The sequence below is a fragment of the Pantoea sp. Fr-CA_6 genome, assembly GCF_024520895.1.
Classification (GTDB): Bacteria; Pseudomonadota; Gammaproteobacteria; order Enterobacterales; family Enterobacteriaceae; genus Pantoea; species Pantoea agglomerans.
On the sequence record NZ_JALNPO010000011.1, the window covers coordinates 57,672 to 115,342 of the forward strand.

Here is a 57,671-nt window from a genome sequence, read left to right on the forward strand (position 1 = left end):
ACGCACCATACGCTGCCAGACTTCATCATGAACCGCGGTGGTGTGTCACTGCGTCCGGGTGACGGCATTATCCACAGCTGGCTGAACCGTATGCTGCTGCCGGATACCGTCGGTACCGGTGGTGACTCGCACACCCGTTTCCCTATCGGCATCTCTTTCCCGGCAGGTTCAGGCCTGGTGGCGTTTGCCGCCGCGACTGGCGTAATGCCGCTCGACATGCCGGAATCGGTTCTGGTGCGCTTCAAAGGTAAGATGGAGCCGGGCATTACCCTGCGCGATCTGGTTCACGCCATTCCGCTGTATGCCATCAAACAGGGTCTGCTGACCGTTGAGAAGAAAGGTAAGAAAAACATCTTCTCTGGTCGCATCCTGGAGATTGAAGGTCTGCCGGATCTGAAAGTCGAGCAGGCGTTTGAGCTGTCCGATGCGTCAGCAGAACGTTCCGCTGCGGGCTGTACCATCAAGCTGGATAAAGCGCCGATTATCGAATACCTCAGCTCTAACATCGTGCTGCTGAAGTGGATGATCGCAGAAGGCTACGGCGATCGTCGTACGCTGGAGCGTCGCATTGACGGTATGGAGAAATGGCTGGCCGATCCTCAGTTGCTTGAGCCGGATGCCGATGCTGAATATGCCGCCGTGATCGAAATCGATCTGGCTGAAATCAAAGAGCCAATCCTCTGTGCGCCAAACGATCCGGACGATGCACGTCTGCTCTCTGACGTTCAGGGTGAGAAGATCGACGAAGTGTTTATCGGCTCATGCATGACCAACATTGGTCACTTCCGTGCTGCGGGTAAACTGCTGGATAGCCACAAAGGCCAGCTGCCAACCCGTCTGTGGGTGGCACCGCCAACCAAGATGGATGCGGCACAGCTGACCGAAGAAGGCTACTACAGCGTATTCGGCAAAAGCGGTGCGCGTATCGAGATCCCGGGCTGTTCACTCTGCATGGGTAACCAGGCACGTGTTGCAGATGGTTCGACAGTGGTCTCTACCTCGACCCGTAACTTCCCGAACCGTCTGGGTAACGGCGCTAACGTCTACCTGGCGTCAGCGGAGCTGGCTGCGGTCGCGTCTCTGCTTGGCAAACTGCCAACGCCGGATGAGTATCAGCAATTCATGGCGCAGGTCGATAAAACGGCCAGCGACACGTATCGCTATCTCAACTTCGACCAGCTGACGCAGTACACCGACAAAGCTGATGGTGTGATTTTCCAGACCGCGGTCTGATTCTTCACCTTGCAGGCATGAATAAGGGGCGATGATTCGCCCCTTTTTTTCGTCTCAGCATGGGGTAGAGAGACGATCAAAAGCTGGCTTTCGGCAGACAGCCTGTAATAATGCGCGACGTGTCACACTTTGCCGCGAGAGCAGCACGGACACTTACCAGGTGAGACGACGACGTTGAGAGGAACGGGCGATGGAATATGAATTTTTACGCGATGTGACCGGACAGATTAAGGTTCGCATGTCGATGGATCATGAAGCGGTCGGCCACTGGTTCAACGAAGAGGTCAAAAACGATCCGGGATTGCTGGATGAAGTTGAAGCCGCCATTGAAGATGTCAAAGGCAGCGTACGTCAGTGGCAGCGGATCGGCAGCGAGTACACCATTCTGCTGGATGAAGAGGAGGTGATGATCCGCGCCAACCTGCTGGCTCTGGAAGATGACGGTATGGAAGAGGGGATGAACTACTATGACGAAGAGAGCCTCTCGTTCTGCGGCATTGAAGATTTTCAGCTGGTGATCGCTGCTTATCGCCAGTTTATGAACCAGTACGGCAAACCCGTACGGTAAGACAGTAAGGCAATCCTTTACGGTTATAAGGCCGGGCGAACTCAGCAGCCCGGCTGCGCATCATGCCGATCATCGCCGATGTGGTGGCTACATACTGAATGCGTCCCATAGCCGTTCGGCTGCCCAGAAGCCCAATACTGTCGCCAGCCCCACCGGGGCGTAAAATAATTTACAGCGGCCACATGCAGTTGCCATAAGCGTGTGCGGGCGTTCAGAACCAGCTTCCCCAGCAGCGCGGGATTACGCTGGCGCTGACCTCCGCCTGAACAGAACGCGCCGTGTTGCTCTGACCTGATCAGCAGGACGAGAGCAGCACCGCGCGTTTATTTTTATCTCTCGCCGTTAAAACGCGCCGTTAACGCGCGTAGGTATCATTTTCTTCACGCGTAATTGCGGGTGCGTCCACCGTAACCCGTTCAAACCTCAGATTATTTACGCCCGCTATTTTGCCAAACTCCTGCGCCTGCAGCGTGATATCGCTGAAACTCAGCTGCTCAATCGGATTTTCCGGCGTGCCTTCAATAAAGAAGGCGCGGGAAAAGGTCGTGGGCTGAGTCAGGCTGCTGCTGATATGGCTGATGCGGATATTCTCTACTCTCGTCAGCCCGGCATCGCCCGTGACGCCCGCGGCCAGCTTACGCCAGTACGATGGCTGTTCTGTGTCGGCAGGCTGCTCGCTGTAGCTGTATTGCGGGAACCAGTTCAGCTGCAGCATAAACGGATAGCCGACATCTTCCATTATCAGATGGCGAACAATGATGTTTTTAATCCAGCCGCCGCGATTGCGGGCTGACTTGATGCGGAAGCCGACGCCGGTGCCGGAGAAGCGGTTATGTTCGATGATGACATTTTCGATACCGCCAGAGGTTTCGCTGCCCAGGGTGATGCCCGAGCCTTTCAGCAATGTGCAGTCGCGAATAATAATATCGCGCGCGGTTCTGGCCAGCTGTTGCGCTTCTGCGCCGCGCCCCGATTTTACGCAGATATTGTCGTCATTACAGGAGACCGTACAGCCCTCAACGCGAACTAACTGACTGGAGTCGATATCAATACCGTCAGTGCTGGGGCCGGTGGCGTTCATCACATTGAGTCTCTGCAAATTCACCTGTTTCGAGTAACAGACGTGCAGGTTCCAGAAGCCGGAATCCTTTGAGGTAAAGTCCTGCAGCGTCACGCATTCGCTCTGATAAACCACCAGATTACGCGGGCGCCTGCAGTCGTAATCCACCACCCAGCGTAGCCCGCGGCGGGTATAGTCCGCCAGCATTCCGCTGTTTTCATCGTCGCCCCAGAACTTATGCCACCAGACCGCGCCCTGGCCATCTAGAGTGCCGCTGCCGCAGACGGTGACATTGCGACACTGATTGATGTTAAGCATTGCTGTGGGCCAGACCATATCAATCCCCGCCACGCGGGTAGCGATTTCCGGATAATCCTCCAGCTGCTGGCTGCCGAGCAATACGGCATCTTTTGCCAGCTCCAGCGTCATCTTACTTTTCAAAAACAGCGCGCCAGTCAGAAAGCGGCCTGCCGGGATTAGCACCGTGTCGCCTTCTGCTGCGCTGTCGATCGCGCGCTGTATCGCCTGAGTGGAAAGTGAGGTGGCGTCCGGGACGGCATCGAAATCAATGATGTTAATTCTTGCCATTTTTTTTGCCTGTCGTGGATTAAGAAATAAGCGTTCAGCGCTGAAAGTAGCACGCCCGGACAGGAAAATTATTGCTGGCGATCAGGGAATTCCGGCGGTTGCCGTGATGAAAAAGCAGGGGGAACAAGGAGGGCAGACGCGCAGGTTATGGGCTATAACGCTGCGCGCCTGATAATCAGAGGGTCTTCAGGCCCACTGAGGGGATATTTCTGCCGTAGTAGATCTCGCGCATCTCTTTCCAGAGCAGATCGGTAATGCGCTTGTGCTCCTGCGGAGTGAGATCTTCCGGGCGGGTGTTAAACAGGTAGTGTTTAAGGTCGAACTCTTTCAGCAACATCTTGGTATGAAAGATGTTTTCCTGATAGACATTCACATCCACCATGTCATACATCGCTTTCATATCTTCAGACATGAAGTTCTGAATCGAATTGATCTCGTGATCGATGAAGTGCTTCATCCCTTTCACGTCACGGGTAAAACCGCGCACCCGGTAATCGACGGTGACAATATCGGACTCCAGCTGATGGATCAGATAGTTCAGCGCTTTCAGGGGCGAAATGACGCCACAGGTTGAGACTTCAATGTCTGCACGGAAGGTGCACAGACCGCCTGCCGGATGGCTCTCCGGATAGGTGTGCACGCAGATATGACTTTTATCGAGATGAGCCACCACCGAGTTGGGCAGCGGACCGGGGTGCTCTGAGTTATCGATATCTTTCGGATCGATCGGCTCTTCGCTGACCAGAATCGTGACGCTGGCCCCCTGCGGCTCATAATCCTGGCGCGCAATGTTGAGCACGTTAGCCCCGATAATGGAGCAGGTCTCGGTCAGGATTTCCGTCAGACGGTTAGCGTTATATTGTTCGTCAATGTAGGCGATGTAACCATCGCGTTCAGCTTCAGTATTCGCATAGCAAATATCGTAAATACAAAAACTCAGGCTTTTCGTCAGGTTGTTGAAGCCATGTAGTTTTAGCTTTTGCAATTTCGTTCACCCCCTTAGAAATGCACTATCAGCACGCGGCAGATAACGCATTCAACAGATATTGCGGCAGGGCAAAGCTGCCGGTATGGATTGCTGGCGTGTAATAACGGCAGGTCAGGCCAGCGGCCTCGAAACGCGCCTTTAAGGTCGCGGTGTCGAGCTGGCGCAGCGCCGGATTATCACTCGCCCAGGCAAAGGTCATAATGCCGCCGTAGTAGGTCGGAATCGCCGCCTGATAGAAACTGACGTCCGCAAAGTAATGTCCCAGCTTACGATGGCTGTTAACGGCCTCATCCTGCTGCAGGAAGCAGACGCCATTCTGCGCCACAAAGATGCCATTTTCATTAAGGGCCGCTTTGCACCCGGCATAAAATTCCGAGGTAAACAGACTCTCGCCCGGACCAATCGGATCGGTGCAGTCGGAGATAATGACATCAAACTTTTCCTGCGTCTGATTAACGAAGTTCACCCCGTCATCAATCACCAGCGTAAAGCGCGGATCGTCATAGGCACCCGCGCTGTGGTTCGGCAGATACTGGCGACAAAAGGTCACCACGCCCGCATCGATCTCCACCATGGTAATCTTTTCGATCCCGGGATGACGTGACACTTCACGCAGCATTGCGCCGTCACCGCCGCCGATAATCAGAACGCTCTTCGCCGCGCCGTGCGCCAGCAGCGGAACGTGGGTCATCATTTCATGGTAGATAAATTCGTCGCGTTCGGTGGTCTGAACGACGCCGTCCAGCGCCATTACGCGGCCCATCGCGGCATTTTCGAAAATGATTAAATCCTGATGCGCAGTCTTCTCACGGTACAGCTCTTTATCGACCGTGAAATACTGGCCAAAACCGGCATGAAGGGTTTCATACCACGTTTCATTGTGGGCCATGGTGCTCTCCTCTGATGACATCGCCATGAAGATGGGCGGCATATGATAGCTAACACTGACCGTGGTTGCACGGTCAATGTCCGGCTGCAGAGGGAAGAATCGTTACCTGACGTAGGCCAGCAGGCTCAGCGAATCGCGGGCCAGTGACTTGCACTTTTTGTCGTTGGTGATGGCGATGCCGCTGAGATCGCGATAGCTATCTTCACCCAGCGCTTTCATGTTGTAGTTGCTGTAGTTGCTTAAATCCCAGCGGTTCTGCTGAGCAAAAAAGACCAGCGCTTTGCGAATCTGCGCGTCCGGTAAATCCTGATAGCCACAATCATTTTTCAGATAGACGAAAACCGCCGTCAGATCGGCCAGATCTTCCGCTTCGGATTCGCTCAGGGCAAAACTGGTGGAGGAGAAGCCAAGGAGTCCCGTCAGCAGCAGGATCCTGATACTTTGCTTCATAGTCGTTCTCTTCAATGGATATTGCTAATGACGTTAGCACAGTTGCTCTCAGGTTTTCGATTAATTTGCCGCTGTGGGCTGCTGCACCGCCTTTTTTCGTCAGATTCGCACGGGTAAGACTTGACCTTCCCATAAGGTCAGGGTTTAGGCTGTGCGCTCTGATGCCACAAGGATGATCACCATGCAACGTCGCCATTTCCTGAAACTCACTGCCGCACTGAGTGCAGCCGGAGCATTACCGCTCTGGAGCCGTTCGCTGATGGCAGCCACCCGTCCGCTGCTGCCGATTCCGTCTCTGCTGGAACCCGATGCCAGGGGCAGCTACAGCCTCACCGCGATGCAGGGTACCACCCAGTGGAACGGCAAAGCGGTGCCGACCTGGGGCTATAACGGCAGCCTGCTGGGGCCGGTGCTGAAGATGCAGAGTGGCAAACCGGTGACGGTGAACATTCATAACCGGCTCAGCGAAGCGACCACCCTGCACTGGCACGGGCTGGAAATCCCCGGTGCAGTGGATGGCGGCCCGCAGGCGGTGATTGCGCCTGGCGGCTCGCGTCAGGTCTCTTTTACGCCCGATCAACCCGCCGCAACCTGCTGGTATCACCCGCATCTGCATGGCAAAACCGGGCATCAGGTGGCTCAGGGGCTGGCGGGACTGATCCTGCTGGAAGATAAAGAGAGCGGAACGCTGCGATTGCCCTCGCAGTGGGGTGTGGATGATGTGCCGCTGATTTTTCAGGATAAGCAACTGACCAAAGATGGCAGCCGCATTGATTATCAGCTCGACGTGATGCGCGCCGCGGTGGGCTGGTTTGGCAACATGATGCTGACCAACGGCATGCACTATCCGCAGCATGCGGTGCCGCGCGGCTGGCTGCGTCTGCGCCTGCTCAACGGCTGCAATGCCCGTTCGCTGCATGTTGCCGCCAGTGATAAACGTCCTCTCTACGTGATCGCCAGCGATGGTGGCCTGCTGGCCGAGCCGGTAAAGCTCGACTCGCTGCCGATCCTGCCGGGCGAGCGTTTTGAGGTGATGATCGATACTTCTGACGGTAACAGCTTCGATCTGGTGACGCTGCCGACAGAGCAGATGGGCATGACGCTGCCGCCGTTTGACCAGCCGCTGCCGCTGGTGCAGATCCTGCCGCTGCGGGTGATGGCCAGCGCCACGCTGCCGGATCAGCTGGCGACGCTGCCAGCGCTACCCTCAACCGACGGCCTGACGACACGCTGGCTGCAGTTGATGATGGACCCGCAGCTGGACCAGCAGGGCATGCAGGCGCTGATGCAGCGCTACGGCGAGAAAGCGATGGGCAAGGGCGGTCATCACACGATGTCGCAGACGCCGGAGGAGAAAACGACGGCAGAGCCGATGCCGCCTATGGAAAGCATGGATCACAGCATGCACGGCAATACGCCGCCCGCCGGTTACGATTTCCGCAACGGCAATAAGATTAATGGCCAGGCCTTTGATATGACGAAGCCGTCGTTTGCGGTGAAGCTGGGTGATTACGAGAAGTGGACGATTTCAGGTGAAGGCGACGCGATGCTGCACCCGTTCCACATTCACGGCACCCAGTTCCGTATTCTTTCAGAAAACGGCAAACCGCCAGCCCCGCACCGGCAGGGCTGGAAAGATATGGTGAATGTCGACGGCTGGCGCAGTGAAGTGCTGGTACGCTTCAACTATGTCGCCGCCGCAGAACACGCTTACATGGCCCACTGCCATCTGCTGGAGCATGAAGACACCGGCATGATGCTGGGCTTTACCGTCAGCTGATTACGCCTGCTCCAGCGCCAGCTTCACATCTTCAATCAGGTCGCCGGCGTTTTCGATGCCAATCGACAGCCGCACCGTGGCGTCAGTGATCCCAATACGCTGACGCACCGCCTGCGGCACGCCGGAGTGGGTGGTGCTGCCAGGATGGCTGGCCAGCGACTCGGTCCCGCCCAGGCTTACCGCCTGCTTAAACAGCGACAGCGCATTAAGAAAACGGAACGCAGCGGGCTGATCGCCGACGATATCAAATGAGAAGGTTGAACCGGCACCGCTGCACTGCTCGCGATAAGTTTTCCCTTCGGCGCTCTCCGCATCCAGATAGGGCAGCCAGTGCAGCTTCGCCACTTTCGGGTGATCGCGCAGAAACGCCGCGACCGCTTCCGCATTCTGCCAGGCTTTCTCCATGCGTAGCGACAGCGTTTCCAGCGAGCGGCTGAGCATCCAGCTGGAGTGTGGATCCAGCTGCGTGCCGATTGCGCTGCGCAGGGCGCGCACTTTCGCCATCAGCGCTTTACTGCCCATCGCCGCGCCTGCAATCAGGTCAGAGTGACCGCCAACATACTTGGTCAGCGAGTAGAGCGACAGGTCAGCGCCCAGCGTTAGCGGCTGCTGGAACAGCGGGCCGAGCAGCGTGTTGTCACAGGCGATAATCGGTCGTGAACCCTGCTGCTGATCAATCTCATCAGCGATACGCGCCATCAGACGGATATTGACCAGGCTGTTGGTGGGATTCGCTGGCGTTTCAATCAGGATCACCGCTACCCGGCCCTGGGCCATCGCCTGCTGAGCGGCTTCACGCACTTTGACTTCATCATTGCCGTCGCTGAAACCCACTGCTTTGATGTCCAGATTGTGCAGCGTCTTGCTAAGCAGGGTTTCGGTGCCGCCATACAGCGGCTGGGAATGCAGGATCACCTCGCCCGGACGGGCAAACGTCAGCAGGGCAGTGGAGATGGCGGCCATACCGGAAGAGAAGAGCGAACAGCTCTCCGCCTGCTCATAGACCGCCAGCCGATCTTCTACAATTTCGCTGTTAGGGTGGTTAAAGCGGGAATAGACCAGCCCACCCGATTTGCCTTCCGGCGGCTCACGTCGGCCAGAGACGTAATCAAAGAAATCCCGTCCCTCTTCGGCGCTGTCAAAGACAAAGGTCGAGGTCAGAAATACCGGCGGCTTCACCGCACCCTCAGAGAGGCGGGGATCGTAGCCATAGTTCAGCATCTGGGTTTCAGGGTGCAGCGGCCTGTCGCCGATATGCGTTTTTTTGCTTGAAGATGAAGTCATTGTGATCTCCGGCCAGCGGCGCGAGTAGGGTAACGATCTGTTGGATAAAGGCTACCATGCAGCGAATCATGCTGGTAAATGCCAGAATGTTCTAAGGTAATGCGCATTTCAGCGAGCCGCAGGCGGCGGGTAATAATTTTCGCGACGTAATCGTTTGCTTATGGGGCCGCGCAGCCGTCGCTGCTGCGTCTGTGATAGACTCCGGGGCTTTTCTGACGTAACCGGGCTGAACGCAATGAAACACACTGTTGAAGTGATGATCCCTGAACAGGCAATCGCCACGCGCATCGCTGAACTGGGCAAAGAGATTAACGACCACTACCGCGACAGCGGCAGCGATATGGTGCTGGTGGGGCTGCTGCGCGGCTCCTTTATGTTCATGGCTGATCTCTGTCGCGCCATCGATGTGCCGCATGAAGTCGACTTTATGACGGCTTCCAGTTACGGCAGCGGGATGTCCAGCACGCGTGATGTGAAAATCCTGAAAGATCTGGATGAAGACATCCGTGGCAAGGATGTGCTGATCGTCGAAGATATCATCGACTCCGGCAACACCCTGAGCAAAGTGCGAGAGATTCTGCAACTGCGTCAGCCAAAATCCCTGGCGATCTGTACGCTGCTGGATAAGCCAGAGCGCCGTGAAGTCGAAGTGAACGTCGAATATGTCGGCTTTGCGATTCCGGATGAGTTCGTGGTGGGCTTTGGTATCGACTATGCTCAGCACTATCGCCATCTGCCTTATATTGGCAAAGTGGTGCCGCTGGAATCCTGATACCGCTCTACCGCACATTCTTCCAAGGCCTGCACCTGTTGCCTGGTGTAGGCTATGCCGCGCTTTACGCTGCGATCGGCTCAGGCCTCGCCGTTCTTCCGCAGATTAGCAATGCCGTGGCGGTAGCGCTGTTCGAGGATCTCCCGGCTGTTTGCCGTCACATCAAGGTTACGCAGACAGCCGTCCTGAATGCCGTATACCCAGCCGTGCAGGGAGACATCCTTTCCGCGTTTCCAGGCAGATTGCAGTACGGTGGAGTGTCCCAGGTTATAGACTTGTTCAATAACGTTGATTTCGCACAGTTTGTCCAGGCGCTTATCCGGCGGGAGTTCCCCCAGCAACACGCTATGCTTGTACCAGAGGTCGCGGATGTGCAGCAGCCAGTTGTCGATTAATCCCAGTTCCGGGTTATCCATCGCCGCCTGCACGCCGCCGCAGCCGTAATGGCCGCAGACGATAACGTGTTCCACTTCCAGCACTTCGATAGCGTACTGCACCACGGACAGACAGTTCAGGTCGGTGTGGATCACCAGATTGGCCACGTTGCGGTGAACAAAGAGTTCGCCGGGTTCCAGTCCGGTCAGACGTTCGGCAGGAACACGGCTGTCAGAACAGCCAATCCACAGGAAGCGCGGTTTTTGTGCCTGGGCGAGCCGCTCAAAAAAGCTGGGATCTTCTTCAACCAGTAATTTTGACCATTCGCGGTTGTTTCTGATCAGGGTGTTGATATCTGTCATGGTGTTGAGCGACCGGTTACTGCGCAGAGTGCGCGCGCGTACTATATGACAGGGCCTGATAAATTTAAACGGCATTGCAATGCCATCAAAACAGGGTATGGATGCAGAATGACTTATGCACTGGAACTTTCCCGGCTGACCAAGACCTATCCCGGCGGCGTGCAGGCGCTGAAGGGCATCGATCTTAACGTTGAAGCGGGTGACTTTTATGCGCTGCTGGGGCCAAACGGTGCCGGTAAATCGACCACCATCGGAATTATCAGTTCGCTGGTTAATAAATCCGAGGGCAGCGTGCGGGTGTTTGGCTACGATCTCGAAAAAGATGTGGTGAATGCCAAGCGCCAGCTCGGCCTGGTGCCGCAGGAGTTTAACTTCAACCCGTTTGAGACGGTGATGCAAATCGTCGTTAATCAGGCGGGTTACTACGGCGTTGAGCGTCGTGAAGCCAATGAGCGGGCAGAAAAGTATCTGAAGCAGCTCGATCTGTGGGGAAAACGCGCTGAACGTGCACGCATGCTTTCCGGCGGGATGAAGCGTCGCCTGATGATCGCCCGTGCGCTAATGCATGAGCCTAAGCTGCTGATTCTGGATGAACCCACCGCTGGCGTGGATATCGAACTGCGACGCTCGATGTGGGTGTTCCTGAAAGATCTCAATGCCAAAGGCACGACCATTATTCTCACTACCCACTATCTGGAAGAGGCGGAGATGCTGTGCCGCAACATCGGCATCATCCAGAGCGGTGAGCTGGTGGAGAACACCTCAATGAAAGGGCTGCTCTCCAAGCTCAAATCAGAAACCTTTATCCTGGATCTGGCACCCCGCAGTCCGCTGCCCACGCTGGAAGGGTTCCAGTACCGGCTGACCGATACCTCAACGCTCGAAGTGGAAGTGCTGCGTGAGCAGGGGCTCAACAGCGTCTTCAGCCAGCTTAGCGCGCAGGGTGTGCAGGTGCTGAGTATGCGTAATAAAGCCAACCGTCTTGAAGAGCTGTTTGTGGGTCTGACGACGCAGGGAAAAACAGGAGCAAAAGCATGACACATCTCTACTGGGTGGCGCTGAAGAGCATCTGGGCCAAAGAGGTTAACCGTTTCGCCCGCATCTGGATCCAGACGCTGGTGCCGCCGGTCATCACTATGACGCTCTATTTCATCATTTTTGGCAACCTGATCGGGTCGCGCATCGGTGAAATGCACGGCTTCAGCTATATGCAGTTCATCGTGCCGGGATTGATCATGATGGCGGTCATCACTAACGCCTATGCCAACGTGGCGTCGTCGTTCTTCAGCGCCAAGTTCCAGCGCAACATTGAAGAGCTGCTGGTCGCGCCGGTGCCGACCCACATCATTATTGCCGGCTATGTTGGCGGCGGCGTGGCGCGTGGTGTCTGCGTGGGTATTCTGGTGACGGCCATCTCGCTGTTCTTTGTGCCGTTCCACGTGCATTCCTGGACGATGGTGGCGGTCACGCTGCTGCTGACCGCGATTCTGTTTTCACTGGCAGGTCTGCTGAACGCTGTCTTTGCGCGCACCTTTGACGATATCAGCCTGATCCCGACCTTTGTGCTGACGCCACTGACTTATCTGGGCGGCGTATTCTATTCACTGAGTTTGCTGCCGCCGATCTGGCAGGCTGTCTCTAAACTTAATCCAATCGTTTATATGATTAGCGGATTCCGTTATGGCTTCCTCGGCATTAATGATGTGCCGCTGGTGTTTACCCTCTCGGTGCTGGTGGCCTTTATTCTGGTGTTCTACTGGCTGGTCTATGCGCTGATACAGCGCGGACGCGGATTACGCACCTGACGTTAAGCTGAATGGTAAGGGCCACGCTGCGATAAGGGCGTGGCTTTTTTTTGGGTGGAGAGCAAATCACGCTGACTACGGTTCTGCCTGGCCTTAAAAATCACCTTAAAACCCGCCTCATTCGTTATATTTTGTCTCTGAAGCCGCCCGACGCCTCGCTTACACCCTTGCTCACAAAAAATAACCCTAAGTATTATCTGATAATACTCTGACATCTTTCGCTATCTGAATGATTCTTAACTATTAAATATTTTTTAAGAATAGCCTTAAAGTCTGGCTGTTGTTTATTTAATTATGAATTATCAGAATAGCGCCGGAATAAGGTTATTCCTCTGCTCAGGGACGAATGAGTAGGCTAAGAGTCTTCTTAATAAGAAAAATGGCAACCGAATCAGGGCCAGTTTTTAATCAAAGGCAGGAAAAGATGAATCGTATAACGTGGATCGATAATCTGCGGGGATTGAGTATTCTCGCAATCATTTTTTTGCACAGCACTATTGCCGTACATAATAACGCCGGACACTTTACCGCCTTCAGCGGCCTGTTAAATGAGATGCTGGCACCGGTAAGGCTGGGGCTGATGTTCTTTGTTTCGGGTTTATTTGTCGATGCCGGGTTAAGAAAAGGCCTGGGTCCTTTTTTTAATAACAAGGTGCGCAGTATTCTCTATCCATTTGTGGTCTGGGTTGCCGTCTACGGCGGGTTGAAAATCCTGTTCAGCTCGATGGCTAATACGCCGCAATCACCGATGAATATTATTCTCTCCCACCTGACCGGTGGCGGTGATATGACCTGGTTCCTGCATTCGCTGTTTATCTTCTTTATTGTGATTATCTTTGCCCGTCACTTGCCGTTCCTGCTGGTGTTTGCCATCTGTATGACGCTGAGCTGGGCGCTGCCAGCGATTGAGGCGGATGGCGTGTTTGCCAGCTTCGACAATACCCACATCAATAAATCGCTTTATCTGTTTGTATTCTTCTATCTCGGCGATTACGTCGTGAGAAAGCAGGTGGATATCGCAGAGAAAGTGCAGCATGGTCCGACGCTGTTAATCTCGGTAATTAGTTTTGTGCTGCTCTCCTGCCTGAATATCTTTGTACTGGAACGTCATTCCCAGGCGTTATTGTCACCGCTGGCACTATTATCGGTTCCGTTCTTTGTCTGGATTGCGCTGAAACTGAAGTCTGAACTGGTCTACTACATAGGCGTCAATTCTATCGTCTTCTACCTGTCGCATTATCTGGCGATTCAGTTCTTCAGTAAGATTGTGAAGTTTGAAAGCCCGTCTGCCTGGGTAAATGACCTGAAGTTTATTTCGGCATTCCTGGTGGCGCTGGCGTTACCGTGGACATTATGTCTGATGAGAAAACGCGGCTGGTTTAATTTCCTCTTTACGATGAAAAAGTCATCGAAGCCGATGACAACCAAACCGGTTTAATTACTGCAGCAGAAATAAAAAGGGCCGCCCGTTTTACCGGCGGCCCTTTTTTAATCAGGTTGTAATCAGGCAATCTGCACCGGCAGCGCTTTCGCCAGACGCTTCATCTGGTTGTCACCTTCAAAATAGGCGACCTTAGGCTGCCACTGACGCGCTTCGGCATCGTCTACCTGCACATAGGAGCAGATAATTAAAATATCGCCTTCGCAGGCACAGCGGGCGGCCGCACCGTTGACCGAGATGATTTTCGAGCCACGCTCAGCCGCGATAGCGTAGGTGGAAAAGCGCTGACCGTTGGTGACGTTATAAATATCGATCGCTTCATATTGCAGAATGCCGGAAGCATCCAGGAAATCCTGATCGATAGCGCAGGAACCTTCATAATTGAGGTCCGCCTGCGTCACCTTCACGCGGTGCAATTTGCCTTGCAGAACTGTGCGAATCATAGCCAGAAACCTTGTCAGAGAAATAAAATAACCTGCAGCGGGATTAATTACTGCGTCAGGTCAACGGTTTGATTATCAATCAGGCGGGCCTTGCCCAGCCAGGCGGCCATCAGCACCACCGCGCGCTGGCTGTCCACCGTCAGCGGTTGCAGCGTTTCCGCATCACAGATCGCCAGGCCATCAGGACGCAATCCCTGCGCCAGCAGTGCCTCACTGGCTGCCTCAATGATCTCGTCAACATGACGCTCGCCATTCTCCAGCTGCGTCGCCATCTGATGCATCACCTGGCTCAGGGCCGGTGCCAGCTTACGCTCATCTGCCGTCAGGTAGCCGTTGCGCGAACTCAGCGCCAGGCCATCTTTAGCGCGCACCGTAGGCACACCAACAATCTCAATGTCGAAGCCCATATCGGCCACCATCTTACGAATGATAGCCAGCTGCTGAAAATCCTTTTCACCGAAACAGGCAATATCGGGCTGTACCAGATTAAACAGTTTGCTGACGATAGTGGCCACACCGCGAAAATGGCCTGGACGTGTGGCCCCTTCCAGCAGGGAAGAGAGCACAGGCACCTCAACAAAGGTCTGATTCTGCGCGCCCTGCGGATAGACTTCAGCAGATGAGGGGGCGAAGACCACGTCAACCTGGTGGCGATTCAGCTTTTCACAATCTTCCTGCAGCGTGCGCGGGTAGCGCGCTAAATCATCGGCGCGATCGAACTGCATCGGATTGACAAAGATCGAGACAATCACGATGTCGCCGCGCGCCCGTGCTTCATCCACCAGCGTCAGATGACCTTCATGCAGGTTGCCCATGGTCGGCACCAGCGCAATGCGTTTACCCTGCTGGCGCCAGCGACGGACTTCCTGGCGCAGCATCAGCAGCGTTTCAATGATCAACACGGTGACTCTCCTGGATTACTGGAAACTGTGCTCTGCCGCCGGATAGGTTCCGGCCTCGACTTCGGCGATATAGTGGCGAATCGCCGCGCGAACATCGCCGGTCTCCGCCAGGAAATTTTTGGCAAATTTGGGAATGTGGCCGCCGGTCACGCCCAGCGCGTCATGCATCACCAGAATCTGACCATCGGTGACATTGCCGGCACCGATACCGATCACCGGGATGGTGAGCGCGTCGGTAATCCGCTGCGCTACCGACACCGGCACACACTCCAGCACCATCAGCTGTGCGCCTGCGGCTTCCAGCGCCAGCGCATCGGCCAGCAGCTGCTCTGCACCGGCTTCATCCCGGCCCTGCACTTTATAGCCGCCAAAGATATTGACCGACTGCGGTGTCAGGCCCAGATGACCACATACCGGAACGGCCCGCTCGGTCAGCATCTGCACGGTCTCAGCCAGCCAGCTGCCGCCTTCCAGCTTCACCATGTTAGCACCGGCACGCATCAGCTGCGCGGCGTTGTCAAAGGTCTGCTGTGGCGTGGCATAACTCATAAACGGCAGGTCGGCGAGCAGCAGTGCCTGTGGTGCGCCACGGCGCACGGCGGCGGTGTGATAGGCGATGTCGCTGACCGTGACCGGCAGGGTGGAATCATGCCCCTGCACCGTCATCCCTAAAGAATCACCAACCAGCAGCACCTGAATGCCTTCATCGGCAAACAAGCGGGCAAAACTGAAATCGTAGGCGGTCAGGGTCGCGAATTTTTTACCGCTGGCTTTCGCCTGACGCAGATGTGAAATCGTGGTGGGTTTCATGGCGCTCTCAACTCAGGAATTCTGATGGGCGCAGTTTACTGGATAGCGTGAAAGAGCGGAATCAGAGATATGCGTTTGTCTGCTCAGCCGTGCCACAGCACGATGCTGCTACTGTCGAGGTTAGCCAGGATTGTGCTGAGTGCGCGACCGTCGGGCAGGCGGGCGTCTGGCGCAATCGCCAGCAGGGGCACCAGCATAAACGCGCGATTCAGCAGATCATAGTGCGGCACGATCAGCCGCTCCGTGTTGATGTGCGCCTCGCCAAACAGCATCAGATCGATATCCAGCGTGCGCGGACCCCAGCGTTCTGCCTTGCGCACCCGGCCATGCTCCTGCTCGATCCGCTGGGTATGGTCAAGCAGCGCTTCTGCACTGAGATCGGTCTCCAGCGCCACGGCGGCATTGAGAAAATCGGGCTGATCGGGCGGGCCATAAGGCGGCGTGCGGTAGAACGGCGAGGTAGCGATGCGTTGCGTCTGCGGCAACGCATCCAGTGCGGTCAGCGCTGCATCAACCTGATGCAGCGGATCGGCCAGGTTACTGCCTAACGCGAGGTAAACCCGTGTCATGAGACGTTCTGGTTGTCACGACGCGGTGCGGAAGGACGGCGGCGCGGACGACGCGATTTATTACGCGGCACCGGATCGTCACCCAGGTTATTGAGCATGTTTTTCTGATGCGGCGGCGCAGCCACCTGGAATTCACCCCACCACTGGCTCAGGCGCAGCAGTTCCGGGTTATTTTCCACTTCTGCACGCAGTGCCAGCAGATCGTAAGCGGCGCGGAATTTCGGATGCTCCATCAGTTTCCAGGCGCGTTTACCGTGACGGCGGGACATGCGTAACTGCAGCAGCCAGATATCGCGGATTAGCGACGTAATACGTTTCGGAATCGCCAGCGCACGGCAGGCTTCGTCCAGCGTATCGTTCATCGCCATCGCAAAAGCTTCGAAGTAGGTCAGGCCACTCTCCTGCGCAATGCGTTCTGCCGTTTCAAGCTGCGGATACCAGAACATCGCGGCAAACAGGAACGCCGGATTAACGCGCATGTCGTTGTGAATGCGGTTATCGGTGTTTTTCAGCACCTGCGCCAGCATCCGCTCCATGTGGCTGTCGCTGTTTTCGGTGAAGTTGCGCGCCAGCGTCGGGAACAGTGGCTGGAACAGCTGATATTCACACAGCTTGAGATATGTGCTGTAGCCGTAGCCAGCCTGCAACATCTTCAGCGACTCTTCAAACAGGCGAGCAGGCGGAATATCACGCAACAGCGAGGCCAGACGTGGAATCGGCTCGGCGGTTTCCGGCGCAATGCTCATATTGAGTTTGGCAGCAAAGCGTGCGACGCGCAGCATGCGGACCGGATCTTCGCGGTAGCGGGTTTCCGGATCGCCAATCAGGCGAATGATGCCCTGTTCGAGATCGCTGATGCCGCCGACATAGTCACGCACGCTGAAATCAGCCACGCTGTAGTAGAGGCTGTTGATGGTGAGATCGCGTCGCTGGGCATCATCTTCGATTGAGCCGAAGATGTTGTCGCGCAGCAGCATACCGCTCTGGGCACGCTGCGAGCTGTTGCGATCCTCTTCCGGCTCTTCCGCCTGATGATGTCCACGGAAGGTGGCGACTTCGATCACTTCCGGGCCAAACATCACGTGCGCCAGACGGAAACGACGGCCAACCAGGCGACAGTTGCGGAACAACTTACGCATCTGCTCAGGCGTGGCATTGGTGGTCACGTCGAAATCTTTGGGTTTTTGCCCCAGTAGCAAATCGCGCACGCCACCGCCTACCAGATAGGCTTCATAACCGGCTTTGTTCAGGCGATAGAGCACTTTGAGGGCATTTTCGCTGATGTCTTTACGTGAGATGGTATGGCTTTCACGAGGAATGATGGTCATCAGACGCTCTGGTTCAACCTCTGCTGGGGCTTCCTCTTCATCACGCTTCAGGACTTTCCGGCAAAAATTAGCTACTCGGGTAAAAATGGGACACCTCGACAGTGGCAATTAGGGTGTAGGTAAAATCAGCGGCTAATCATAGCCTGTTGAGAACCGTTTGAGAATGCTGTTGTCTATGCATCCGGTTTCAGGGCGTTCTCTTGCGGCATCAAAGCGATATTCCACTGCGCCACCGCATCAGACAGCAGTTTGTCCTGCGTTAAGTCCTGCCAGCCGCCTGAAACCGGCTGTCCGAGGAAGCGTAACGCCGCCACCAACAGGGGTCTGGCATCGCCATCCGGCAGCGCAGGTGCATGATTCTGCTTCGACAACTTATGACCATCGTGGTTAAGCGCCAGCGGCAGATGCAGCCAGTCAGGCACCGGCCAGCCAAATTGCTGGCAGAGCGCAATCTGTCGCACCGTCGGCTCAATCAAATCTGCGCCGCGAACCACTTCGGTAATGCCCTGAAAATGATCATCGACAACGACCGCCAGGTTATAGGCAAACAGGCCATCACGGCGGTGAATAATAAAATCTTCCTGTGCCAGACGCCTGTCCGCCTCCACACGGCCACGCAGACGATCGTCAAACGCAAAGACCGGCGCATGCTGGCGTAAACGCAGCGCGGCATTCTCCGGTCCGCGTTGCCGTTCACGGCAGTAACCATCATAGAAACCGCCAATCTGCTGAATGCGACGCCGGGGGCAGGTGCAGTAATAGCTCTGACGATGCTGCTGCAGCCAGGCCAGCGCGTCACGGTAGGCCTCATGACGTTGTGACTGCCACAGAACCTCGCCATCCCACTCTAAACCGTAGTGCTCCAGCTGATGCAGGATACGGCTGGCGGCACCCGGCACTTCCCGTGGCGGATCGATATCTTCAATCCTCACCCGCCAGACGCCGTTTTGCGCACGCGCGCTCAGGTAACTGCCCAGGGCAGCAATCAGCGATCCGAAGTGGAGTTCACCAGAGGGAGAAGGGGCGAAGCGACCGATACAGGAGGATGACATAGGTTTCAGAAGTGACCACGCAGCGGACAAAACAGCAGTTGTTCCACTGCGTGGTAACAGGCTGGACGCGGCATCAGCCGGCCATTTGTTTCTCACGAATTTCTGCTAACGTCTTACAGTCGATGCAGAGATCGGCAGTAGGACGGGCTTCGAGACGGCGGATACCAATCTCAACGCCACAGGAATCGCAATAGCCGAAGTCGTCATCTTCAACTTTCTTCAGCGTCTTCTCGATCTTTTTGATCAGTTTACGTTCGCGATCGCGGTTACGCAGCTCCAGGCTGAACTCCTCTTCCTGCGCGGCACGGTCAACCGGGTCCGGGAAGTTAGCGGCTTCATCCTGCATATGAGAAACGGTACGATCGACTTCGTCCCGTAATTGATTACGCCAGGCTTCCAGAATCTTGCGAAAATGGGTCAGCTGCGCATCATTCATATACTCTTCGCCAGGCTTCACCTGATAAGGTTCGACGCCAGCAATAGAGAGAATACTCAGGGACGATGTTTTACGGTTTTGACCTTCTTGCATGTTGCTTCTCCTGGATAACACGCACTATACCCTTCGAATTTCGTCTCGCAGGGGCCTTGCTGCCAGCCTGCATTTGACGTCTGCGGGGTACATCGATCCCCCATTGGGGAAAAAAACAGGCCGCTATAAATAACAGAAGCAGTCAGGGTTGGCAATTCTTCATGAACACACCTTGACAAGCCTGTGAGGAACAGCGTAATTGGCCCTTAGCTCAGAACATTCTTAACACATAAAATTGCAAAAGATATTACAAGGTTACGTTGATCGGCGATTTAAGAAACATTCCCTCCGCCGATAAGTCTGCCTGATACGCTAAAACCTCTACGCCCTCCTGCTGCGCCTGAGCCAGTTGTTCTGCATACGCCACATCAATGTGACGTGCCGGAGAAACGTCCTCAATCCCCGAGTGCAAAACGGCAAACAACAAAACGGCCCGATGACCCTCTGCCGCAACTTTTGCCAGTTCACGCAGGTGTTTCTGTCCTCGAATCGTCACCGCATCCGGAAAATACCCTTTTCCTTCATGTAGAAGGGTTACGGATTTCACCTCAATATAGCAGTTGCGCCGGGCCTCTGCTTTGAGCAGGAAATCAATTCTGCTTTTTTCAGTGCCATATCTCACTTCCGCCTGACGATGCGTATAACCGGCCAGCGCCGGCAGCCGATCCTGCTCCAGCGCCTCAGCCACCAGCTGGTTGGCGCGCAGCGTATTCACGCAGATCCAGTGGCCCTGTTGTGTTTCGGTCAGTTCCCAGCTGTGGGGGTATTTGCGCGTCAGGCTGTCGGACGTCGAGTACCAGACCCGATCGCCCGGCGTGGCGCAGCCGGTCATGGCGCCGGTATTGGCGCAGTGAATTGTCAGAACGTCGCCCTCTGGCGTCACCACATCGGCCAAAAAACGTTTGTAACGGACGATCAGACGGGCGGGTTTAAGGGGCGGAGAGAAGTGCATGTGGATCCTGAGAATGTAATGGCCAGCTAGCCAGGGCGCGATAGCGGGTGCGGCCCCGGGCATATTCAGAGGCGAACAGAGAAAAGGTGGAGACGCGAAAACGCCAGTGAAAGCCGCGCGGCGGTAACGTCACCCGCTGCGTGGCGTGGCGTAACAGCGTGATGTGCGGATGAAACGGCTGGGGGCTCTGGTAACAGCCATGCCGGGCGGCCTGCGCCCGCAGCAGGCTGGCGAGCTGCAACAGACCGCGTGGCGCACGCTGGCAGCCGAGCCAGACCACGCCGGGGCGCGGCCAGTGTCCGGCATCATCCAGGTCGAGATCAAAACCGGGCTGCACAATACGGGAGGCCAGCGTCTGCAGGCGCTGTGAGGTTTCCGGGGCAACTTCACCCAGAAACGCCAGCGTCAGGTGCAGATTCGCCGCGACCACCGGCTGGCCCGCCTCCGCAGGAAAGGTATCGGCCCGCCAGCGCACCAGCTCTTGCTGCATCTCGTCAGGCAGGCTGATGGCAAAAAATAAGCGTTGTGTCGCCATGGCGCTCTCCGGCAAATATCACGGATGGATGCTACAATGCGCGCCATCTTAGCACAGGCAGAAGCGGAGTTTGCTGTGAGCGATTTACCGGTCAGCGCGGTGCTGCCTGACATCCTGGCGGCATTGAGTGACGCCCCACAAATCCTGCTGGCCGCACCAACCGGCGCGGGCAAATCGACCTGGCTGCCGCTGCAGTTGTTACAGCAGGCGGCGCTGCCGGGACGGATCATCATGCTGGAGCCACGTCGGCTGGCGGCGCGTAATGTGGCGCAGCGGCTGGCGGAGCAACTCGGCGAGCAGCCGGGTGGCACGGTGGGATTCCGGATGCGTGGCGAAAGCTGCGTCGGGCCACAGACCCGGCTGGAAGTGGTGACCGAAGGCATGCTCACGCGCATGCTTCAGCACGACCCGATGCTGGAAGGCGTGTCGCTGGTGATCCTCGATGAATTTCACGAGCGCAGCCTGCAGGCCGATCTGGCGCTGGCGCTGCTGCTTGATGTACAGCAGGGGCTGCGCGACGACCTTAAAATCATGCTGATGTCCGCCACGCTGGACAACGCCCGGCTGGCGGCGCTGCTGCCGGATGCGCCACTGATCGTCTCAGAAGGGCGCAGCTATCCGGTTGAGCGGCGTTACGCGTCACTGAATCAGAATGTGCGTTTTGAAGAGGCGGTCGCGCGTGAAGTCGCCCAGCTGCTGCGGGATGAGAGCGGTTCGCTGCTGCTGTTTCTGCCGGGTGTGGCGGAGATCGAACGGGTGAAGCGCGAGCTGGAATCACGCATCAGTGACGACGTTGATCTGACGCCGCTCTATGGCGCACTGCCGCTGGCGGCGCAGCGCCGGGCAATTCTGCCTGCCGCCGACGGCCGCCGCAAAGTGGTGCTTGCCACCAATATCGCCGAAACCAGCCTGACCATTGAGGGGATTCGGCTGGTGGTCGACAGTGCGCTGGAACGCAGCGCTCTGTTTGACGCCCGCAGCGGCGTGACGCGTCTGCAGACCCAGCGAGTCAGCCAGGCATCGATGATCCAGCGAGCGGGTCGCGCCGGGCGACTGATGCCGGGACTCTGCCTGCATCTGGTGCCGCAGGAGCAGGCATCACGAGCGGCGGCGCAGAGCGAACCGGAAATCGTTAACAGCGATCTCTCGTCACTGTGGCTGGATCTGCTGCAGTGGGGCTGTACCCAGCCGCAACAGCTGCAGTGGCTGGACCAGCCGCCCGCCAGAAATCTGGATGCGGCGCAGCAGCAGCTGACCCGACTGGGAGCACTGGACAACAACGGCCTGCTCAACACGCTGGGACGGCGCATGGCGCAGCTGGGATGCGATCCCCGACTCGCCGCCATACTGTGTGCCGCAGGCGATGAGCCGGATGCGGTCGCCAGCGCCGCGCTGCTGGTGGCGATTCTGGAAGATCCTCCCCGCAGCGGCAGCGCCGACCTGCGTGATGCGCTGCATCGGCCGCAGGCGCAATGGCAGCGGCGGGCGCAGCAGTGGCAGCAGCGGCTTAAAATCCGTGGCGGGCGCATCGATGAAGATCGTTTCGCCGGATTGCTGGCGGTGGGCTTTGGCGATCGGCTGGCGCGGCGACGCGATCAGAGTGGTCGCTATCAGCTGGCCAACGGGCTGGGCGCCAGACTCGATGAGCAGGATGGCCTGACGCGTAATGAATGGCTGATTGCGCCTGCTCTGTTGCAGGGCAGTGCCACACCGGATGCCCGGATGTTGCTGGCACTGCCGGTCGATATTGAAACGCTGTGCCAGCAGCAGCCCGCCCTGATTGAGCGCCGGACCGAAGTGGAATGGGACGAAGAGAAAGGCACGCTGCGTGCTTTCAGACGTGAGCAGATTGGCGCGCTGATACTGAAAACCCAGCCGATGGCGCGCCCGGAACCGGAGGTGCTGCACGCGGCCATGCTGCGCTGGATCGTCGAAAAAGGTCTGTCGGTACTGGGCTGGACGCCGGAGGCCGAACAGCTGCGTCTGCGCATCCAGTGTGCGGCCCGGTGGCTGCCGGAAGAGAGCTGGCCCGCGACCGACGATGAAACCCTGCTTGAGAGCCTGCCGCAGTGGCTGTTGCCGCAGATGTCAGCGGTACGCGATCTCCGCAGCCTGCAGGCGGTGAACCTGACCACGGCACTCTTACATTTACTCACATGGTCACAACGTCAGCGGCTGGATACTGTGCTGCCAACTCATTACACTGTGCCCACCGGAAGCCGGCTGCCAATCCGCTACGATGCGGAGAAGCCGCCCGCGCTGGCGGTAAGGATTCAGGAGATGTTTGGCGAAGCGCAGAATCCCACCGTGGCGGAAGGACGAATTCCGCTGGTGCTGGAGCTGTTATCGCCCGCCCAGCGCCCGTTGCAGATCACCCGCGATCTGGCGGCGTTCTGGCGCGGTGCCTGGCCGGAGGTCAGGAAAGAGATGAAGGGACGTTATCCTAAACATCCCTGGCCCGAGGATCCGGCCACCGCCTTGCCAACAAGGCGAACCAAAAAAATGTCCCCGCAGGGTTGAGTCCGCTGGATCGAATTCAGAGGGTTCTGCCATGCGGCACGCGAGAAAGCAGTTAGAGTAGCGGCGCTGCCGTAAGCACTGCCTGGAGAAGAAAAGTAATGTCTGGGAACGATCGCGAACCAATAGGGCGCAAAGGTAAACCGTTGCCGCCGCGCAGCAGTGCGGGCCGGGGACGACGCAGGGATATCGAACAGGATATCGATCAGGACGATTTTAATGATGACGAGGAGGAAGCGCCGGTGCCACGTAAAGGTAAAGGTGGAAAACCGCCGCGCGGCAAACGCCGTTGGCTGGGATGGGTAATCAAACTGTTCCTGGTGTTTGTGGTGGTCATGGCCGCGTGGGGCATCTACCTCGACTCGGAAATTCGCAGCCGGATTGACGGTAAAGTGTGGCAACTGCCCGCCACCGTCTATGGCCGCATGGTCAGCCTGGAACCCGGCATGGCCTACAACAAAAGTGAAATGGTGGCGCTGCTGGAAGGTACTCAGTATCGCGAAGTCTCCCGTATTACCCGCCCTGGCGAGTTTTCGGTGAAGGGCAACACCATCGATCTGCTGCGTCGCCCGTTTGATTTCCCCGACAGTAAAGAGGGGCAGATCCACGCGCGCATGAGCTTCAGTAAAGATGAGCTGAGCGAGATTAAAAACCTTGAAACCGGTCGTGATTTTGGCTTTTTCCGCCTCGATCCTCGCCTGATCACCATGCTGCAGTCGCCGAACGGTGAACAGCGACTCTTCGTACCGCGCGCCGGTTTCCCGGATCTGCTGGTCGATACGCTGATCGCCACCGAAGATCGCCATTTCTATGAGCATGATGGCATCAGCCCTTACTCCATTGGCCGCGCCTTCCTGGCGAACATCACGGCCGGGAAAGCGGTGCAGGGCGGCAGTACGCTGACGCAGCAGTTGGTGAAGAACCTGTTCCTCACCAACGAGCGTTCGCTGTGGCGTAAAGCGCGTGAAGCCTACATGGCGGTGATCATGGATGCGCGCTACAGCAAAGATCGCATCCTGGAGCTCTACCTGAACGAGGTCTATCTCGGTCAGGCTGGCAGCGATCAGATCCGCGGTTTCCCGCTGGCCAGCCTCTACTACTTTGGCCGTCCGGTTGATGAGCTGAGTCTGGATCAGCAGGCGATGCTGGTCGGCATGGTGAAAGGCGCGTCGCTCTATAATCCGTGGCGTAACCCGAAACTGGCGCTGGAACGACGCAACCTCGTGCTGCGCCTGTTGCAGCAGCAGAAAGTGATCGACCAGGAGCTGTATGACATGCTGTCGGCCCGTCCGCTGGGCGTGCAGCCGAAAGGCGGCGTGATTACGCCGCAGCCGGCCTTTATGCAGATGGTGCGTAACGAGCTTCAGGCAAAACTGGGCGACAAGGTGAAAGATCTCTCCGGGGTGAAAATCTTCACCACGCTGGATCCGGTGTCGCAGGATGCGGCCGAAAAGGCGGTGATCGATGGCATTCCGACGCTGAAAAAACAGCGTGGTCTGAAAGATCTGGAAACCGCGATGGTGGTGGTTGACCGTTTCAGCGGCGAAGTCCGCGCTATGGTCGGCGGTGCCGATCCACAGTATGCCGGTTACAACCGCGCGCTGCAGGCACGTCGCTCTATCGGCTCACTGGCGAAACCGGCGACTTACCTGACCGCGCTGAGTCAGCCAAACAGCTACCGGCTGAACAGCTGGATCGCCGATGAACCGATTGCGCTGAAACAGCCAAACGGCAGCATCTGGAAACCGATGAACGACGATCGTCGCTTCAGCGGCAAAGTGATGCTGGTGGATGCGCTGACCAACTCAATGAACGTGCCGACCGTAAACCTCGGCATGACGCTGGGGCTGGATGCGGTAGTGGATACCTGGAACAAACTGGGCGTGCCGAAAGAGCAGCTGCATCCGGTGCCATCGATGCTGCTGGGTGCCTTAAACCTGACGCCGGTTGAAGTGGCTCAGGCGTTCCAGTCGATTGCCAGCGGCGGCAACCGCGCGTCGCTGTCAGCGGTGCGTTCGGTGATTGCGGAAGATGGCAGCGTGCTCTATCAGAGCTATCCGCAGGCGCAGCGTGTTGAGCCGGCGCAGGCCGCTTATCTGACGCTCTACACCATGCAACAGGTAGCTGACCACGGTACCGCCCGTGCGCTGGGCGCGCGTTTCCCGAATGCGCATCTGGCGGGCAAAACCGGTACTACCAACGATCTGGTGGACAGCTGGTTTGCCGGTATTGATGGCAAAGAAGTGGCGATCACCTGGGTGGGACGCGATAACAACCAGCCGACCAAACTCTATGGTGCCAGCGGCGCGATGCAGCTCTACCGTCGCTACCTGGACATTCAGGCCCCGATGCCGTTACAGCTGACGCCGCCGGAAGATGTGTCGCTGATGAATGTGGATTCTGCCGGTAACTTTGTCTGCGGCACGGGCAGCAGCACCTGGCGTTCTCTGCCGGTGTGGGCGCTGGATCCGAATGCGCTGTGTCAGCAACAGCAACAGCAGGTTCAGCAGCAACAACAGCTCTTCGATCAGCAGCAACAACAGCAACAGCAGCAGCCGCAACAACCGGCCCAGCAACAGCAGGAGCAGAAAGATAGCGACGGCGTAGCAGGGTGGATAAAAGATATGTTTGGCAAATAAATCAGTCAGACAGGTTAAAAAGGGCGCTTCGGCGCCCTTTTTTTGTTCCTGATCAATACGCGTCAATCGGCCTGCAAACGGCGTCACTACTGGGATTTCTGCTTGCAGTGCCTGCTGAATTTCGCATATTATCTAAGCGTTATAATAATCATTATCGTTTCGATTCGCCTGCCTGAGCCTATTGTTAAGAGACACTTTTATGAATGCGCGAACGACTTTTTCTGACAACACCAAAAAAACATTTTCCCGACCGCTTCTGGGCATCATGATCTCACTGAGCCTGAGCTCCTCTCTTTACGCCGCGCAGGCGGAGACGATGGTCGTCTCGGCTGATGGCGGCAGCGGCGTCGAGGCGGAAAGCGCCTGGGGACCTGCACCCACCGTGGCAGCGAAACGCAGCGCCACCGGGACCAAAACTGATACCCCCATTGAAAAAAATCCGCAGTCCATCTCCGTGGTCACCCGTGAAGAGATGGAGATGCGTAACGTAACCAGCGTGAAAGGGGCGTTTAACTACACGCCTGGCGTGCTGACCGGTAACCGGGGCAGCTCAGACGTGATTGATGCGCTGTCGATTCGCGGTTTCAGTGAAACCAACACCAATCAGTATCTGGATGGTCTGAAACTGCAGGGTGACAACTACTCTGAGTTTGCCATCGATCCTTACTTCCTGGAACGCGCTGAACTGCTGCGCGGCCCGGTTTCGGTGCTCTACGGTAAGAGCAATCCCGGCGGCGTGGTCTCGCTGGTGAGTAAGCGTCCGACCCAGGAAACCCTGCGCGAAGTGCAGTTCCAGATGGGCAACGATAACCTCTTCTCGACCGGCTTTGACTTTGGCGGCGCGCTGGACGACGACGGCGTCTACAGCTATCGCCTGACCGGCCAGGCGCGCAGTCAGGATGCGCAGCAGGCGATGAACAAAGAGAAGCGCTACACCATTGCACCGGCTTTCAGCTGGCGTCCCGACGATCGCACCCGCATTGACCTGCTGACCTATTTCCAGAACGAGCCAGAAACCGGTTATTACGGCTGGCTGCCGCGTCAGGGCACGGTGGTACCGATCACCCGCGCCGATGGCAGCCAGTACAAACTGCCAACCAACTTTGATGAAGGCGAGCAGAGCAACAAGATTTCACGCAACACCAAAATGGTCGGTTATAACGCCGAGCACAGCGTTAACGACACCTGGACGCTGCGCCAGAACCTGCGTTATGCCGACCTGCGCACCGATTACCGCAGCATTTATGGCAATGGTTTCCTGCCGGCGACTCAGGAAATCACGCGCGGTTCGGCGGTTTCAGAAGAGAAACTCAACCAACTGGCGGTCGATACCCAGGCGCAGGCGAAATTCGCCACCGGCCAGGTTGATCATACGCTGCTGCTGGGCGTGGACTTCCAGCGTACCCGCAATGATATCGATGCACAGTTTGGCACTGCCTCCAGCCTGAATGCGGTTAATCCGCAATATGGTGATAACAGCGTAACGCCATTTGGTCCTTATCAGCATCTCAACAAGCAGCGTCAGACCGGCCTCTATGCTCAGGATCAGATGGAGTGGAACCGCTGGGTGCTGACGCTGGGTGGCCGCTACGACTATGCCATGAACTCGGTTTACGATCGGGTAGCGGATAGCGTTGATCGTCAGAACGATCAGGCCTTTACCTGGCGCGGCGGCCTGAACTATGTGTTTGATAATGGCATCGCGCCTTACTTCAGCTACAGCGAAGCCTTTATTCCGAATGCAGGTTCGACTTATGAGGGTCAGGCATTTGATCCGTCACGCGCTAAGCAGTATGAAGCGGGCGTGAAGTATGTGCCGAAAGATCGTCCGGTGGTGCTCACCGCCGCGCTTTATCAGCTGACCAAAACCAAGAACCTGACTGCCGATCCCGATCCAAACAGAGCTTTTTTCAGCGTTCAGAGCGGTGAAATCCGGTCACGGGGCGTAGAGCTGGAAGCTAAAGCGGCGCTGAATGCCAACGTTAACCTGACGGCGTCCTACACCTACACCGATGCGGAATATACCGAAGACACCCAGCTCAAAGGCAAAACACCGGTGCAGGTGCCGAAACATATGGCCTCACTGTGGAGCGACTACACCTTCCACGAAACCGCTTTGTCAGGCGTGACGATCGGCGCGGGTGTGCGTTATGTCGGTGAGAGTCAGGGCCTTTACAGCACTGGCACTGAGCAGAACCAGAACTTTAAAGTTGCCGGTTACACCACGGTGGATGCGGCGCTGAAATATGATCTGGGTCGTTTCGGTTTGCCGGGTTCGACTGTGGGCGTCAACGTCAACAATCTGTTTGACCGCGACTACGTCGCCAGCTGCTATCGTGAATACGCCTGCTACTGGGGTGCGGAGCGCCAGATTGTCGGCACCGCAACCTTCAGATTCTGATTTAACCGGGCGCTTCGGCGCCCGTTCACAGGGATAACCATGCCGTATCCGCACGCAGAAGAGGCGACCTTTACGCTGAAAAACGCCAGTTTTGAAGTGCCGGGCCGGACGCTCCTTCAGCCACTGTCGCTGACCTTTCCGCCGGGAAAAGTGACCGGGCTGATCGGTCACAACGGCTCGGGCAAATCAACACTGTTAAAAATGCTGGGTCGTCACCACGCGGCCAGCAGCGGAGAGGTGCTGTTGAATCAGCAGCCCGTCGGACGCTGGAACAGCAAAGCCTTTGCCCGTCAGGTGGCCTATCTGCCGCAGCAGTTACCGGCAGCCGAAGGGATGACGGTGCGTGAACTGGTGGCGATTGGCCGCTATCCCTGGCACGGCGCGCTGGGGCGCTTTGGTCAGGAAGATCGCGACCGGGTAGAGGATGCGATTGCCCAGGTCGGGCTTAACGCCTTTGCCGGACGGCTGGTAGATAGCCTGTCGGGCGGCGAGCGTCAGCGCGCCTGGCTGGCGATGATGGTGGCGCAGAACAGCCGCTGTCTGCTGCTGGATGAACCGACGTCGGCGCTGGATATTGCCCATCAGGTTGAGGTGCTGGCGCTGATAAAAGCGCTGAGCCAGCAGCGCGGCTTAACCGTGATTGCGGTGCTGCATGATATCAATATGGCAGCACGCTACTGCGATCATCTGGTGGCGCTGCGTCAGGGCGCGATGATTGCCGAAGGTGACGCAGAGGCGATTATGCAGCCTGAGGTGCTCGGTGCGATTTATGGCATTCCGATGGGCATTTTACCGCACCCGCAGGGCGGCGCGCCGGTCAGTTTTGTCTGTTAAGGAGAGGATGATGCCCGATCTTAATCGCCGCCGACTGATGCTGGCGCTGGCAGTCTCTCCGCTGTTTTGTGCGCTTCCCCTGCGTGCCGCCACGCCAAATCCGGGTCGGATTATTGCACTGGAGTGGTTACCCACCGAACTGCTGATAGCACTAGGCGTCACGCCCTGGGGCGTGGCCGATCTGCACAACTACAACATCTGGGTAGGGGAGCCGCCGCTGCCTGAAGGCGTGATCGATGTAGGTCTGCGCACTGAACCCAATCTTGAGCTGATGGCGCAAATGCAGCCGTCGCTGATCCTCTGCTCCAACGGCTACGGCCCGCCTAAAGAGAAACTGACGCGCATCGCGCCCATTATGGGCTTCGACCTCCACAGCGGCGACGGGAAACCTCTCACTGCCGCGCGCGCATCGCTGCGTCAGCTGGCGGCGCGCCTTGGATTAAGCGCGCGAGCAGAACAGCATCTGCGCGAGGTCGATGATCAGCTGGCGGCGGCGCGCCAGCGGCTGGCGCCCTATGCCGGACGCACTATCCTGCTGATGTCGCTGCTCGACAGTCGTCACGCCATTACCTTCGGCAAAAACAGTCTGTTTCTGGAAGTGATGACTCTGCTGGGCCTGAAAAATGGCTGGCAGGGCGAAACAAATTTCTGGGGCAGCGCGGTGATCGGCATTGAAAAGCTGGCGCAGGTCGGGGATGTGGATGTCATCTGCTTTGATCATGATAACGATGCGGAGATGCAGCAACTGATGCGCAGCCCGCTGTGGCAGTCGCTGCCGTTTGTACGCACCGGACGCTTTCAGCGCGTCCCGGCCGTCTGGTATTACGGTGCGACGCTCTCGGCGCTGCACTTTGTTCGCGTGCTGGAACGCGCGCTGGAGACGCACTGATGCGCCATGCTCTGTTTCCCGCAGGCCTCCTCAGCCTGCTGTTTCTGCTGGCGCTCAGCCTGACGCTGGTCAATCTGCATCAGGCGTTGCCACAGGCTGAATGGTGGCAGGCACTCTGGTCACCGGCGGTCGATAGCCTGCCGCAGATGGTGTTTCACCACAGCCTGCTGCCGCGTATCGTGCTGGCGCTGCTGGTGGGGAGTGGACTGGGGTTAGCCGGTCTGCTGTTTCAACAGATATTGCGTAATCCGCTGGCGGAGCCAACCACGCTGGGCGTCTCTTCCGGCGCACAGCTGGGCATTACCGTGGCGACGCTGTGGCATCTGCCGGGCGGTGCGCTGACACAGCAGTTTGCCGCGCTCAGTGGCGCGCTGCTGGTGGGCGCGCTGGTGTTTGGTGTGGCCTGGGGCAAACGTCTGTCGCCAGTAACGCTGATTCTGGCCGGGCTGGTGCTGAGCCTCTACAGCGGCGCGGTGAATCAAATCTTCGCTATCTTCAATCACGATCAGCTGCAGAACATGTTTCTGTGGAGCACCGGCGCGCTGAATCAGATGAGCTGGGAAAATGTGCAGCAACTCTGGCCGCGCCTGCTGCTGGCGTTTGTGCTGGCGCTGGCGTTGCTGCGTCCGCTGACGCTGATGGGGCTGGATGATGGCGTAGCGAAAAACCTTGGCCTTGCGCTCTCCGTGGCGCGTGTCGGTGGCCTCGGGCTGGCGATCCTGCTCAGCGCACAGCTGGTCAACGTCGCCGGTATCATCGGCTTTATCGGGCTGTTTGCGCCGCTGCTGGCGAAGATGCTGGGTGGACGACGGCTCATCACCCGGATGTTGCTTGCTCCGCTGACTGGCGCGCTGCTGCTGTGGCTGGCGGACAGTTGCGTGTTGTGGCTCAGCACCCACTGGCGCGATATCCCGACCGGCACCGCCACGGCGCTGCTCGGCGTACCGATTCTGCTGTGGCTGCTGCCGCGACTGCGCACCGGTTCGGTGCCGCCCGCGCTGAATCAGGGTGATAAGGTGCCCGTCGAGCGACAGAACCTGCTGCGCTGGGCGCTGACGGGACTTGCCATCCTGGCACTGCTGGGGTGGGGCGGTCTGGCGTTTGGGCGAGATGCGCAGGGCTGGGTCTGGTCAGCGGGTGAGATGCTGCAATCGCTGCTGCCGTGGCGCGCACCGCGCGTGCTGGCCGCGCTGGTGACCGGCCTGATGCTGGGCGTGGCGGGGAGTCTGATTCAGCGGCTGACCGGCAATCCCATGGCCAGCCCGGAAGTGCTGGGCATCAGTTCGGGTGCCGCTTTTGGCGTGGTGATGATGATGTTCTTTGTGCCGGGCGATGCGCTGGCCTGGCTGCTGCCCGCCGGTGCGCTGGGCGCGGCGCTGACGTTGCTGGTGATCATGGCGGTAGCCAGTCGGGGCGGCTTTTCGCCGGAACGAATGCTGCTGGCGGGCATGGCGCTTAACAGCGCCTTTGTCACCCTGCTGATGCTACTGCTGGCGAGTGGCGATCCGCGTATGGGCGGGCTGCTTAGCTGGATCTCCGGCTCGACCTATAACATCAGCGGCACTCAGGCGGTTCAGAGCGCAATCTGCGCGCTGGTGCTGGTGTCGCTAGCACCGCTGGCCAGTCGCTGGCTGACGTTGCTGCCGCTGGGAAGCGCTACCGCACGCTCGGCCGGTATGGCGTTGACGCCTGCGCGGCTGAGTCTGCTGCTGCTGGCGGCCGCGCTGACCGCCAGCGCGACACTGACTATCGGCCCGCTGAGTTTTGTCGGACTAATGGCGCCCCATATGGCGCGCATGCTGGGATTCCGGCGGGCGTTACCGCAACTGCTGCTGTCAGGATTACTGGGGGCGGGATTGATGGTGCTGGCTGACTGGTGCGGACGGATGCTGGCATTCCCGGATCAGATCCCAGCCGGGCTGATGGCGACCTTTTTAGGCGCGCCTTACTTTATCTGGCTGCTGCGGCGTTCAGGTTAAGAGGAAAAAGCAGGCTGGTTTCAGACGCCGGCCAGATCCAAAGTAGGGTGAATCTGACAACAACGAAGAAGCTCAATGCGCAGGAAATTGGGTCAGAGGAGGAAAGCGTCCCGCGGCAGGGACAAAAACGCCGGGAGCGTTTTTGAACAACGCGAAGCGTTGGCCCGGCAACGGGCGCACCTCATGGATGAGGTGCGTAATCGCGCGGGCCGAGCGAGTCATGGATGACGGCTTTCGCGCCTTTCCGATCTGACCCTGTTTCCTGTGCGTGCACCCTCTCACAACAGAGCGGGGCAAGCCTCATCAATAACAAAAGACCGGCTGCTGCCGGTCTTCATCTTTAACGCTGCCGCAATTACAGCTTCGCGAAACAACGACGCGCGGCGTCGACAGTGCGCTGAATATCCTCTTCGCTGTGCGCCAGCGACATAAAGCCCGCTTCATAGGCTGAAGGCGCAAAGTAAACGCCCTCTTCAAGCATCAGGTGGAAGAAGGTTTTAAAGCGCTCCACATCGCAGCGGGTCACATCGGCGTAACAGGTCACACTGTCAGCATCGGTGAAGAACAGGCCGAACATCCCGCCAACATGGTTAATCACCAGCGGGATATTTTGCTGTTGTGCTGCTTCACGCAGACCCTCTGCCAGCTTGCGGGTCAGGGCATCCAGCTTCTCATGGGTGCCCGGCTGCGCGATCTGCGTCAGGCAGGCGAAACCCGCCGCCATGGCGATTGGGTTACCAGAGAGCGTTCCCGCCTGATAAACCGGACCGGTCGGGGCCAGCGCTGCCATCACTTCGCGACGCCCACCGAATGCACCGACCGGCATGCCGCCACCAATGATTTTCCCAAGGCAGGTCAAATCAGGGCGCACATTGTAATGAGCCTGCGCGCCACCCAGCGCGACACGGAAACCGGTCATCACTTCATCAATAATCAGCAGTGCGCCGAACTCATCACACAGTGAACGCAGACCCGGCAGGAACTCTGGCTGCGGTGGGATGCAGTTCATGTTGCCAGCCACCGGCTCAACGATGATGGCCGCAATCGACTCAGGATATTGCTCAAAAGCGCTGCGCACTGAGTCGAGATCGTTAAAGGTGCAGGTCAGGGTATGTTTAGCGAAATCAGCCGGTACGCCCGGCGAGTTCGGCTGACCCAGTGTTAACGCACCGGAGCCGGCTTTCACCAGCAGATGATCGGCGTGGCCGTGGTAGCAGCCTTCAAACTTGATGATTTTATCGCGGCCGGTAAAGCCACGCGCCAGACGGATAGCGCTCATGGTCGCTTCGGTGCCGGAGTTGACCATCCGCACCATCTCCATGCTCGGCACCAGCTCACACACCAGCTGTGCCATGGTCACTTCCATTTCGGTCGGTGCGCCAAAACTTAAGCCGCGCTGTGCCGCTTCAATCACGGCGTTACGAATCGCCGCGTTGTTATGACCCAGCACCATCGGACCCCATGAGCCGACATAGTCGATATAGGCTTTGCCGTCAGCGTCATAGAGATAGGCGCCATCAGCGTGTTCAATAAACAGCGGAACGCCGCCCACACCGGTAAATGCGCGTACTGGCGAGTTTACCCCACCCGGGATCAGGCGTTGTGCCTCTGCAAACAGTTGTTCGGACTTACTCATTTTCGGCTCCAGCGGTTCATAAAAATATTGCGCCATTCTACGGAAGAGGGGCAGCAGACGAAAGGTGGATTCACCCCCTGTGCCCTTAACAGGAGCGAAAGCGGCACAGAGTGCGAAGGGCAGAGCTTGATTGCGCTGAGGTGCTGGCTGATAATAGCGTAATTAAGGTCGTTTTCTGACCTGGGCGTTTACCGGAGTAAAACATGAGTGATGAAGTAGTAGCACTGCCGTTGCAGTTTACCGACGCCGCAGCCACCAAGGTGAAGAACCTGATTGCCGACGAAGAGAACCCGGCGCTGAAACTTCGCGTCTATATCACCGGTGGCGGTTGCAGTGGTTTCCAGTACGGCTTCACCTTTGATGACCAGATGAATGATGGCGACATGACGATTGAAAAGCAGGGCGTCTCACTGGTGGTTGATCCGATGAGCCTGCAATATCTGGTGGGCGGTTCAGTGGATTACACGGAAGGTCTGGAAGGCTCACGCTTTATCGTGACCAACCCGAATGCCAAAACCACCTGTGGCTGTGGCTCTTCCTTCAGTATCTGATAATGCAGGCCGTCATACAGACGGCCTCGTTTACCATTCTATTGTGACCAGCCGGTTACTTTGCTTCACACTTCCCTGCGATTGAATCTGGCCGTTTGTTACGCGCGGCTGCGCGCTTGCCTGTCTGCCGCAGTTGATCTGCGGCGCGGGCTGACCGTTAGCCGTGTTGATTTCACAGCGTGAATAGATGACAAGTCTGGCGCCAATAGAGCCATTTATCGATCCTGCAAAGGCAGAACCGGCGATCGACAGCCCTATGGCCAGCAGCAGTGCTCTGGTCATATAAGGTTCCTGGTGTTTTAAAAAAGCGCCGGAGCGCTAAAAGGACGGCGAGCATACGTGGCGCGTTCGTCTCTGGTATTGATCAACGGCAAAAATCGCAGTGACTTTAATCAATTCGCTGATTTATTCATCGGGATGCAGGGCCGCACAGAGTTGCTGCGCGGCCAGCAGCAGTCGCGGGCCTGGCCGGCTAAGCCAGTCCTCGTTGATGGCAATCACCGGTACATCCAGCTGCGGTCGCCAGAACACCCGGATGTTTTCCGCCTGCTGCGCACTGCCACCCGTCACAACGGCCTGAGGATGGCGCATCAGCACCTGCTCACGGCTGACCTGCGGCCAGCTGACGCGGCTGTCAGCAAAGATGTTCCTGCCACCACATAACGTAATAATTTCATTCTGCAGCGTGGCTCTGGCGGCGGTAAACAGGGGCTGCTGACCAAATTGCAAAAAAAGCGGAACCGCAGTCAGATGAGCATAGCGCTGACGCAGCGCGGCTTCCTGCTGACGTAACTGGCGGGCAGCGCGAGTTGCCTGCTCCGGTCTGGGGCTCCAGTGGCCCAGATCGGCCAGCGCCGTGAACATCTCATCCAGCGTCAGCGGATCAATCCATTTAACCGGCACGCCTAGCTGCTGTAGCTGGTCAATCTGCCGCTGCGGATTACCGCCTCGCCAGGCTAATACCAGATCCGGCTTAAGCTGCAGAATACGTTCAGCCTTGATGCCCTGCCAGTTTGCGACCTGCTCAATCTGTTTGGCCTGCGGCGGATAGTCGGACCAGGCGCTGACCGCAATCGGGGTAATCCCGGCAGCAAAGGCGAGTTCGGTAAGGTGAGGGGAGAGGGTAATCACGCGTGGCGGGGAAGCCAGCAGGCTGCCGCTTAACAGCAGCAGCCAGCAGAGGAGTCGCGTTTTAGCCACGCGCCAGATGCGCCAGCAGGTTCTCCACCATCAGCGAAGATTGCTTCGCCGCAACGCTTAAGAACTCATCAAAGCTGAGGTGAGATTGCTTATCGGCCACGTCGGAAATGGCGCGGACTACTACAAAAGGCACCTGGAACTGATGACAGACATGGCCGATAGCGGTGGCTTCCATCTCAACGGCAATCGCCTGCGGGAACAGATTACGAATGCGCGCCAGCGGTTCGGCACCATTGATAAAGGCATCACCGCTGACCACCAGACCGCGTACGGCATTCAGATCCAGCTGCTGAATACAGGCTTCTGCAGCGGCGATAAGCTTGCTGTCTGCCACAAACGCGGCCGGACAACCCGCCATCTGACCCGGCTCATAACCAAAAGCGGTGACGTCAGCATCGTGATAACGCACTTCTTCTGACACCACGATATCGCCGACGCTGAGCGACGGCGCTAAACCGCCAGCCGAACCGGTGTTGATCACCACATCCGGCTTGCAGAGCTGCAGCAGCAGCGTGGTACCCAGCGCGGCAGAGGTTTTACCGATGCCAGATTTCAGCAGAGCCACCTCAACGCCCTGCAGGGTGCCGGTATAAATTTCACAACCCGCCAGCGACAGCGTTTGACGGTTTTCAATTTTGTCGCGCAGCAGTGTGACTTCCTGCTCCATCGCGCCAATAATGCCTGCTTTCATAGTGAGTTCCGCTAATGTAAAGAATCAAAATTTAGGGCATAGTCTACCATGGCATTCAGGGGATTAATTCACGAAAAAATAAGGGGTAATCCATGTCAGCGATCAATTTCAGGAAGAAGATCAGCTTCTCGCGCCCTTATAACAGCCGCAAGGAACCGGAAGGCGAATATTACATTACGCGCCATTTTGAGAGCGATCGCGGACGGATTATAAACTCCGCCGCAATCCGGCGTTTGCAGCAAAAAACGCAGGTGTTTCCGCTGGAGCGTAACGCTGCCGTTCGTTCCCGCCTGACGCATTCGCTGGAGGTGCAGCAGACCGGGCGTTACATCACCAAAGAGATCCTGCAAACCCTGAAGATGCAGGGCGGGCTGGCGCAGTATGGTCTTGATGAGCTGGAAGGCGCGTTTGAAAGTCTGATTGAGATGGCCTGTCTGATGCATGATGTCGGTAATCCACCTTTTGGCCATTTTGGCGAGGCGGCGATTAACGACTGGTTTGAAGAGAACCTCTCTGCCGAGCTGGTGGATCCGCTGGTGGCCGGCGTGGAAGGAGAAGCACAGCGTAAAGCCTTTGATCAACTCAACGCCATGATCCGCCAGGATCTCTGTCACTTTGAAGGTAATGCGCAGGCGATCCGGATGGTGCATACGCTGCTGCAACTGAATCTCAGTTATTCTCAGGTCGCCTGCATCCTGAAATATACCGCGCCTGCCTGGTGGCAGGGGGAAAAGCCCGCCGAATTTAGCGTACTCATGAAGAAGCCTGGGTTTTATCTCTCTGAGCAGGATTATATTGCCGACCTGCGTGCTGCCACCAATATGGAAGAACACCACCGTTTTCCGCTGACTTATATAATGGAAGCTGCGGATGATATCTCCTATTGTATTGCCGATTTGGACGACGCTGTAGAAAAAGATATCTTTAATGTTGAAAGTTTGTATGAGTTTCTCAATAAAGCCTGGGGGCCGGTTAAAAATAATGACGCTTTCAGCCGGACTATTGGCGAAGCCTGGCGTGAAGCCTGCAGTAAAAAACGCCGAAGCCGCAGCGATCAATTTTTTATGTCACTCCGCGTAAATGTTCAGAGCGTGCTGGTAAGCTATGCGGTGAAACGTTTTGTTGATAATCTTCCTGCTATATTCGATGGAAGTTTTAACCATGCGCTACTGGAAGATGAGGGTGAAGAGGGCCGCTTACTGCAATTGTTTAAAACCGTTGCGCGCCAGCAGGTCTTTAATCATTCTGAAGTAGAGCAGCTGGAGTTGCAGGGTTACCGGGTGATTAAAGGGCTGCTGGAGATCTATCAGCCGCTGATGCGCCTTAATTACGAAGCCTTTACCACGCTGATAAATGAAGATTTCCTGCGTCAGCATCCGATCGAAACCCGGCTTTTTCATAAGCTCTCGGGTAAACACCGTAAAGCCTATTTGCATAAGATGCGTAATCTGGTTGTAGAACATAAATATCAGCGTCTGTTGTGGGAACGTTATTATCGCTTCCGGCTCATTCAGGATTATATCAGTGGTATGACCGATCTCTATGCCTGGGATGAGTACCGGCGACTGATGGCGGTAGAATAAGCCGCCAATTGTAAAGAGCGCGAATAAATTTTTACTTTTGCCTTAAACTTTTAAAGGAACTTCGCGCTAAAACATTTATCTCACCTTTCGACCACAGCAATGGTCTGAACAGTAATCTTATTGAGAAACGAAAAATGAAAAAAAAGACCTTAATGTTAAGTGCGCTGGCGTTGAGCCTGAGCATGGCGCTCGCCCCTGTTACTGTTTCTGCTGCGCAAACGGCCTCTTCCGATAGCCTGCAACAGCCAAGTCTGGCACCGATGCTGGAGAAGGTGATGCCGTCTGTGGTCAGTATCAGCGTCGAGGGGACCACCACGGTGAAAACCCCGCGTATGCCGCAGCAATTTCAGCAATTCTTTGGCGACAATTCGCCATTCTGCCAGGATGGTTCCCCGTTCCAGGGCTCACCGATGTGCCAGAACGGCGACGGTGCAGGCGGTAACGGCGGCGCGCCAGTGCCTGATACCCAGCAGGAAAAATTCCGTGCTCTGGGATCGGGCGTCATCATTAACGCTGACAAAGGCTATGTGGTAACTAATAACCACGTCGTGAATAATGCCACCAAAATTCAGGTACAGCTCAGCGACGGTCGTCGCTATGACGCCAAAGTCATCGGTAAAGATCCCAGCTCTGACATTGCCCTGATTCAGCTGCAGGAAGCCCAAAATCTTACCGCAGTCAAAATCGCTGATTCTGACAACCTGCGCGTCGGCGATTATACCGTGGCGATCGGCAACCCTTATGGTCTGGGTGAAACGGTCACCTCAGGTATCGTCTCCGCGCTGGGACGCAGTGGCCTGAACGTGGAAAACTACGAAAACTTTATCCAGACGGATGCGGCCATTAACCGGGGCAACTCCGGTGGTGCGCTGGTTAACCTCAACGGTGAACTGATTGGGATTAACACCGCCATTCTGGCGCCTGATGGCGGCAACATCGGTATCGGCTTTGCTATCCCCAGCAACATGGTGAAAAACCTGACGGCACAGATGGTCGAGTTTGGTCAGGTGAAACGCGGCGAGCTGGGCGTGCAGGGGACTGAGCTGAACTCCGAGCTGGCAAAAGCGATGAAGGTCGACGCACAACGTGGTGCCTTTGTAAGCCAGGTGCTGCCAGACTCAGCGGCCGCCAAAGCCGGTATTAAGGCGGGCGACGTCATTGTGTCGATGAACGGTAAACCGCTGAGCAGCTTTGCTTCGCTGCGTGCGGAAGTGGGCTCACTGCCGGTTGGCACCACCCTGAAACTGGGGCTGCTGCGTGACGGCAAACCGGTCGATGTCTCTGTTAAGTTGCAGCAGAGCAGCCAGTCAAAAGTGCAGTCCGCGACCATCTACACTGGCATTGAAGGCGCCGATCTCAGCAATATCGAAGCGGGTACCAAAGGTGTCCGGGTTGATAACGTGAAACCGGGCAGTGCTGCGGCGCGTATCGGCCTGAAAAAGGGCGATGTGATCCAGGGCGTTAACCAGCAGGTAGTGACCAACCTGGGTGAGCTGCGCAAAGTTCTCGACAGCAAGCCGTCCGTTCTGGCGCTGAATGTGAAACGCGGCGACAGCAGTATCTATCTGCTGATGCAGTAAGAGAACAGCAACGGATGAAGAGGCGGACTGCGGTCCGCCTTTTTTATGTCCACTTTCTGCCTCATCAGAGTGTGATGCTCGCCGCAAATTCGGCAAATGACGGCCTGGCTCTGTGCAATTGCACAATGTTCTGCGTGCTGTGCATGCGTATTCTGTTTCTCCCCCTCTTTTTCAGGAGTAATGGATGGCTACCTATCACCTTGATGCCCGGCTGGCACAGGATATCGTGGCGCGCACCATGAAAATTATTGACAGCAATGTCAACGTGATGGATGCGCGGGGCCGGATTATCGGCAGCGGTGACCGGGAACGTATTGGGGAGTTGCACGAAGGTGCATTGCTGGTGCTCTCTCAGGGGCGCGTTGTCGACATCGATGAGGCCGTGGCTAAACATCTTCATGGCGTGCGGCCTGGCATTAACCTGCCGCTGCGCATTGATGGTGACATCGTCGGGGTGATCGGCCTGACCGGTGAGCCGCTGGCGCTGCGGCATTATGGCGAGCTGGTCTGCATGACCGCAGAGATGATGCTGGAGCAGGCCCGGCTGCTGCATATGCTGGCGCAGGACAGCCGTCTGCGTGAAGAGCTGGTGCTGAACCTGATCCGCAGCGATACCCTGTCGCCACAGCTGACCGAATGGGCGCAGCGGCTCGGTATCGATCTCAATCAGCCGCGTGTGGTCGCCGTGGTGGAAGTGGATAGTGGTCAGCTCGGGGTAGACAGCGCGATGTCAGAGTTACAGCAGCTGCAAACGCTGCTGACCACGCCGGAGCGGGACAATCTGATCGCGATTGTGTCACTGACCGAAATGGTGGTGCTGAAACCGGCCCTTAATGGGCATGGGCGTCACGATCAGGAAGATCATCGCCGCCGCGTAGAGCAGCTACTACAGCGGATGAAAGAGAGCGGTCATCTTCGGATGCGTATCGCGCTGGGCAACTTCTTTACCGGACCCGGCAGCATCGCACGCTCTTACCGGACGGCGCGCACCACGATGATGGTGGGCAAGCAACGTATGCCCGAGGTGCGCAGCTATTTTTATCAGGATCTGGTGCTGCCCGTGCTGCTCGACAGCCTGCGGGGTGGCTGGCAGGCCAATGAGCTCGCCCGGCCACTGGCGAAGCTCAAGAGCATGGATAACAACGGCTTGCTGCGCCGCACGCTGATCGCCTGGTTCACCCATAACGTCCAGCCGAGCGCCACCGCGCGTGCGCTGTTCATTCATCGTAATACGCTGGAATACCGGCTGAACCGGATTTCTGAACTGACCGGACTGAATCTTGGCCATTTTGATGACAGGCTGTTGCTCTATGTTGCTTTGCAACTGGATGAGCAGGGCTGAAGTGCAGATTTGCGGCATAAAAAAGGCCAGCAATGCTGGCCTCTCTGGTCAGGCAGGAAATTAACGACCGTTACGGGTTAATTTTTCCAGATCCGATTCAATTTCAGTGATCTTATGTGAAACCACGCTTTCCAGGTGACGCAGGTCATCCAGAATTTTGCGTTTCAGATCCACTTCAACCTGATCGCGCTGGCAAATCTGATCCAGTTCATCGATGACATAACGCAGATTCGGGCTGATTTCCTGAACTTCTTTGTAGCCCTGGGTCGCGTGATCGGCAACAACCGTTTTGCGCTGGCGCGGATATTTGAATTTGACGCTCTTCGCGAAAAACTCACCTTTATCTTTGCGGAAGTAGATTTTCAGAATGTCGTTATTGGCTTCCTGACGCAGGCTATAGCGGTCAATGTCGTCCGGGTTACTGATACCTAAGCTTTTCAGATTGTCATACATAGCGTTGTTTCCATCAAAAGTGAGAAGCGCGCAGACTTGTTCATGACGTCCGTCAACTGTAGACATAAATAAGCGGGATGAACATTGCGCGACAGGATTTAACTGGCGCGGATTATGACCTGGATAAAAACTAAACGCACCAGTTAATTCGCGACGCGAAGCATGTTATTCAGGAATCACTGTAAAGAAAAGATGACGGGCTGGAAACCAGCCCGTCGCTTAAATCAGTCGATGGTGCGCAGCAGTTCGTTGATGCCTGTTTTGCCAAGCGTTTTCGCATCCACTTTCTTCACGATCACGGCACAGTAGAGGCTGTAGCTGCCATCTTTAGAGGGCAGGTTACCTGAGACCACCACGGATCCCGCAGGAACACGGCCGTAATGCACTTCGCCGGTCTCGCGGTCATAGATTTTGGTGCTCTGACCGATGTAAACGCCCATTGAGATCACGGAACCTTCTTCAACAATCACGCCTTCAACGATTTCAGAGCGCGCGCCAATGAAGCAGTTATCTTCGATGATGGTCGGGTTCGCCTGCAGCGGCTCCAGCACGCCACCGATACCCACGCCGCCAGAAAGGTGAACGTTTTTACCAATCTGCGCACAGGAACCAACGGTCGCCCAGGTGTCCACCATGGTACCTTCATCCACAAAGGCGCCAATGTTGACGTAAGAAGGCATCAGCACCGTGTTGCGGGCGATATAGGCACCCTGACGCACAGCCGCAGGCGGCACGACGCGGAAACCGGCTTCTTTGAAACGTGCTTCATCCCAGCCAGCAAACTTCATCGGCACTTTGTCGTAAAAGCGGGTTTCTGCACCTTCCATCACCTGATTGTCATTGATGCGGAAAGAGAGCAGTACGGCTTTCTTCAGCCACTGATGCGTTACCCACTCGCCGTCGATCTTCTCAGAAACGCGCAGTGCACCGCTGTCCAGCAGGGCGATCACCTGGTTGATGGCATCACGGGTTTCGCTGTCGACGCTGGCGGGTGTGATGTCAGCGCGACGTTCGAAGGCGGATTCAATAACGCTCTGTAACTGTTGCATATTTTTTTCCTGATCTGTCATGTGCGATGCCGGGCAATACCCCGACACAAGTAAAGAGATTAATGTTTACAAATCGAGTCTGGTCACACTTTATCGTTTGGATTAAGGGCCTCTGTCAACCGTTGTCGCAACGCTTTTCGCATTTCTTCGTCCAGCGCCTGACGTTCACTGTTGGCCAGAATAAACAAATCTTCGACCCGCTCGCCGATAGTGCTGATGCGTGCGCCATGCAGTGAGACTCCGAGATCGGCAAAGACTTCACCGACCCGCGCCAGCAGGCCTGGCTGATCCAGCGCCACCAGTTCCAGATAGCTGCGACGATCGGTATGCGTCGGCAGGAAATTGACCTCGGTATCGACGCTGAAATGCCTGAGTTTGGCCGACGGACGGCGGGTACGCGGCGGCGCCCACTCTGACTGGGTTATCGCCTGCTCCAGCGCCTGAATGATCATCGGATGGCGATCCGGAGAGAGCGGGCTGCCATCCGGCTCCAGCACAATAAAGGTATCCATCGCCATGCCGTCGCGGCTGGTAAAGATTTGCGCATCGTGCACGCTGAGATTACGGCGATCGAGTTCACCCGCAACGGCGGCAAACAGGTGCGGGCGATCGGGACTCCAGATAAAGATTTCGGTCCCGCCGCGCGTGGCCTGCGGACTGACCAGCACCAGCGGTTTTTTCAGGTCGTGAACCAGCAGGTGGCGGGCATGCCAGGCGATCTGATTCGGCGTATGGCGCAGGAAATAGTCAGCGCGGCAGCGATTCCAGATCTGGTGCAGACGCTCTTCATCAATGTTGTCCATCCGAAGCAGCGCCAGCGCCTGCAGGCGATGATGACGCACCCGCTCACGCAGATCCGGACTGTTTTCCATGCCGCGTCGCAACTGCTTCTCGGTGGCGAAAAAGAGCTCACGCAACAGGCTCTGCTTCCAGCTGTTCCACAGACTTTCATTGGTGGCACAGATATCGGCTACGGTCAGGCAAACCAGATAGCGCAGCCGGTTCTCATTCTGCATCACCTCGGCGAACTGCTGTATCACCGTCGGGTCCTGAATATCGCGCCGCTGTGCTGTCACCGACATCAGCAGATGATGACGCACCAGCCAGGCCACCAGCTGGGTTTCACGTGAGTTGAGACCGTGCATTTCAGCAAAGTCGAGCGCATCCTGCGCGCCAAGAATAGAGTGATCGCCGCCGCGCCCTTTGGCAATGTCATGCAGCAGCGCGGCCATCAGCAACAGCTCCTGTTGCGGCAGGCGCGGCCATAACTCGACGCACAGTGGATGCTGCGGGCGGGTGCTTTCATTGGCAAAACTTTCCAGCTTTTGCAACACCCGAATGGTGTGCTCATCCACGGTGTAGGCGTGAAACAGATCGAACTGCATCTGTCCGACGATATGGCCCCACAGCGGCGTATAAGCCCACAGCACGCTATAGCGATGCATCGGCACCAGCGCCCGGCTGACCGCGCCGGGATGGCGCAGAATCGACATAAAGGTGCGGCGCGCTTCCGGAATCTGACACAGCGGCTGTTTAAGATGACGACGCGCATGGCGCAGGTGACGCAGGGTGGTGGAGTAGATCCCTTTGATGCTGTCATTACGCACCATGACGTAGAACATGCGCAGGATTGCCTGCGGCTCTCGCCGGAACAGCGTTTCGTCGCGCAGGTCGATCAAATCGCCACGCAGCTGGAAATCGTCATCAATAGGCCTGGGCTTTTCGCTGGTGGAGAGCGCCAGAATCGCCTCATCAAACAGCTGCAGCAGCATCTGATTCAGTTCGCCGATACGCCGCGTGACCCGATAGAAATCTTTCATCATCCGCTCGACCGGCTCATTGCCCTCGCCCTGATAATTCAGGCGTTGTGCCACGCTGAGCTGGCGATCAAACAGCAGGCGATTATCGTAGCGGGGCAGGGAGAGGTGCAGGGCAAAGCGGATGCGCCAGAGAAATGCCTGACATTCGTTGAGTTCGCTGCGCTCCGCGTCGGTGAGGAAACCAAAGCCGACCATCTCATCCAGCGTGGTGGCGCCAAAATGGCGTCGGGCGACCCACTGCAGCGTATGAATGTCCCGCAGGCCACCGGGGCTGCTTTTAATGTCCGGTTCAAGGTTATAGCTGGTGCCGTGATAACGCTTGTGGCGCTCCTGCTGCTCTTCAATTTTGGCGGCGAAAAAGCAGGATGAGGGCCAGAAACCATCGCTGAAGATGTTTTTCTGTAATTCCAGAAACAGCGCCACATCGCCGGTCAGCATGCGTGACTCAATCAGATTGGTGGCAACGGTCAGGTCAGATAACCCCTCCAGCAGGCACTCTTCCAGCGTGCGGACGCTGTGACCCACTTCCAGCTTAAGGTCCCACATCAGCGTTAACAGATCGCTGGTGCGCTGCGCAGCCTGTTCATTCAGCGGCTGGCGGCTCAGGATCAGGACGTCAATATCAGAGAGTGGATGCAGCTCGGCACGGCCATAGCCGCCAACGGCGACCAGCGCGATAGCCGGCATCTCATCAAAGCCAAAAAAGCGCCACAGGCGACGCAGCAGCCGATCGATAAACAGCGTGCGGGCATCAATCAGCGGCTCAACGGGTTCACCGGCATCAAACGCGGCGGCCAGATGTTGCTGAAACTGCTCCAGCCGCGGCTTCAGAATGTCACGTGTCAGCTGGTCGTCACCCCATTCGGCTGGCGAATCGACCAGACCGTTTTTCACATCTTCTGACAGACTCACGCTCATGCAGCTCTTCTCTTTTTTAGCCAAAAAAAAGCCGGCTCAGCGCCGGCTTGATCTGTAATGGGGGAATTACCCTTCGGCGACAAGCACAGCGGGCAGCGTGTCGTCTTTGCGCAGGGTTAAAATCTCACAGCCGTTCTCCGTCACCACAATAGTATGCTCATACTGCGCGGACAAGCTGCGATCTTTGGTTTTTACCGTCCAGCCATCTTTCATGGTGCGGATGCGGTAATCCCCGGCATTGACCATCGGTTCTACCGTAAAGGTCATGCCCGCCTGGAGTACCACGCCGCCATCATCGGCATCGTAATGCAGCACCTGAGGCTCTTCATGGAAACCCTTGCCGATACCGTGACCGCAATATTCGCGCACCACAGAGAAGTCGTTGGCTTCGACATATTTCTGGATGGCGCGACCCAGTTCGCGCAGGCGGATGCCGGGCTTGATCAGACGCAGTGAGAGATAGAGGCTCTCCTGCGTGACACGGCACAGGCGTTCACCCTGAATGGTCGGCTTACCGACGATAAACATCTTTGAGGTATCGCCGTGGTATTCATCTTTAATTACGGTGACATCGATATTCACTACATCACCATCTTTTAACGGACGATCATCGCTGGGGATCCCGTGGCACACCACTTCATTCACCGAGATGCAGACCGACTTCGGAAAGCCGTGATAGCCGAGGCAGGCGGAGACAGCCTGCTGCTTTTGAGTAATGTGATCGTGGCAGATGCGGTCCAGTTCACCGGTGGTCACACCCGGTTTTACGTAAGGCTCGATCATCTCCAGCACTTCGGCGGCCAGTCGGCCCGCGACGCGCATTTTTTCGATTTCTTCAGGGGTTTTAATTGAAATTGCCATTAAATTAATCCGCAGTTGTCGAAATTTTCGACAATAATAAGTTCTGTGCTGTCATGTTAGCAGCCAGCAAATGGGCTGCCAAATAGAGAACGCGCTGACCTCCGTCAGCGATCATTTATTGGCGTCCCTGGGCTGGTTGTGGTATAAAGCGCGCCGACGATTCTCTGTATGGCCGTTTCGGTCAGCAGGAAACGCATAACTCTCATTATGTGTAATAAAACACACATGTATCGACACATACGCCGGGGTGCCTTGAAAGAGGTCGGTCGTATGGGATACATGGAGGCCCAACCCCAATCAAACTTTAGAGGTTTTATCATGGCAACTGTTTCCATGCGCGACATGCTCCAGGCTGGTGTTCACTTCGGTCACCAGACCCGTTACTGGAACCCAAAAATGAAGCCATTCATCTTTGGTGCTCGTAACAAGGTTCACATCATCAACCTGGAAAAAACTGTACCTATGTTCAACGAAGCTCTGGCTGAACTGAACAAGATCTCTTCCCGTAAAGGTAAGATCCTGATCGTAGGTACTAAGCGTGCTGCTGCTCAGGCGGTAAAAGAGTCTGCACTGAGCTGCGACCAGTTCTTCGTAAACCACCGCTGGTTGGGTGGCATGCTGACTAACTGGAAAACCGTGCGTCAGTCAATCAAGCGTCTGAAAGATCTGGAGATTCAGTCTCAGGATGGTACTTTCGACAAACTGACCAAAAAAGAAGCGCTGATGCGTGCGCGTGAGCTGGCCAAGCTGGAAAACAGCCTGGGCGGTATCAAAGATATGGGCGGTCTGCCAGACGCGCTGTTTGTTGTCGATGCTGACCACGAACACATCGCAATCAAAGAAGCAAACAACCTGGGTATCCCGGTATTTGCTATCGTTGATACCAACTCAGATCCAGATGGCGTTGATTTCGTTATCCCAGGTAACGACGATGCAATCCGTGCTGTAAACCTGTACCTGACTGCCGTTGCGACCACCGTTCGCGAAGGCCGCTCTCAGGACCTGGCTGAGCAAGCTGAAGAAGCGTCTTTAGAAAACGCTTAATAAGGTTTGCTCTGCATAAGAGCCCTTAGCATTCAGATGTGATCTGTAAGGGGCCTATACTGGCCCCTTTATTTTATCTAAGTCTGTTACGCCCCCAACCGGACGGCGGGACAGAGTAAATTTTCCGCAAATAAGTGTCTGCTGGTGCAAACGTACACAGGCACGAACCGAGGATTCTGGAATGGCTGACATTACCGCTGCATTGGTAAAAGAACTGCGTGAGCGTACTGGCGCTGGCATGATGGATTGCAAAAAAGCGCTGACTGAAGCGAATGGCGACATTGAGCTGGCGATTGAGAACATGCGTAAGTCTGGCGCAATCAAAGCAGCGAAAAAAGCAGGCAACGTTGCTGCTGATGGCGTAATCAAAACCAAGATCGTTGGCGACTACGGCGTGATTCTGGAAGTAAACTGCCAGACTGACTTCGTTGCAAAAGATGGCGGTTTCCAGGCGTTCGCAGACAAAGTTCTGGATGTGGCTGCAGCTGATCGCGTTACCGACGTTGAAGTTCTGAAAGCGCAGTTCGAAGAAGAGCGCGTTGCACTGGTTGCTAAAATCGGTGAGAACATCAACATCCGTCGCGTTGCTATCCTGGAAGGCGCAGAGCTGGGCAGCTACCTGCACGGCGCACGTATCGGCGTTCTGGTTTCAACCAAAGGCGCTAACGAAGATCTGATCAAACAGATCGCGATGCACGTTGCCGCAAGCAAGCCTGAATTCGTTAAGCCAGAAGACGTTTCTGCTGACGTGGTTGATAAAGAGTACCAGGTTCAGCTGGACATCGCGATGCAGTCTGGCAAGCCAAAAGAGATCGCAGAGAAGATGGTTGAAGGCCGTATGAAGAAATTCACCGGCGAAGTCTCTCTGACTGGTCAGGCTTTCGTTATCGACCCAAGCAAAACCGTTGGCCAGGCTCTGAAAGAGCAGGGCGCTGACGTTATCAACTTCATCCGCTTCGAAGTTGGTGAAGGCATCGAGAAAGTTGAGTCTGACTTCGCTGCAGAAGTTGCAGCAATGTCCAAACAGTCTTAATGCTTTGAAAGAACCGCCAGATGGCGGTTCTTTTTTGTCTGTAAATCGCAACAGATACGTTTTCAGTTTCATCCCAATAGCAATTTCATTGCGGTAAGCGGATGATCGATCAGAATTTACTTCTCCTTTACACCCAATCTTCCAGGAAGAACTGACCATGGCGACCAACGCAAAACCTGTTTATCAACGTATCCTGCTTAAACTCAGCGGCGAAGCCCTGCAAGGCGCTGAAGGTTTTGGTATCGACGCGAGTGTGCTTGACCGCATGGCACAAGAGGTAAAAGAGCTGGTTGAACTGGGCATCCAGGTTGGCGTGGTGATTGGCGGAGGGAACCTGTTCCGTGGAGCGAGCCTGCAGCAGGCCGGCATGAACCGCGTTGTGGGTGACCACATGGGTATGCTGGCAACCGTGATGAACGGCCTGGCGATGCGTGATGCACTGCACCGCGCCTATGTGAATGCACGCCTGATGTCAGCGATTCCACTGAATGGCGTCTGTGACAACTACAGCTGGGCAGAAGCGATCAGCCTGCTGCGTAACAACCGCGTGGTGATCTTCTCCGCCGGTACCGGTAACCCGTTCTTCACCACTGACTCTGCAGCGTGCCTGCGCGGCATTGAGATTGAAGCGGACGTCGTGCTGAAAGCGACCAAAGTAGACGGCGTCTACTCTGCGGATCCGGTGAAAAGCCCGGACGCAACGCTGTATGAGCAACTGACCTATGCTGAAGTGCTGGATCAGGAGCTGAAAGTGATGGATCTTGCGGCCTTTACCCTGGCGCGTGACCACAAATTACCTATCCGTGTTTTCAACATGAATAAGCCTGGCGCACTGCGTCGCGTAGTGATGGGTGAAAAAGAAGGCACCCTGATTACGCATTAATACCCGAGGCGAGATAAAATAAGGTATATTCTGTCAGCGCGATGATAATGCATCGCGCACCAGTCAGGATTATCGATGATTATCGATCCCGCTTCCGGTTACGCCGGAACTGGCCAGGTCAAACCGAATCCAAGGGTTTCAACGTGATTAACGACATCAAAAAAGATGCTGACACGCGCATGGAAAAATGCGTTGAAGCATTCAAAACCACCATCAGCAAAGTGCGCACCGGTCGTGCTTCACCTTCGCTGCTCGACGGCATTGTCGTCGAATATTACGGCACGCCGACGCCACTGCGTCAGCTGGCTTCTGTCACTGTGGAAGATTCACGCACGCTGAAAATCAACGTGTTTGATCGTTCACTGAGTCCGGCAGTCGAAAAAGCGATCATGAAGTCCGATCTCGGTCTGAACCCAAGTTCAGCCGGTACCGACATCCGTGTTCCGCTGCCTGCGCTGACAGAAGAGCGTCGTAAAGATCTGATTAAAATCGTGCGCGGCGAAGCCGAGCAGGGCCGTGTGTCGGTACGTAACGTCCGTCGGGATGCCAACGATAAAATCAAAGCGCTGCTGAAAGATAAAGAGATCAGCGAAGACGACGAACGTCGTGCGCAGGATGAAGTGCAAAAAATGACCGATGCGTACATCAAGAAAGTTGATGCTGCACTGTCAGAAAAAGAGACGGAGCTGATGGATTTCTAATCCCATCACTGCCGGACAAAACGCCGTACAGAGAGGTATTCGTATGAATGCGACATCTGGCGGCGTTTTACATTGTGCCTGTGGGCACGCTGACTTCACACGGATAGCTTCATGAAGCGATTAACTCTGCTGGGATCCACCGGCTCTATCGGCACCAGTACGCTGGCGGTGGTGCGCGCCAACCCGGCGCTTTATCAGATTACGGCGCTGGTTGCCGGCCATAACGTGGCGCTGATGGCCGAGCAGTGTGCGGCCTTTACACCGCGCTTCGCCTGCATGGCAGACGAGGCATCCGCCGCTGCGTTGCGTGAGCGACTGAGAGCAATCAGGGTCAATACTGAAGTGCTCTCCGGCGTTCAGGCAGCCTGTGAGCTGGCCGCGCTGGATGAGGTGGATCAGGTGATGGCGGCGATCGTCGGCGCATCGGGTTTGCTGCCGACGCTGGCGGCCATTCGCGCCGGAAAAACGGTGCTGCTGGCCAACAAAGAATCGCTTGTCACCTGCGGCCGTTTGTTTATGGAGGCCGTGCGTCATCATAACGCACAGTTACTACCGGTCGACAGCGAGCATAACGCCATTTTTCAGAGTTTACCGGCTACCATCCAGCATCAGTTAGGTTACGCTGACCTGCGGGATAATGGCATTGAGTCGATTATCCTTACGGGATCGGGTGGTCCTTTTCGTGACACAGATTTAGCGGATCTCAGCGCCATGTCGCCAGATCAGGCCTGTGCACATCCGAACTGGTCGATGGGGAGAAAAATCTCTGTCGATTCGGCCACCATGATGAATAAAGGTCTTGAGTACATTGAAGCCCGTTGGTTGTTTAATGCCAGCGCAGCGCAGATGGAAGTGATACTCCACCCACAGTCGGTGATTCACTCCATGGTGCGATACTGCGATGGCAGCGTGCTGGCTCAATTAGGTTCTCCTGATATGCGTACGCCGATTGCCCACAGCATGGCCTGGCCTTCGCGCATCAATGCAGGCGTGACGCCGCTGGATTTTACCCGCATGTCGGCGCTCTCCTTTGCAGAACCTGATTTTAGTCGCTACCCCTGTCTGAAACTGGCCATTGATGCCTGTGATGCAGGGCAGGCGGCGACCACCACGCTGAATGCAGCCAACGAGGTTGCCGTCGCGGCTTTCCTGAATCACCAGATCCGCTTCACCGACATTGCCGCGCTTAATAGTGAGGTGATGGCGGCACAAGTGTGTCCGGAGCCGGATTCGGTGGACGCTGTCCTTGAAATCGATCGCACTGCGCGCGCGCTGGCGACAGAAATGTTGCCGCGTTTCACGTCGTGATGCCGATCGTTATGAGGCCATTTGTTCGCTTCAGGTGAAAATGATATAGTCGCTGGCTCGCGTTTCACGGTCTGTCACCGAATTCGGTGTGGCCCGGCACTGAGAGTGTGTCGGGATTTGAATCGGGCGCAATGTATTCAGAAACCACAGCATTTCTGATGAAAGGAATTGGTTAAGCGTTATGTCGTCTAACAATCACAACAACACTGATGACCAGCAGGGAAACGGTCCGCGCCACGTCGCTATCATCATGGATGGCAATGGCCGCTGGGCCAAAAATCAGGGAAAATTGCGCATTTCAGGCCACAAAGCTGGTGTTAAATCGGTACGCCGTGCCGTCAGCTTTGCGGTCAGTAACAATCTTGAAGCCCTGACGCTTTACGCCTTCAGCAGTGAAAACTGGAGTCGTCCGCCGCAGGAAGTCACCGCGTTAATGGAACTCTTTGTCTGGGCGCTTGATAGTGAAGTGAAGAGCCTGCACAAACACAATGTTCGCTTACGCGTCATTGGCGATACCAGCCGTTTCAGCCCGCGTATTCAGGAACGTATTCGCCGTTCTGAGACGCTGACCGCAAATAATAGTGGCCTGACGCTCAACATTGCTGCCAACTATGGCGGCCGTTGGGATATTATCGAAGGCGTGAAAAAACTGGCTGAACAGGTTCAGGAAGGATTACTGCGACCTGACCAGATTACCGAAGAGAGCCTGACGTCGCAGCTCTGTATGCAGGAGCTGGCGCCAGTGGATTTAGTGATAAGGACCGGGGGAGAGCATCGGATTAGCAACTTCCTGCTGTGGCAGATTGCCTATGCTGAATTCTATTTTACCGATGTGCTCTGGCCGGATTTCGATGAACACGTTTTTGAAGGTGCACTGAATGCATTCTCTCTGCGGGAGCGTCGTTTTGGCGGCGCTGCACCAGGCGGCGCCTGAGCAATCTGGGGGTAACCTTTGCTGAAGTCTCGTCTGATTACCGCGTTGATATTAATTCCGCTGGTAATAGCTGCACTGTTCTGGTTACCGCCTGTTGGCTTCGCCCTGACAACCATCGTTATCTGCATGCTGGCAGCCTGGGAATGGGGTCAGTTTGCAGGGATGGCATCACGGCAACAGCGCGTCTGGCTGGCTGTACTTTGTGGTCTGCTGCTGGCGCTGATGCAGTTTACGCTGCCACCTTATCAACACACGGTGCATCTGCCACAGATCGCGACATCGCTTTGGGCGTCGCTGGTGTGGTGGGTCGTTGCACTGCTGCTGGTGCTCTCCTATCCCGCTTCTGCGGCCTTCTGGCGCCATTCGCGTCCCCTTCGCTTACTGTTTGGCGTGTTAACGCTGGTCCCTTTTTTCTGGGGCATGGTGGCGCTGCGCCAGTATCACTATGACACCGACCACTTCGCCGGTGCCTGGTGGTTGCTGTTTGTGTTGCTGCTGGTATGGGGAGCGGATTCAGGTGCTTATATGTTTGGCAAGATGTTAGGCAAGCACAAGCTGGCGCCAAAGGTCTCACCAGGCAAAACCTGGGAAGGCTTCCTGGGCGGTCTGGTCACCTCGGCGCTGATTGCAGTGCTGTTTGCGACGCTGGCGCCACTGACGGTTTCCACCGGTACGCTGGTGATTTGCGCGATTATCGCGACGCTGGCCTCCGTACTGGGCGACCTCACTGAGAGCATGTTTAAACGTGAAGCGGGCATCAAAGACAGTGGTAATCTGATTCCTGGTCACGGCGGCATTCTTGATCGTATTGATAGTCTGACTGCGGCGGTGCCGGTGTTTGCCTGTTTATTGCTGCTGGTGTTTCGCACCCTTTAAGGACAGGCAAAGATGTTGAGCATACTCTGGAGTTTCGTCGCCTTTATCGTTGCGCTGGGCGTATTAATTACCGTTCATGAGTTTGGCCATTTCTGGGTCGCTCGTCGCTGTGGCGTCAAAGTTGAGCGCTTTTCCATTGGTTTTGGTAAGTCGCTCTGGCAGCGCCGTGACCGCCACGGCACCGAATTTGTCATCGCGCTGATTCCCCTTGGCGGCTACGTTAAAATGCTCGACGAGCGTGTTGAAAGCGTGCCAGCCGAATTTCGTCATCAGGCTTTTAACAACAAAGCCGTCTGGCAACGCGCCTCCATCATTGCGGCAGGTCCTGTCGCTAATTTCATCTTTGCCATCTTTGCCTACTGGGTTGTGTTTATTCACGGCGTGCCCGGCGTGCGCCCGGTAATCGGTGAAATTTTAAACGGTTCGGTGGCTGCGGAAGCTCAAATTACGCCCGGCATGGAACTTAAGGCTGTTGACGGTATCGAAACGCCTGACTGGGATGCTGTGCGTATGGCGCTGGTGGGTAAAATCGGCGACAGCAGCACCACCTTAACGGTGGCTCGATTTGGCGAGGACGCGACCCAGCAGAAACAGCTGGATTTGCGTAACTGGCAGTTTGAGCCTGATAAGCAGGATCCGGTCGTCGCGTTAGGGATTCAGCCACGCGGTCCGCAGATTGAGACCACGCTGGCAGAAGTGCAGGCGAACTCGCCAGCCAGTGAAGCCGGTTTGCAAGCAGGCGACAGGATCGTTAAAGTCGATGGTCAGCCATTATCGCAGTGGCAGACTTTTGTCACGCAGGTCCGGGATAACCCCGGCAAAAGCATGGCGCTTGAGGTGGATCGCGGCGGTGAGTCTATTGCGCTGACGATGACGCCAGAAGCGAAATCTGGCAGTAAAGCGGGATTTGCGGGTGTCATTCCGCGCATTGTTCCTCTGCCAGAAGAGTACAAGACGGTAAGACAGTATGGCGCGTTTGCGGCTATCGGTGAAGCTAGTGTAAAAACCTGGCAACTGATGAAGCTCACCGTCTCCATGCTGGGCAAGTTAATAACCGGTGATGTGAAGCTGAACAACCTGAGCGGGCCAATTTCGATTGCGCAGGGTGCAGGGTTGTCAGCAGAGTATGGGTTGATTTACTACCTGATGTTCCTGGCGTTGATTAGCGTCAACCTGGGCATCATCAACCTGTTCCCTCTGCCGGTTTTAGATGGTGGGCACTTGCTCTTCCTGGCGATCGAAAAGATCAAGGGTGGACCGGTGTCCGAGCGAGTTCAGGACTTTAGTTATCGCATCGGTTCAATTTTACTGGTGCTGTTAATGGGGCTTGCACTTTTCAATGATTTCTCACGTTTGTAACCGCTGGAACGCGAACATTCGAGGGATGTGTTAGGAAAACGCATAACAACGATGGCGATGAAAAAGTTGCTCATAGCGTCGCTGCTGTTTAGCAGCGCCACCGTTTACGGTGCAGACGATTTCGTAGTGAAGGATATTCATTTCGAAGGGCTGCAGCGAGTCGCCGTCGGCGCGGCTCTGCTGAGCATGCCAGTACGGGTTGGCGATACGGTGAATGACGATGATGTCAGAAATACCATTCGCTCGCTGTTCGCTACTGGCAACTTTGAGGATGTTCAGGTCCTGCGAGACGGTACAACGCTGATTGTCCAGGTCAAAGAACGTCCTACCATTGCCAGCATTACCTTCACCGGTAACAAAGCGGTGAAAGAGGATCAGCTCAAACAAAATCTGGAAGCCTCAGGTGTCCGTGTCGGCGAAGCGCTGGACCGTACCACCATCTCCTCTATCGAGAAGGGACTTGAGGATTTCTACTACAGCGTAGGTAAATATACCGCCAACGTGAAAGCCGTGGTCACGCCACTGCCGCGTAACCGTGTGGATCTGAAGCTGGTCTTTACTGAAGGTGTCTCTGCAAAAATTCAGCAGATCAACATCGTCGGTAATAAAGCCTTTAGCTCCGATGAGCTGATTTCCCGCTTCCAGCTGCGCGATGAAGTGCCATGGTGGAACGTGGTCGGCGATCGTAAATATCAGAAGCAGAAACTGGCGGGTGACCTTGAAACCCTGCGCAGCTTCTATCTGGATCGTGGCTATGCACGCTTTAACATCGATTCAACGCAGGTCAGCCTGACGCCTGATAAAAAAGGCATCTACATCACGGTGAACATCACCGAAGGTGACCAGTACAAAATCGCAGGCGTGATCGTCAATGGCAGCATGGCGGGCCATTCAGCAGAAATTGAACATCTGACCAAGATTCCGGCGGGCGAGCTTTATAACGGCGCCAAAGTCACGAAAATGGAAGATGACATCAAGAAACTGCTGGGCCGCTACGGCTATGCTTATCCGCGCGTGGCAACACAGCCAGAAATCAACGACGCCGACAAAACCGTAAAACTGCATATTAATGTGGATGCGGGTAACCGTTATTATGTCCGTAACGTCCGTTTCGAAGGCAATGACACGTCGAAAGACTCCGTGTTACGTCGCGAAATGCGTCAGATGGAAGGCGCGTGGCTGGGCAGCGATCTGGTTGAACAGGGTAAAGAGCGTCTGAACCGTACCGGTTACTTTGAAACCGTTGATGTGGATACTCAGCGTGTGCCAGGTTCGCCGGACCAGGTTGACGTGGTCTACAAGGTTAAAGAGCGTAACACCGGTACCTTTAACTTCGGCGTCGGCTACGGCACCGAAAGTGGTGTGAGCTTCCAGGTCGGCGTCACGCAGGATAACTGGCTGGGCACCGGTAATACCGTGGGCATCAGCGGCACCAAGAACGATTACCAGACCTATGCTGAATTCTCGCTGACTGACCCTTACTTTACCGTTGATGGTGTTAGTCTGGGTGGTCGTCTGTTCTACAACGACTTTAAAGCAGATAACGCGGACCTTTCTGACTATACCAACAAAAGTTATGGTCTGGATGGCACGCTTGGCTTCCCGGTTAACGAAAACAACACCCTGCGTGTCGGTCTGGGCTATGTCCACAATGACCTGTCAAACATGCAGCCTCAGGTGGCGATGTGGCGTTATCTTGACTCGGTCGGCAAGCCGCAGCAGCTCAATGATGAAGGTGATTTCTCAGCAGATGACTTCACCTTTAACTACGGCTGGACTTATAACACCCTGGACCGCGGCTTCTTCCCGACGTCCGGTAACCGTACCAACCTGAACGGTAAGGTGACGATTCCGGGCTCGGATAACAGCTTCTATAAGGCCACGCTGGATACTCAGCAGTATGTGCCGATTAACCAGGATCGTACCTGGGTGCTGTTAGGCCGTGGTCGCGTAGGTTATGGCGATGGTCTCGACGGCAAAGAGATGCCGTTCTACGAGAACTTCTACGCCGGTGGTTCAAGCACCGTGCGCGGCTTCCAGTCCAACACCATTGGACCGAAAGCAGCCTACTTAAATAACAACTCGTCGAACTGCCGAATCGCCGATCCAAATGGCGTCTGTAAGTCTGACGATGCGGTGGGCGGTAACGCCATGGCGATTGCCAGCCTTGAGCTGATTACGCCAACGCCGTTCCTGAGCGAGAAGTATGCTAACTCGGTTCGTACCTCGGTGTTTGTCGATGCCGGTACAGCGTGGGATACCCATTGGGAAAATACTGCGGAAACGCGTGCGGCGGGCATTCCTGACTACAGCGATCCAAACAATATCCGTGTATCCAGCGGTGTTGCGCTACAGTGGATGTCACCGCTCGGCCCGCTGGTGTTCTCTTACGCCCAGCCGATGAAGAAAGTCGATGGAGACAAGTCAGAGCAGTTCCAGTTTAACATTGGTAAAACCTGGTAATGTTCTGAGCATGGATGCATAGCTGAAGTATTGCTGCCGGACAGCACCTGTTGCTGTTCCGGGGCAAACACTGTGTCGCTGACACAAACGTTGATGGTAAGGAGTTTATAGTGAAAAAGTTGTTGTGTGCCGCAGGTCTGGGTCTTGCTTTAGCGGTCTCCGCTGGTGTTCAGGCTGCCGACAAAATTGCAGTGGTAAACGTGTCCAGCATTTTCCAACAGTTACCGCAACGTGCGACTGTTGCTAAACAGCTGGAAAACGAGTTCAAAGGCCGTGCAACTGAGTTGCAGAGCCAGGAGCGCGATCTGCAAACCAAAATGCAGCGTCTGCAGCGTGACGGTTCTACCATGAAGGCGAGCGAACGCAGCCGTATGGAAAAAGATGTCATGTCTCAGCGTGAAGCTTTCTCTACAAAAGCCCAGTCTTTTGAGCAGGATAATCGCCGTCGTCAGATGGAAGAGCGTAACAAGCTGCTGAGCCGTATTCAGGATGCCGTGAAGAAAGTCGCTGACAGCGATGGTTACGACGTCGTGATCGACGCTAACGCGGTGGCTTATGCGTCAAACGCAAAAGACATCACTGCTGACGTGCTGAAACAGGTTAAATAATTCATGTCATCTATTCGACTGGCTGATTTAGCCCAGCAGTTGGATGCAGAATTGCACGGAGATGGCGATATCGTCATCTCCGGCATTGCTTCTATGCAATCCGCCACAACTGGCCAAATCACTTTTCTTGCAAACAGCCGTTACCGCGAGCAACTCGCCCTGATTAAGGCCTCAGCCGTGGTGCTGACGGAAGCGGATCTGGAGTGGTGCAATACCGCAGCGCTGGTGGTGAAAGATCCCTACCTGACCTATGCGCGTATGGCACAAATACTCGATACCACGCCACAGCCAGCGCAAAATATTGCCCCCAGTGCAGTGATCGATCCCTCAGCCCGACTCGGGAGCAACGTCGCCATTGGCGCCAATGCGGTGATCGAAGCGGATGTTGAGCTGGGCGATAACGTGGTCATTGGTGCAGGATGTTTTGTTGGCAAAAAAACTCGTATCGGCAGCGGTACCCGTCTCTGGGCCAACGTCTCTGTTTATCACGAAATTGAAATCGGTCAGGATTGCCTGATTCAGTCAGGTACCGTCATCGGTTCTGATGGTTTCGGCTATGCCAACGATCGCGGTAACTGGGTGAAAATCCCGCAGTTAGGCGCGGTGATAATCGGCGATCGCGTAGAAATAGGTGCCTGCACCACTATCGATCGCGGTGCGCTGGATAACACTCTGATCGGCAATGGTGTTATCATAGACAACCAGTGCCAGATCGCTCACAACGTAGTTATTGGCGACAATACTGCGGTTGCAGGCGGTGTGATCATGGCGGGTAGTTTGAAAATTGGGCGTTACTGTATGATT

At 56.0% G+C, this 57,671-nt stretch carries 51 protein-coding genes (2 of these 51 cut by a window edge); 28 read left to right on the forward strand and 23 right to left on the reverse strand.

Annotation, left to right across the window (positions count from 1 at the left end; genetic code table 11):
• Both acnB and yacL read left to right on the forward strand, forming a co-directional pair.
• On the forward strand, positions 1–1,233 hold the final stretch of the coding sequence (acnB, locus tag NR201_RS17725; RefSeq protein WP_256850042.1) for a bifunctional aconitate hydratase 2/2-methylisocitrate dehydratase. Its footprint begins 1,365 nt before the window's first position; 1,233 of the gene's 2,598 nt are visible here — the last part of the coding sequence; its start codon lies off the left edge, out of view; the stop codon is at positions 1,231–1,233.
• A 190-nt stretch (positions 1,234–1,423) separates the two neighbouring features.
• A complete protein-coding gene (yacL, locus tag NR201_RS17730; RefSeq protein ID WP_010253973.1) occupies positions 1,424–1,801 on the forward strand; it encodes a protein YacL in 378 nt (125 codons plus the stop codon).
• Between the two features lie 355 nt (positions 1,802–2,156).
• On the opposite strand, the gene NR201_RS17740 is transcribed toward yacL, so the two are convergent.
• From NR201_RS17740 to NR201_RS17755, 4 genes are all read right to left on the reverse strand, one after another.
• A complete protein-coding gene (locus NR201_RS17740) occupies positions 2,157–3,449 on the reverse strand; it encodes a glycoside hydrolase family 28 protein (protein ID WP_010671842.1) in 1,293 nt (430 codons plus the stop codon).
• Positions 3,450–3,624: 175 nt separating this feature from the next.
• On the reverse strand, positions 3,625–4,434 hold the full coding sequence (speD, locus tag NR201_RS17745) for an adenosylmethionine decarboxylase (protein WP_010253978.1): 810 nt from the start codon (positions 4,432–4,434) through the stop codon (positions 3,625–3,627).
• Between the two features lie 28 nt (positions 4,435–4,462).
• Positions 4,463–5,326, reverse strand: a complete 864-nt coding sequence (gene speE, locus NR201_RS17750; RefSeq protein ID WP_010253980.1) for a polyamine aminopropyltransferase — start codon at positions 5,324–5,326, stop codon at positions 4,463–4,465.
• Positions 5,327–5,428: 102 nt separating this feature from the next.
• Positions 5,429–5,776 carry a YacC family pilotin-like protein gene (locus NR201_RS17755; protein WP_003854673.1) on the reverse strand — a complete coding sequence of 116 codons (348 nt, stop codon included), beginning with the start codon at positions 5,774–5,776 and terminating at the stop codon, positions 5,429–5,431.
• A 181-nt stretch (positions 5,777–5,957) separates the two neighbouring features.
• Between NR201_RS17755 and cueO the strand changes: the two genes are divergently transcribed.
• On the forward strand, positions 5,958–7,556 hold the full coding sequence (cueO, locus tag NR201_RS17760) for a multicopper oxidase CueO (RefSeq protein WP_256850043.1): 1,599 nt from the start codon (positions 5,958–5,960) through the stop codon (positions 7,554–7,556).
• Here the strand turns inward: cueO and NR201_RS17765 are convergent, their stop codons facing one another.
• Positions 7,557–8,840, reverse strand: a complete 1,284-nt coding sequence (locus tag NR201_RS17765) for a cystathionine gamma-synthase family protein (RefSeq protein WP_010671844.1) — start codon at positions 8,838–8,840, stop codon at positions 7,557–7,559.
• A gap of 235 nt (positions 8,841–9,075) precedes the next feature.
• On the opposite strand from NR201_RS17765, the gene hpt reads away from it, so the two are divergent.
• Positions 9,076–9,612, forward strand: a complete 537-nt coding sequence (gene hpt / locus NR201_RS17770) for a hypoxanthine phosphoribosyltransferase (protein WP_010254010.1) — start codon at positions 9,076–9,078, stop codon at positions 9,610–9,612.
• A gap of 80 nt (positions 9,613–9,692) precedes the next feature.
• Here hpt and can read toward each other — a convergent pair whose 3' ends face one another.
• Complete coding sequence (gene can / locus NR201_RS17775; protein WP_029519477.1) at positions 9,693–10,349, reverse strand: carbonate dehydratase; 657 nt, start codon at positions 10,347–10,349, stop codon at positions 9,693–9,695.
• Positions 10,350–10,457: 108 nt separating this feature from the next.
• Here can and NR201_RS17780 point away from each other — a divergent pair, with 108 nt between their 5' ends.
• The 3 genes from NR201_RS17780 (at position 10,458) to NR201_RS17790 (ending at position 13,592) form a co-directional block, all read left to right on the forward strand.
• Positions 10,458–11,387, forward strand: a complete 930-nt coding sequence (locus NR201_RS17780) for an ABC transporter ATP-binding protein (RefSeq protein ID WP_010254017.1) — start codon at positions 10,458–10,460, stop codon at positions 11,385–11,387.
• Positions 11,384–12,154 (forward strand): ABC transporter permease, encoded by a 771-nt coding sequence (locus NR201_RS17785; RefSeq protein ID WP_010254018.1) that lies wholly within the window; start codon positions 11,384–11,386, stop codon positions 12,152–12,154. The genes NR201_RS17780 and NR201_RS17785 overlap by 4 nt, the downstream gene beginning before the upstream one ends.
• Before the next feature lie 424 nt (positions 12,155–12,578).
• Complete coding sequence (locus NR201_RS17790) at positions 12,579–13,592, forward strand: acyltransferase family protein (protein WP_010254020.1); 1,014 nt, start codon at positions 12,579–12,581, stop codon at positions 13,590–13,592.
• Positions 13,593–13,657: 65 nt separating this feature from the next.
• Here the strand turns inward: NR201_RS17790 and panD are convergent, their stop codons facing one another.
• The 9 genes from panD to thpR all read right to left on the reverse strand — a co-directional run bounded on the left by panD (position 13,658) and on the right by thpR (position 20,715).
• Entirely contained in the window at positions 13,658–14,038 is a 381-nt protein-coding gene (panD, locus tag NR201_RS17795; RefSeq protein ID WP_010254022.1) for an aspartate 1-decarboxylase, read from the reverse strand.
• Between the two features lie 47 nt (positions 14,039–14,085).
• Entirely contained in the window at positions 14,086–14,940 is an 855-nt protein-coding gene (gene panC / locus NR201_RS17800) for a pantoate--beta-alanine ligase (protein ID WP_010254024.1), read from the reverse strand.
• Positions 14,941–14,955: 15 nt separating this feature from the next.
• Complete coding sequence (gene panB, locus NR201_RS17805) at positions 14,956–15,750, reverse strand: 3-methyl-2-oxobutanoate hydroxymethyltransferase (RefSeq protein ID WP_010254026.1); 795 nt, start codon at positions 15,748–15,750, stop codon at positions 14,956–14,958.
• A gap of 83 nt (positions 15,751–15,833) precedes the next feature.
• Positions 15,834–16,319 carry a 2-amino-4-hydroxy-6-hydroxymethyldihydropteridine diphosphokinase gene (gene folK, locus NR201_RS17810; RefSeq protein ID WP_159226628.1) on the reverse strand — a complete coding sequence of 162 codons (486 nt, stop codon included), beginning with the start codon at positions 16,317–16,319 and terminating at the stop codon, positions 15,834–15,836.
• On the reverse strand, positions 16,316–17,734 hold the full coding sequence (pcnB, locus tag NR201_RS17815) for a polynucleotide adenylyltransferase PcnB (protein WP_203583884.1): 1,419 nt from the start codon (positions 17,732–17,734) through the stop codon (positions 16,316–16,318). Before pcnB ends, folK begins: the two co-directional genes overlap by 4 nt.
• Before the next feature lie 86 nt (positions 17,735–17,820).
• The gene (gene gluQRS / locus NR201_RS17820) at positions 17,821–18,699 is read right to left on the reverse strand and encodes a tRNA glutamyl-Q(34) synthetase GluQRS (RefSeq protein ID WP_033756612.1); all 879 of its coding nucleotides are present in this window, start codon (positions 18,697–18,699) and stop codon (positions 17,821–17,823) included.
• Between the two features lie 73 nt (positions 18,700–18,772).
• Positions 18,773–19,228 carry an RNA polymerase-binding protein DksA gene (dksA, locus tag NR201_RS17825; RefSeq protein ID WP_010254035.1) on the reverse strand — a complete coding sequence of 152 codons (456 nt, stop codon included), beginning with the start codon at positions 19,226–19,228 and terminating at the stop codon, positions 18,773–18,775.
• A gap of 247 nt (positions 19,229–19,475) precedes the next feature.
• Complete coding sequence (sfsA, locus tag NR201_RS17830; protein ID WP_256850044.1) at positions 19,476–20,180, reverse strand: DNA/RNA nuclease SfsA; 705 nt, start codon at positions 20,178–20,180, stop codon at positions 19,476–19,478.
• Positions 20,158–20,715, reverse strand: coding sequence for an RNA 2',3'-cyclic phosphodiesterase (gene thpR / locus NR201_RS17835; protein WP_033767948.1), 558 nt, complete (start codon positions 20,713–20,715; stop codon positions 20,158–20,160). The genes sfsA and thpR overlap by 23 nt, the downstream gene beginning before the upstream one ends.
• 36 nt (positions 20,716–20,751) lie before the next feature.
• Here thpR and hrpB point away from each other — a divergent pair, with 36 nt between their 5' ends.
• From hrpB to fhuB, 6 genes are all read left to right on the forward strand, one after another.
• Positions 20,752–23,235 (forward strand): ATP-dependent helicase HrpB, encoded by a 2,484-nt coding sequence (hrpB, locus tag NR201_RS17840; protein ID WP_256850045.1) that lies wholly within the window; start codon positions 20,752–20,754, stop codon positions 23,233–23,235.
• A gap of 98 nt (positions 23,236–23,333) precedes the next feature.
• Positions 23,334–25,871, forward strand: coding sequence for a bifunctional glycosyl transferase/transpeptidase (gene mrcB, locus NR201_RS17845; protein WP_022625444.1), 2,538 nt, complete (start codon positions 23,334–23,336; stop codon positions 25,869–25,871).
• 199 nt (positions 25,872–26,070) lie between these two features.
• A complete protein-coding gene (gene fhuA, locus NR201_RS17850; RefSeq protein WP_256850046.1) occupies positions 26,071–28,272 on the forward strand; it encodes a ferrichrome porin FhuA in 2,202 nt (733 codons plus the stop codon).
• Between the two features lie 39 nt (positions 28,273–28,311).
• Positions 28,312–29,106, forward strand: a complete 795-nt coding sequence (gene fhuC, locus NR201_RS17855) for a Fe3+-hydroxamate ABC transporter ATP-binding protein FhuC (RefSeq protein ID WP_050679567.1) — start codon at positions 28,312–28,314, stop codon at positions 29,104–29,106.
• Between the two features lie 10 nt (positions 29,107–29,116).
• Positions 29,117–29,995 (forward strand): Fe(3+)-hydroxamate ABC transporter substrate-binding protein FhuD, encoded by an 879-nt coding sequence (gene fhuD, locus NR201_RS17860; protein WP_022625447.1) that lies wholly within the window; start codon positions 29,117–29,119, stop codon positions 29,993–29,995.
• Positions 29,995–31,974 carry a Fe(3+)-hydroxamate ABC transporter permease FhuB gene (gene fhuB / locus NR201_RS17865; protein ID WP_163639943.1) on the forward strand — a complete coding sequence of 660 codons (1,980 nt, stop codon included), beginning with the start codon at positions 29,995–29,997 and terminating at the stop codon, positions 31,972–31,974. Before fhuD ends, fhuB begins: the two co-directional genes overlap by 1 nt.
• 355 nt (positions 31,975–32,329) lie before the next feature.
• Here fhuB and hemL read toward each other — a convergent pair whose 3' ends face one another.
• Positions 32,330–33,610 (reverse strand): glutamate-1-semialdehyde 2,1-aminomutase, encoded by a 1,281-nt coding sequence (hemL, locus tag NR201_RS17870; RefSeq protein ID WP_010254062.1) that lies wholly within the window; start codon positions 33,608–33,610, stop codon positions 32,330–32,332.
• Positions 33,611–33,813: 203 nt separating this feature from the next.
• Between hemL and erpA the strand changes: the two genes are divergently transcribed.
• Positions 33,814–34,161 (forward strand): iron-sulfur cluster insertion protein ErpA, encoded by a 348-nt coding sequence (gene erpA, locus NR201_RS17875; RefSeq protein ID WP_010254064.1) that lies wholly within the window; start codon positions 33,814–33,816, stop codon positions 34,159–34,161.
• A gap of 30 nt (positions 34,162–34,191) precedes the next feature.
• Here erpA and NR201_RS17880 read toward each other — a convergent pair whose 3' ends face one another.
• The 3 genes from NR201_RS17880 to mtnN all read right to left on the reverse strand — a co-directional run bounded on the left by NR201_RS17880 (position 34,192) and on the right by mtnN (position 36,052).
• Positions 34,192–34,443: a hypothetical protein gene (locus NR201_RS17880; RefSeq protein ID WP_010254068.1), complete on the reverse strand. Its 252-nt coding sequence runs from the start codon at positions 34,441–34,443 to the stop codon at positions 34,192–34,194.
• Between the two features lie 123 nt (positions 34,444–34,566).
• On the reverse strand, positions 34,567–35,361 hold the full coding sequence (gene btuF, locus NR201_RS17885) for a vitamin B12 ABC transporter substrate-binding protein BtuF (RefSeq protein ID WP_045140762.1): 795 nt from the start codon (positions 35,359–35,361) through the stop codon (positions 34,567–34,569).
• Positions 35,354–36,052 (reverse strand): 5'-methylthioadenosine/S-adenosylhomocysteine nucleosidase, encoded by a 699-nt coding sequence (mtnN, locus tag NR201_RS17890; protein WP_010254075.1) that lies wholly within the window; start codon positions 36,050–36,052, stop codon positions 35,354–35,356. The genes btuF and mtnN overlap by 8 nt, the downstream gene beginning before the upstream one ends.
• Before the next feature lie 92 nt (positions 36,053–36,144).
• Between mtnN and dgt the strand changes: the two genes are divergently transcribed.
• The 3 genes from dgt to NR201_RS17905 all read left to right on the forward strand — a co-directional run bounded on the left by dgt (position 36,145) and on the right by NR201_RS17905 (position 40,557).
• Positions 36,145–37,635: a dGTPase gene (dgt, locus tag NR201_RS17895; RefSeq protein WP_010254077.1), complete on the forward strand. Its 1,491-nt coding sequence runs from the start codon at positions 36,145–36,147 to the stop codon at positions 37,633–37,635.
• A gap of 134 nt (positions 37,636–37,769) precedes the next feature.
• Complete coding sequence (gene degP, locus NR201_RS17900; RefSeq protein WP_256850047.1) at positions 37,770–39,215, forward strand: serine endoprotease DegP; 1,446 nt, start codon at positions 37,770–37,772, stop codon at positions 39,213–39,215.
• Positions 39,216–39,399: 184 nt separating this feature from the next.
• The gene (locus tag NR201_RS17905; protein WP_010254083.1) at positions 39,400–40,557 is read left to right on the forward strand and encodes a CdaR family transcriptional regulator; all 1,158 of its coding nucleotides are present in this window, start codon (positions 39,400–39,402) and stop codon (positions 40,555–40,557) included.
• A gap of 60 nt (positions 40,558–40,617) precedes the next feature.
• On the opposite strand, the gene NR201_RS17910 is transcribed toward NR201_RS17905, so the two are convergent.
• From NR201_RS17910 to map, 4 genes are all read right to left on the reverse strand, one after another.
• Positions 40,618–41,010, reverse strand: a complete 393-nt coding sequence (locus NR201_RS17910) for a DUF3461 family protein (RefSeq protein ID WP_010254085.1) — start codon at positions 41,008–41,010, stop codon at positions 40,618–40,620.
• Positions 41,011–41,234: 224 nt separating this feature from the next.
• Complete coding sequence (gene dapD / locus NR201_RS17915; protein WP_010671859.1) at positions 41,235–42,059, reverse strand: 2,3,4,5-tetrahydropyridine-2,6-dicarboxylate N-succinyltransferase; 825 nt, start codon at positions 42,057–42,059, stop codon at positions 41,235–41,237.
• Positions 42,060–42,142: 83 nt separating this feature from the next.
• Positions 42,143–44,797 carry a bifunctional uridylyltransferase/uridylyl-removing protein GlnD gene (gene glnD, locus NR201_RS17920; protein WP_010671860.1) on the reverse strand — a complete coding sequence of 885 codons (2,655 nt, stop codon included), beginning with the start codon at positions 44,795–44,797 and terminating at the stop codon, positions 42,143–42,145.
• Between the two features lie 66 nt (positions 44,798–44,863).
• Positions 44,864–45,658, reverse strand: a complete 795-nt coding sequence (map, locus tag NR201_RS17925) for a type I methionyl aminopeptidase (protein ID WP_010254092.1) — start codon at positions 45,656–45,658, stop codon at positions 44,864–44,866.
• A 318-nt stretch (positions 45,659–45,976) separates the two neighbouring features.
• Here map and rpsB point away from each other — a divergent pair, with 318 nt between their 5' ends.
• The 11 genes from rpsB to lpxD form a co-directional block, all read left to right on the forward strand.
• A complete protein-coding gene (rpsB, locus tag NR201_RS17930) occupies positions 45,977–46,702 on the forward strand; it encodes a 30S ribosomal protein S2 (protein ID WP_008925636.1) in 726 nt (241 codons plus the stop codon).
• 181 nt (positions 46,703–46,883) lie between these two features.
• Positions 46,884–47,735, forward strand: coding sequence for a translation elongation factor Ts (tsf, locus tag NR201_RS17935; protein WP_010254097.1), 852 nt, complete (start codon positions 46,884–46,886; stop codon positions 47,733–47,735).
• A gap of 157 nt (positions 47,736–47,892) precedes the next feature.
• Complete coding sequence (gene pyrH / locus NR201_RS17940; RefSeq protein WP_010254099.1) at positions 47,893–48,618, forward strand: UMP kinase; 726 nt, start codon at positions 47,893–47,895, stop codon at positions 48,616–48,618.
• Between the two features lie 143 nt (positions 48,619–48,761).
• A complete protein-coding gene (frr, locus tag NR201_RS17945) occupies positions 48,762–49,319 on the forward strand; it encodes a ribosome recycling factor (RefSeq protein WP_010254103.1) in 558 nt (185 codons plus the stop codon).
• Between the two features lie 111 nt (positions 49,320–49,430).
• The gene (ispC, locus tag NR201_RS17950) at positions 49,431–50,627 is read left to right on the forward strand and encodes a 1-deoxy-D-xylulose-5-phosphate reductoisomerase (protein WP_010254105.1); all 1,197 of its coding nucleotides are present in this window, start codon (positions 49,431–49,433) and stop codon (positions 50,625–50,627) included.
• A 181-nt stretch (positions 50,628–50,808) separates the two neighbouring features.
• A complete protein-coding gene (gene ispU, locus NR201_RS17955) occupies positions 50,809–51,561 on the forward strand; it encodes a (2E,6E)-farnesyl-diphosphate-specific ditrans,polycis-undecaprenyl-diphosphate synthase (RefSeq protein WP_010254107.1) in 753 nt (250 codons plus the stop codon).
• A gap of 18 nt (positions 51,562–51,579) precedes the next feature.
• A complete protein-coding gene (gene cdsA, locus NR201_RS17960; protein WP_256850048.1) occupies positions 51,580–52,437 on the forward strand; it encodes a phosphatidate cytidylyltransferase in 858 nt (285 codons plus the stop codon).
• Positions 52,438–52,449: 12 nt separating this feature from the next.
• Positions 52,450–53,796 (forward strand): sigma E protease regulator RseP, encoded by a 1,347-nt coding sequence (gene rseP / locus NR201_RS17965; RefSeq protein ID WP_010671861.1) that lies wholly within the window; start codon positions 52,450–52,452, stop codon positions 53,794–53,796.
• A 51-nt stretch (positions 53,797–53,847) separates the two neighbouring features.
• Positions 53,848–56,259 carry an outer membrane protein assembly factor BamA gene (bamA, locus tag NR201_RS17970; protein ID WP_010254119.1) on the forward strand — a complete coding sequence of 804 codons (2,412 nt, stop codon included), beginning with the start codon at positions 53,848–53,850 and terminating at the stop codon, positions 56,257–56,259.
• A 110-nt stretch (positions 56,260–56,369) separates the two neighbouring features.
• A complete protein-coding gene (gene skp, locus NR201_RS17975; RefSeq protein ID WP_010254125.1) occupies positions 56,370–56,867 on the forward strand; it encodes a molecular chaperone Skp in 498 nt (165 codons plus the stop codon).
• Between the two features lie 3 nt (positions 56,868–56,870).
• Positions 56,871–57,671 carry the 5' portion of a UDP-3-O-(3-hydroxymyristoyl)glucosamine N-acyltransferase gene (lpxD, locus tag NR201_RS17980; protein WP_010254128.1) on the forward strand. Its footprint extends 225 nt past the window's final position, so the window shows 801 of its 1,026 coding nt (coding positions 1–801); the start codon lies at positions 56,871–56,873; its stop codon lies beyond the right edge, outside the window.

Coding starts and splice junctions, on each gene's coding strand:
- yacL (WP_010253973.1), top strand. CDS start 1,424: ATGGAATATGAATTTTTACGCGATGTGACCGGACAGATTAAGGTTCGC.
- NR201_RS17740 (WP_010671842.1), bottom strand. CDS start 3,449: ATGGCAAGAATTAACATCATTGATTTCGATGCCGTCCCGGACGCCACC.
- speE (WP_010253980.1), bottom strand. CDS start 5,326: ATGGCCCACAATGAAACGTGGTATGAAACCCTTCATGCCGGTTTTGGC.
- NR201_RS17755 (WP_003854673.1), bottom strand. CDS start 5,776: ATGAAGCAAAGTATCAGGATCCTGCTGCTGACGGGACTCCTTGGCTTC.
- cueO (WP_256850043.1), top strand. CDS start 5,958: ATGCAACGTCGCCATTTCCTGAAACTCACTGCCGCACTGAGTGCAGCC.
- NR201_RS17765 (WP_010671844.1), bottom strand. CDS start 8,840: ATGACTTCATCTTCAAGCAAAAAAACGCATATCGGCGACAGGCCGCTG.
- hpt (WP_010254010.1), top strand. CDS start 9,076: ATGAAACACACTGTTGAAGTGATGATCCCTGAACAGGCAATCGCCACG.
- can (WP_029519477.1), bottom strand. CDS start 10,349: ATGACAGATATCAACACCCTGATCAGAAACAACCGCGAATGGTCAAAA.
- NR201_RS17780 (WP_010254017.1), top strand. CDS start 10,458: ATGACTTATGCACTGGAACTTTCCCGGCTGACCAAGACCTATCCCGGC.
- NR201_RS17785 (WP_010254018.1), top strand. CDS start 11,384: ATGACACATCTCTACTGGGTGGCGCTGAAGAGCATCTGGGCCAAAGAG.
- NR201_RS17790 (WP_010254020.1), top strand. CDS start 12,579: ATGAATCGTATAACGTGGATCGATAATCTGCGGGGATTGAGTATTCTC.
- panD (WP_010254022.1), bottom strand. CDS start 14,038: ATGATTCGCACAGTTCTGCAAGGCAAATTGCACCGCGTGAAGGTGACG.
- panB (WP_010254026.1), bottom strand. CDS start 15,750: ATGAAACCCACCACGATTTCACATCTGCGTCAGGCGAAAGCCAGCGGT.
- folK (WP_159226628.1), bottom strand. CDS start 16,319: ATGACACGGGTTTACCTCGCGTTAGGCAGTAACCTGGCCGATCCGCTG.
- gluQRS (WP_033756612.1), bottom strand. CDS start 18,699: ATGTCATCCTCCTGTATCGGTCGCTTCGCCCCTTCTCCCTCTGGTGAA.
- dksA (WP_010254035.1), bottom strand. CDS start 19,228: ATGCAAGAAGGTCAAAACCGTAAAACATCGTCCCTGAGTATTCTCTCT.
- sfsA (WP_256850044.1), bottom strand. CDS start 20,180: ATGCACTTCTCTCCGCCCCTTAAACCCGCCCGTCTGATCGTCCGTTAC.
- thpR (WP_033767948.1), bottom strand. CDS start 20,715: ATGGCGACACAACGCTTATTTTTTGCCATCAGCCTGCCTGACGAGATG.
- hrpB (WP_256850045.1), top strand. CDS start 20,752: ATGCGCGCCATCTTAGCACAGGCAGAAGCGGAGTTTGCTGTGAGCGAT.
- mrcB (WP_022625444.1), top strand. CDS start 23,334: ATGTCTGGGAACGATCGCGAACCAATAGGGCGCAAAGGTAAACCGTTG.
- fhuA (WP_256850046.1), top strand. CDS start 26,071: ATGAATGCGCGAACGACTTTTTCTGACAACACCAAAAAAACATTTTCC.
- fhuC (WP_050679567.1), top strand. CDS start 28,312: ATGCCGTATCCGCACGCAGAAGAGGCGACCTTTACGCTGAAAAACGCC.
- fhuD (WP_022625447.1), top strand. CDS start 29,117: ATGCCCGATCTTAATCGCCGCCGACTGATGCTGGCGCTGGCAGTCTCT.
- fhuB (WP_163639943.1), top strand. CDS start 29,995: ATGCGCCATGCTCTGTTTCCCGCAGGCCTCCTCAGCCTGCTGTTTCTG.
- hemL (WP_010254062.1), bottom strand. CDS start 33,610: ATGAGTAAGTCCGAACAACTGTTTGCAGAGGCACAACGCCTGATCCCG.
- erpA (WP_010254064.1), top strand. CDS start 33,814: ATGAGTGATGAAGTAGTAGCACTGCCGTTGCAGTTTACCGACGCCGCA.
- NR201_RS17880 (WP_010254068.1), bottom strand. CDS start 34,443: ATGACCAGAGCACTGCTGCTGGCCATAGGGCTGTCGATCGCCGGTTCT.
- mtnN (WP_010254075.1), bottom strand. CDS start 36,052: ATGAAAGCAGGCATTATTGGCGCGATGGAGCAGGAAGTCACACTGCTG.
- dgt (WP_010254077.1), top strand. CDS start 36,145: ATGTCAGCGATCAATTTCAGGAAGAAGATCAGCTTCTCGCGCCCTTAT.
- degP (WP_256850047.1), top strand. CDS start 37,770: ATGAAAAAAAAGACCTTAATGTTAAGTGCGCTGGCGTTGAGCCTGAGC.
- NR201_RS17905 (WP_010254083.1), top strand. CDS start 39,400: ATGGCTACCTATCACCTTGATGCCCGGCTGGCACAGGATATCGTGGCG.
- NR201_RS17910 (WP_010254085.1), bottom strand. CDS start 41,010: ATGTATGACAATCTGAAAAGCTTAGGTATCAGTAACCCGGACGACATT.
- dapD (WP_010671859.1), bottom strand. CDS start 42,059: ATGCAACAGTTACAGAGCGTTATTGAATCCGCCTTCGAACGTCGCGCT.
- glnD (WP_010671860.1), bottom strand. CDS start 44,797: ATGAGCGTGAGTCTGTCAGAAGATGTGAAAAACGGTCTGGTCGATTCG.
- map (WP_010254092.1), bottom strand. CDS start 45,658: ATGGCAATTTCAATTAAAACCCCTGAAGAAATCGAAAAAATGCGCGTC.
- rpsB (WP_008925636.1), top strand. CDS start 45,977: ATGGCAACTGTTTCCATGCGCGACATGCTCCAGGCTGGTGTTCACTTC.
- tsf (WP_010254097.1), top strand. CDS start 46,884: ATGGCTGACATTACCGCTGCATTGGTAAAAGAACTGCGTGAGCGTACT.
- pyrH (WP_010254099.1), top strand. CDS start 47,893: ATGGCGACCAACGCAAAACCTGTTTATCAACGTATCCTGCTTAAACTC.
- ispC (WP_010254105.1), top strand. CDS start 49,431: ATGAAGCGATTAACTCTGCTGGGATCCACCGGCTCTATCGGCACCAGT.
- ispU (WP_010254107.1), top strand. CDS start 50,809: ATGTCGTCTAACAATCACAACAACACTGATGACCAGCAGGGAAACGGT.
- rseP (WP_010671861.1), top strand. CDS start 52,450: ATGTTGAGCATACTCTGGAGTTTCGTCGCCTTTATCGTTGCGCTGGGC.
- bamA (WP_010254119.1), top strand. CDS start 53,848: ATGGCGATGAAAAAGTTGCTCATAGCGTCGCTGCTGTTTAGCAGCGCC.